Origin of the sequence: Acidaminococcus sp. AM05-11, assembly GCF_003472805.1 — a bacterium.
GTDB lineage: Bacteria > Bacillota > Negativicutes > Acidaminococcales > Acidaminococcaceae > Acidaminococcus > Acidaminococcus hominis.
On sequence record NZ_QRMX01000007.1, the window covers coordinates 56344 to 101307 of the forward strand.

The following is a 44964-nucleotide window of genomic DNA, read 5'->3' on the forward strand; positions in this document are numbered from 1 at the left end:
CCGGAAAATGCCCCCGGCATCAGCTTTGCCTGGGAAGATACCTGTTTCTTTGATGCAGAAAGCGAGGTTCTACTATGAAACTGTCCGTCAGCGACCTGGCCTACGCCGGCTTCCGCTTCCACGACTTCTGTAAATTGGACAAGGCCTACGGGCTGGAATTCTTCTACGAGTTTGGCACCCCGGCCTACTGGGATGCGGTGCTGCCCCAAATGACCGACCAGCGCCATAACGGCATCAGCGTCCACGGCCCCTGCGTCCAGGTGAATCTGGCGGCCCCGGACGAAACCCATTACCTGAACGTGTTTCTGGACACCTTCCGCTACGCTGCCAAAATCCAGGCGGAGTTTGTGGTGATCCACACCAACGAGGCCCTGCCCCAGGAAGAAACCCTGGAAACCCTGCGGCTCCGGGTTTGGCGGAAGCTGTCCACCCTGCTGAAAATCAGCGAGGAAGCGGGGATTCCCCTGGTCATCGAGAACGTAGGCCTGCGGCCCTATAACAACGTACTGTTTGACTGGGAACACTTCTCCGCCCTAAAGGAAATTTTCCCGGAAGCCTTCTTCCTGCTGGACACGGGCCACGCCCATGTCAACGGCTGGAACCTGACGGAGGTGCTGCGGGAGTTTGGCCCCCGGCTCTTGGGCTGCCACGTCCACGACAACGATGGCCAGGGCGACCAGCACCTGCCTGTGGGCTCCGGCACCATCAGCTGGCCCGGCTTCTTTAGCGGCGTGAAGAAGTTCGCTCCCCAGGCCCGGCTGGTCCTGGAATACGCCAGCCTGCCCACCGAAGGCATGAACCTGCACCTGGCCGGTCTGTGCAAACGCTACACCCTGTAACTAGAACGTAAAAATCCCCTGCCTTGGAACTTTCCAAAGCAGGGGATTTTTCTATCCCGAAGGATTATTTCTTCAAATTGTAGAATACCTTCAGGCCGTTGTATTGGGCAGCAGCACCCAGATCTTCTTCGATCCGCAGCAGCTGGTTGTACTTGGCCACCCGGTCGGTCCGGCAGGGTGCACCGGATTTGATTTGGCCGGCGTTGACGCCTACTACCACGTCAGCAATGGTGGTGTCTTCCGTTTCACCGCTTCTGTGGGAAACGATGGCGGTGTAGCCAGCCCGTTTGGCCATTTCAATGGCAGACAGGGTTTCGGTCAGGGTACCAATCTGGTTCAATTTGATCAGAATGGCATTGGCTACGCCCAGTTCGATGCCTTTGGCCAACCGTTCTACGTTGGTCACGAACAGGTCGTCGCCCACAATCTGGACCTTCTTGCCCAGCTTGTCGGTGAGCAGCTTCCAACCGTCCCAATCGTCTTCTGCCAGACCATCTTCGATGGAGATAATGGGATACCGGTCAGCCAGGTCGGCGTACCAGTCCACCATTTCGGCAGAGGTCTTTACCACGCCTTCGCCCTTCAGGTCGTATTTGCCATCGGTGTACAGTTCGCTGGCAGCGGTATCGATGGCCAGCATCACTTCTTCACCGGGTTTGTAGCCAGCCTTTTCAATGGCTTCTACAATGACCTGCAAGGCTTCTTCGTTGGATTCCAGGTTAGGAGCAAAGCCGCCTTCGTCGCCTACAGCGGTAGCCAGGCCCCGGCCCTTCAGCACTTTCTTCAGGGCTTGGTAAATTTCCGCGTTGATGCGCAGGGCTTCTGCGAAGCTGTCAGCGCCAACGGGCATAACCATAAATTCCTGGATGTCCACGTTGTTGTCTGCATGGGCACCGCCGTTCAGGATGTTCATCATGGGCACCGGCAGTTCCTTGGCGTTAACGCCGCCCAGGTATTGGTACAGAGGTAGACCCAGGGACTCGGCAGCAGCCTTGGCCACAGCCAGGGAAGCGCCCAGGATGGCGTTGGCACCCAGACGGCCCTTGTTGGGGGTGCCGTCCAGCCGGATCAGCATTTCGTCGATTTCTACCTGACGGGTAGGATCCAGGCCAATCAAGGCATCGGCAATGGTCTCATTGACGTTTTCCACAGCCTTGTTGACGCCTTTGCCGCCGAAGCGTTTGGCATCTCCATCCCGCAGTTCTACAGCTTCGTGCACGCCGGTAGAAGCGCCGGAAGGAACCGCAGCGCGGCCCACCGTACCGTCGTCCAGCAGTACGTCTACTTCAACCGTAGGATTGCCCCGGGAGTCCAGGATTTCTCTTGCGCATACATTTTCAATAATTGGCATATTTTCCACCTCTATTTATGTACTAACAAACTGTGGCCGGTCATTGCTGCCGGTTTGTCCAAACCTAAAATATCCAGCAGGGTGGGCGCAATATCCGCCAGCCCGCCGTTTTCCACCTTCACCTCGGGGCCTTGTCCCACTACCAGGAAGGGCACCGGGTTGGTGGTATGGGCCGTCATGGGGGCGTGGGTAATGGGGTCTTCCATTTCTTCCACGTTGCCATGGTCAGCCGTAATGCACACTGTGCCGTGCTGGCGCAGGATTTCTTCTACCAGACCGCCTACACATTCGTCCACGGCTTCCACTGCGGCTACCGCAGCCTTAAAGGAGCCGGTATGGCCCACCATATCCGGGTTGGCAAAGTTCAAAATCACCAGCTGGTACTTTTCGCTTTCCAGGGCTTCCTTGAGCTTTTCCGTAACCAGATAGGCACTCATTTCCGGCTGCAAATCGTAGGTTGCCACCTTGGGAGAGGGCACGAGAATCCGGTCTTCGCCAGCGAAGGGCTGTTCCCGGCCGCCGTTAAAGAAGAAGGTCACGTGGGCGTACTTCTCGGTTTCGGCTATGTGCAGCTGCTTCAGGCCCGCCTTGGAAACGGTTTCTGCCAGGGTATCGTTGATTTCTTCCGGCGGGAAAGCCACCGGCGCAGCAATGCCCTTTTCGTATTCCGTCATACAGACAAAATGCACCGGATAGGCTTCCTGAGGCCGGGCAAAGGCCGTAAAGTCCGCATCTGTAAAGGCATGGGTCAGTTCCCGGGCCCGGTCCGGGCGGAAGTTGAAGAAAATCACGCTGTCCCCGGCTTTCACCGGAGCAAAGGCTCCCTTCACCTGGAAGGGCACCACAAATTCATCGGTCTTGCCGGCTTCGTAGGAAGCCTTGAGACCTGCGGCGGCACTGTCATAGCTGGGAGCTTCCGTTCCCGTCATAGCAGCGTACACCTTTTCCACCCGTTCCCAGCGTTTATCCCGGTCCATGGCGTAGTACCGACCGGAAACGGTGGCAATACGGCCCAGACCCAGTTCCTGGCAGGCTTTTTCCAGTTGTTCCAGGTACACCCCAGCACTTTGGGGCGGCGTATCCCGGCCGTCCAGGAAAGCGTGGATGCATACCTGCTCCACTCCCTGCTTTTTGGCCATGGTCAAAAGTCCCAGCAGGTGGTCAATATGGCTGTGGACACCGCCGTCACTGAGGAGCCCCATGAGATGCAGGGTCTTCCCAGGTGCCTTGGCCTGCTCCATAGCCTGGAGCAGCACCGGGTTCTTTTCCAGGGAGCCGTCTTTCACCGCCCGGGTAATCCGGGTCAGGCTCTGGTACACAATCCGGCCGGAGCCGATACTCAGATGGCCCACTTCGGAGTTGCCCATCTGGCCGTCAGGGAGCCCCACCGCTTCCCCGGAGCACAGAAGCTCACTATGGGGATACCGGTTGAAATAAAAATCCAAATGGGGCGTCCGGGCACAGAAAGCCGCATTGGTTGGACCGGGCGGAGCAATGCCCCACCCGTCCAGAATCATCAGTACAGCAAGTTTACTACTCATAAGCCGCCTCAAAACGTGTTGGCAATGGCGGAGAAGTCTTTGGCAGACAGGCTGGCGCCGCCTACCAGAACCCCATCGATGCCGTCTTCATGGAAGGCATGGGCATTTTCGCTGGTCACGCTGCCGCCGTACAGAATACGGGTGTAGCGGGCTACGTCCTTGCCAAACTTCTTGGCCACTTCGCTGCGGATCAGTTCGGCAGCCGCTACGGCATCACGCACTTCGGCGCTCTTGCCGGTGCCAATGGCCCAAACCGGTTCGTAGGCAACCAGCAGGCGCTTGGCCTGTTCGTCGGTGAGTACCTGGAGCACGGGCAGCAGCTGGGACAAAATCTTGTCCTTGGTGGAGCCTTTTTCGTGTTCGTCAGCGTCTTCCCCTACGCACAGGATGGGATCCAGGTCGTTGCGATAGGCAGCCAGCACTTTTTTCACAATCAGGTCGTTGGTTTCCCCGAAGAATTTTCTCCGTTCGGAATGGCCTACGATAACGTACTGGGAACCGATTTCGGCAATCATCTTGCCGGAAACGGCACCGGTGTAGGCACCTTCGTCTTCGTAGAACAGGTCTTGGGCGCCGTAGCCCAGGCCTGCGTCGTCCACTACTGCGGCTACGGATTCCAGCGCCGTAAAGGGCGGGAACAGCACCACTTCACATCTGGCTTCTTCCGTGCTGTGGAGCACTTCGTGTGCCAGTTGCAGGGCTTCGTCCACGGTCTTGTTGCATTTCCAGTTGCCAGCCACAATGGGGGTTCTCAGGTCATCCAGGGAAGCCAGGCCCGGCAGGACCTTGCCTTCCAGGTATTCCAGGGAAGCACCGCCGCCCGTGGAAACGTGGCTCATCTTGTCGTCCAGGCCCATTTGTTTTACGGCTGCAGCACTATCGCCGCCGCCTACAATGGTAATCCCTTCGGAAGCAGCCATAGCTTCGGCCACCCGGCGGGTGCCTTCCGCGTAGTTGGGCATTTCGAATACGCCCATAGGACCGTTCCACACAATGGTCTTCATGCCGGCCAGGGTCTTGGCGTACAGCTCAGCCGTTTTGGGGCCGATATCCAGGGCCATGTATTCCGGATTCAGTTTATCCAGGTCTTCTGCTTCGTGTTCTGCGTTATTGTCAAATTTCTCGGCCATAATCAGGTCCACCGGCAGGAGCATTTTGGTGTTTTGGGCTGCTGCTTCGGCCAAAAGGTCCTTGGCAATACCCAGGCTTTCTTTTTCCACCAGGGATTTGCCCAGGTTATAGCCTTGGGCAGCCAGGAAGGTGTTGGCCATGCCGCCGCCAATGAGGATTACGTCAGCCTTTTTGATCAGGCTGCGGATAACCCCGATTTTGTCGGCTACCTTGGCGCCGCCGATGATGGCAGCAAAGGGACGCTGGGGTTTATCCACAGCGTTGCCCAGGTAGGCAATTTCCTTTTCCAGCAGGAAGCCAGCTACAGCCGGCAGATAATGGGTGATGCCTTCTACGGAAGCGTGGGCCCGGTGGGATACGCCAAAGCCGTCGTTGACGTACACATCCCCCAGGGAAGCCAGTTCCTGGGCAAAGTCCAGATCATCTTTTTCTTCTTCCGGATGGAAGCGCAGGTTTTCCAAAAGCAGGATATCCCCGGGCTGCAGCACTTCAGCAGCCTTTTGGGCAACAGGTCCAATGCAGTCCTCGGCAAATTTCACCGGCCGATGGATCATGTTGGACAGGCATTCTGCCACAGGCTTCAGGCTGTATTTGGGGTTTACCTTGCCTTTGGGCCGTCCCAGATGCGCCAGCAGAATGACTGCAGCGCCCTGGTCCAGCAGGTAGTACAGGGTAGGCAGGGAAGCTTCGATACGAATCACATCCGTAATCTCCCCCTGGTCGTTCATGGGGACGTTATAGTCCACCCGCACCAGTGCCTTTTTCCCTTTCAGATCAATATCTTTGACCGTCTTTTTTTCCATGGATGGTTGTACCCGCCTTTCTCTTACAGACCTTTTTTGGCTACGAAGATGGCCAGTTCAACCAAACGGTTGGAATAACCCCATTCGTTGTCGTACCAGGAAACTACTTTGGCGGTCTTGGGACCAACCATCATGGTGGACAGGCCGTCAACAATGGAGCTCAGCGGGCAGCCGCTGTAGTCTTTGGAAACCAGGGGCAGTTCGTTGTAGCCCAGAATGCCCTTCATGGTGGTTTCGGAAGCAACTCTCATGGCTTCGTTGATTTCTTCTTTGGTGGTTTCTTTCTTCAGGTTCACTACCAGGTCGGTCAGGGAAACGTCCGGAGTCGGGACGCGGATGGCCATACCGTTCAGTTTGCCTTTCAGTTCAGGCAGTACCAGGGCGATGGCTTTGGCAGCGCCGGTGGTGGTAGGAATGATGGAGCAGGCGCCGGCACGGGCACGTCTCAGGTCCTTATGGGCAGCGTCCAGAATCTTCTGGTCGTTGGTGTAGGAGTGAACGGTGGTCATCATGCCGTTTTCAATGCCGAAGTTGTCCAGCAGTACTTTGGTGAAAGGAGCCAGGCAGTTGGTGGTGCAGGAAGCATTGGAAATGATGTTATGTTTTGCCGGATCGTATTGGTCTTCGTTAACGCCCAGTACGATGGTGATGTCTTCGTTTTTGGCCGGAGCGGCAATCAGGACTTTCTTGGCGCCGTTGTCCAGATGGGGTTGTACCTGTTCACGGCTCTTGAATTTGCCGGTGGTTTCCAGTACAACATCTACGCCCAGTTCGCCCCAGGGAATTTCTTTGGGGTCGGTGTAATGGGTGAATTTGATGGCTTTGTCGCCAACGTGCATGATGTCGCCGTCAACCCGTACGTCCAGATCAAAGGTACCATGGACGGAATCGTATTTCAGCAGATGGGCATAGGTGTCAATCCCAGAACGGGCGTTGACTGCAACCACTTCTACTTCCGGGTTCTTTACAGCAATGCGCAGAGCGCAGCGACCAATACGACCAAAACCGTTAATACCAACTTTTACCATTTTTCATTCCTCCTAAATGTTATCCAGCTTATGATTGTTTTCCATCTGTAAACAATTGATGATTTCCCGGGCTGCTGCCTCGTCGGTTACCAGGATATCCTGTTTGCCGCTGCGCAGCACGGAAAGGATGGCCGGTCCCTTGGAATGGCCCCCGGCAATGCCCATGACCGTATGAATCTTTTCCAGATCGTTGACCATCAGGCCCAGGGTATCCGTACTATAGACCACCCTGCCATCCAAACTAAAATATTGGCCCAGGGCTTCCCCTACGGCCCCCTCCTCTTTCAGGCGGGCAATGATGCAGGGATCTACGCCCCGCTTTTCGGCCATGACCTGGGCTTGTCCCATGCCATGGACCAGGATGTCAGCACTTTTGATGGTTTCCACCACCTGCTTCACCCCTGCGTCTTCTTCCAGAATCTTGTCCAGCACGTCCTCACTGACGCTGTCGGGAACGTACAGCTGCAGGTACTTGGTTTTCAACCGGCCTGCCAGCACCGTGGCAATGGTATTGGCCTGGAGTTCCATTTTGTCCCCCAGTCCGCCCCGGGCAGGCACTACCGTGCAATGGGGTTCATTGCCGTAGATGTTTTCGGCAAGAGCCGCCATGGTGGTACCCCCGGTAACCGCCACAATATGGGCTTTGTGGTCCCCCAGCAGCCGCAGCAGGATGCCCGCTGCCACCCGGCCAATTTCCCGGGTGCCCACCGGATCCAGGTCTGCATCTCCTGGAATCACCACTGCTTTCTGCAAATGGAGCTTTTCTTCCAGGAGCTGGGCCAGGGACGACAATTTTTGCAGACGGTTCACATAGTCCTGCAATTCCTGCAGCAGGGCAGCGCCTTCTTCTGTAATGCTCATCCCCGTCAGGGAGAAGTCCAAAAGACCTGCCTCCTTGAGAAAATCCACATGGGAGCGCAGGATCCGTTCGCTGATTCCCAGGGTCTTGGCCAAAGTACGCCGCCCTACGGGCTGGTCGTGGCTGATCTGGCGCAGTACCTTGTAGCGCTCAATCAGCAGCTGGACCATTTCCGGAACCAGTTTGTTTTGTAGATTGATTACTTGATCCAAGCTCATTGGTTTCATATCTGTCCCCCGTGGTACTTTTTACGTCCCACCTTCACTGAAAAAAATAAAGTCACATTGCTCCGCCTCTATTATATCATATCCCTTCAGCCTTGCCACTGTTTTTATGGGCGGCACAGGAGTACGCAAGCACGGACAGCCTGCCACAGATTATCATTTTCAGCTTTCGAAAATAAGAATAGTGTCAATTCTTCTTAATTGGCCCCTGTGATAGCCTTCCAAGGAGCAAGCACGGCAGTGCGCGGCTGCTCGCAGAGCACGGCGAACCGTTAAGCAGACAAGTGAAGAAACTTCCTTTGGGGCTGTAAAAAGATTAAACTTCCTCAGTCATCCCTTCGGGATGCCAGCCCCTGAGTGGTTCGCATTATGCCAATCAGCTTCGCTCTCCGAGCTCGCTTCTTGGAATGCTATCACATGGCTCATATTAACCAATAGTCCCTTAAAAAGCTGATGGACTATTGGATATGAGCGCAACGCTTGTAGGGGCCGCTCCTATCCAACAGGTTTCTGTTTCTTACCGATGCTAATGCTACATTCCAGCTGGTGATTGACCGATAGCGGTTTGAATGCCTTCTTCAAGCGTCACGAGCTTAACCAAGGAAGTTTCCCCTTCTCCCCACAACCAAGTCAGCCCGGGAAGCACTGCTCCCCGGGCTGGTCTTTAGCTGATAAGCAAAGCATTTCTACCACACCAGAATCCGGTCCTCCGGATCCAGGTACATGGTATCGCCTTTCTTCACGTGATACGTCCGATAGAATTCATCGAACTGCTGCAAGGTCACATTAATCCGCAGGTACGACAGCGGGTGCACATCGTGATACAGGATGTACTTGATGGCCTGGGGCGTGGCCAGATAGGCCCAGATTTTGGCGTAGGCCCGGAAGAACCGGTCGTAGTCCGCATTGGGTTTCTGGGCCAGAATGGACAGCATAGCCTTCAGTCCCGTCATATCCGCAATGGCTTCCGTCTGAATAAAAGCCCCGTTCAGATGAATCCCGTCAAAGGGCACAATGTTGTCATAATACTCCCGTACCCTCTTAGCCCGATCCTGGAACTTTTCGTAGTCCACCTTGGTCCACCAATTTCTCAGGTTCCCCTTCTCATCAAACTGGGCCCCGTTGGTATCAAAGGCGTGGGTGATTTCGTGCCCAATTACGGCGCCAATACCCCCGTACAGCTCCTCGTCCGCCATACCCGGCACATAGAACGGCGGATTCAGGATACCCACCATGATGTTGATGGAATTGTCCAAAGGATAATAGGAAGCGTTGCACTGGAGGATGTTCTGGTTCCAGTCATCCGGATCCACCTTGGTATCCACCCGGTCAAAGGCCCGTTCCAGGGCAAACAGCTTGCACTTGCGCTGAGCCTCCCAGAAGGAATCCTGGGAAATGTCCAGGGACCCGTAGTCGTAGAACTTATTAGGGTAAGCCGCGTGGATTACCATGTGGTCCAGCTTTCGCAGGGCCATCTGCCGGGTTGCGTCAGACAACCAGGTTTCCTCCTGGAGCATGGTCCGGTAGTAGGAAATAATCTTTTTGCACAGATTCGTAATATCCGCTTTCATTTGGGGCGACGCATAGCTGGCCAGGTACACCTGTTCCAGGGGCTCCAGCAGATCCCGCTTCACTTCCCGCAGGGCCAGCCGTTCGTCCGAAGGCCGGCCAAAGCCAAAGTTCATCTTGTTGAATTCCCAGCCTACATCATCTGCTGCCCGGTCCAGGGATTGCAGCCGGCTCAGTACCAGCCGCACCAGCATATCATTTTTGAACCGATTCAGGTTTCTTTGCGTATACAGCTGGTTAAAACCTCTCAAATACGCCGGATGCTCCACATTGATGACCTTGGCCTTATCCATTCTCCGGGTGACAAAATACGCATGGAGCGGATAATTGGGCACCAGGGCTTCCACCTGAGCTGGGGTCATGGGGTTCCGGTTCATGGCGATAAAGTTCTGGGAAAGCTTGTCCTCGCTGGTATAGACATATTCCGCCAGCTCAGCTTCCAGCTCCAGGGCATCCTTGTACATGGCAACGGCGTCCTTTTGGGTATACCCCAGCCGCTCCATCATCTTGCCAAAAGCCAGCTGGTTGGCCTCATTCCGGCGCCGGCCCACGTCCGTCCGCACGGTAAACTCGGTGGTAAAGCCCAGCAGCGTGTCAAACCCATCCTGAATCCCTACCCCATAGACAGAGGTATCCTCCCATTGGGGCATGACGTAGCTGATAATGTAGTTGGGATAAAGCAGCCCTTCCCGGCTGCTGAGCAGTTTGGACAGTTCGCCCAGGGTCTTGACGTTCTGAATGGCTGCCATTTCCTGTTTCAGGGGCTGCACCCCCAGTTTGTTCCGGGCGTCCCAGTCCAAATATTTATGATACAAAGCCTGGACCAGCTCCGCATTGTGCCCGGTCAGGGACGAATCCTGCAAAAGGCCGTGGAGCTTCTGGTTCATCACTTCTTCCGCATCATCAAAAGCGCCCTTTTCTACTTTGTCGGGCTTGATTTCGCTGGTGAGAATCCATTGCTTGTTGGCGTAAATGCTGTAGTCTTCCCCAGGGGAAGCAGGCGTGTTCGCCGTCACATTACTTTTGGCATTGGAATCCACCCACGGATGCCCGCCCTTGAGATTGATGCCGCTGTCGTTACTGCTGCTGGCCGTGGTGCTAATAGGCTGCACCTGGGGCTTGGGCTCGTCCGGGGACTTCTCTCCGCCGCAAATGCTCAGCTTGTTCGTATGGGTAATAATGGGAACGGGCAGCAGCTCATCCTCCAGGGGCACCTTGGTAATGCCAATATCCAAAACGGGCATAGCCTCAGATTTAAGGGCTGCTTGGGGGAACACGGGGCCCATTCTTACGCAGGGTCCGACGGCCTGAACTTGACCGCCTGGCAGCAAACCTGCCAAAAGAAGCGCCAGCAGAACCTGTACGATTCTTTCTTTTCCTTTCATAAGAATCCCCCCTCTATCCAAACTGTAGAGGAAAGCTCCCCTACAGGTATAAAGAAATTGCTGAAAATTCTACTATCCTCTATTGTTATTATAAGCGTTTTCCGGAAATAGTGCAATTTTATAAATAACATTATGTACAACAGGGGTTGACCATGCCCTAGAGTGTCATTATTAGAGCAAATTTCTAGGAAATAGAAGCCCACCCTCTGTACGCATCCAGTGGACATTTATCGTCCATTTCAACCAAAAAGAAACCCCTGCAAAAGCCCTTTCAGGCCCTTGCAGAGGTTTTACGTTTTGTTTTATTCCCACTCGATGGTTGCAGGCGGTTTGCTGGTGATATCATAGACCACCCGGTTTACGCCCGGTACTTCGTTGACAATGCGGCGGGATACCAGATCCAGTACATGGTACGGAATATGGGACCAGTCGCTGGTCATGCCATCGGTGCTGTTTACGGCACGGAGGGCAATGGTGTTGCTGTAGGTCCGGAAGTCACCCATAACCCCTACGCTGCGGATATTGGGCAGGCAGGCAAAATACTGCCAGATGGAACGGTCCAGACCGGCGTTGGCAATTTCCTCACGGAAAATGGCATCGGCTTCCCGTACAATCTTCAGCTTTTCTTCGGTCACTTCACCCAGTACCCGGATGGCCAGGCCAGGACCCGGGAAGGGCTGGCGCCATACCAGTTCAGAAGGAATGCCCAGTTCTTCGCCTACGGCGCGCACTTCGTCCTTGAACAGTGCCCGCAGAGGTTCAATCAGGCCCAGGTTCATGTCCTTGGGCAGGCCGCCTACGTTATGATGGCTCTTAATGGTGGCAGAGGTGCCGGTACCGCCGGATTCTACTACGTCCGGATAAATGGTGCCCTGTACCAGATAGTCCACGTGGCCGATTTTCTTGGATTCTTCTTCAAATACGCGAATGAATTCTTCGCCGATGATTTTCCGTTTGGTTTCCGGATCGCTGACGCCTTTCAGCTTGCTCAGGAACCGTTCCTGGGCGTTGACCCGGATCAGGTTCATGTCGAAATCTCTCTTGAAGATTTGTTCTACCTGGTCGCCTTCGTCCTTGCGCAGCAGACCGTGGTCTACGAATACGCAGGTCAGCTGCTTGCCCACAGCCTTGTGGACCAGTACAGCAGCTACGGAGGAATCCACGCCGCCGCTCATGGCGCACAGTACGTTCTTGTCCCCTACCTTTTCCCGGATTTCCGCAATCTGGGTCTGGGCAAAGGAAGACATGGTCCAGTCGCCTTTCAGGTCGCAGATGTTGAACAGGAAGTTGCTGAACATTTGCTTGCCAAAGGGAGTATGCATAACTTCCGGGTGGAGCTGCACGCCGTACAGTTTCTTGTCCTCGTTCATCATGGCAGCTACCGGGCATTCGGTGGTATGGGCGATGACGGTAAAGCCTTCCGGCACCTTTTCCACATAGTCCTGGTGGCTCATCCAGCAGATATTGTTCTTTTCCAGTCCGGAGAACAAACGGGTTTCGTTATCCAGCACGATGGCCGTTTTCCCGTATTCGCCGCTGCCTGCGTGAGTCACTACGCCGCCCAGGGTCTTGGCCATGAACTGATGGCCGTAGCAGATACCCAGAACAGGAATCCCCATTTTGAACACGCCTGCGTCAACGGCAGGGGTATTTTCGGCATATACACTGTTGGGGCCGCCGGATAAAATAATGGCTTTCGGTTTCTTTGCTTCGATTTGTTCCAGGGTGTACGTATAAGGAATGATTTCGCAATACACATTGCATTCCCGTACCCGTCTGGCAATCAGCTGGCTGTATTGGGCGCCAAAGTCAACGACCAGGACAACCTCATGCTGTAAATTTTCCATACCCATTCTCCTTCTCATTGTTCTAGTTTTAACAATATATCATACTTCCAACAATCTTTCAATTCTCTTGCTTACGCTTCACGGCTCCAGCCCAGTTTCTCAAAAACCAGGAAGCACAGGCTGGCAATAATAGCCACCACCGTAGCAAGCCCCATGCCCTTGAGCTGCACAGGACCAACGTGAACGGCAGCGCCGCTCAGGCCGGAAACCATGGTTACAGCAGTCAGAATCAGGTTCTTGGATTTGGTGAAGTCCACCTTCCGTTCCACCATCATACGCAGGCCGGAGGCTGCAATAAAGCCAAACAACAGGATGCAGACGCCGCCCATAACCGGAGTAGGAATGCCGTGGATGACAGCGGCAATCTTACCAATGAAGGAAAACAGGATGGCGAAGATGGCTGCGCCGCCGATAACCCAGGTGCTGTACACGCCGGTAATGGCCATAACCCCCATGTTTTCCCCGTAGGTAGTGTTGGGGGGTGGAACCCAGGAGCCCGGACAGCACGTTGGAAATACCATCGGCAATCAGGGAGCGGTGCAGGCCCGGATCCTTAATCAGGTCACGGCCTACAATGTCGCTGGTGACGAACAGGTGTCCCAGATGTTCTGCCAGTACCACAAACAGGGCGGGCAGAATCATCAAAATGGCGTTCAGGTTAAAGTGGGGCTGGTAGAAGGTGGGGAAAGAGAACCAGGCAGCGGAAGCCACTGCGGAGAAGTTCACCACACCCATCACGTAGCTGAGCACATAGCCGGCCACTACGCCAATCAAAATAGGGATAATACCGATAAAGCCCCGGCCCAAAATGGTAGCCAGCACCGTTACCACCAGGGTGAACATGGAAATAGTAATGGCCTGGGCGTTGGTCATTCCCTGCACCGGGTCGCCAAAACCGCTCATGCTCATGGCCAGCGGCGCCAGTTCCAGACCGATGATGGCTACAATGGAGCCCATGGCAGCCGGCGGGAACAGCACGTCAATCCAGTCCGTACCGATTTTCCGAACCAAAAGGCCGATCAGGATAAAGCACAAACCAAAGGCAATGAACCCGCCCTGGGCATCTCCGTAGCTCATGCCCGCAGTGGAACACACCGCCAGCACCGGGGAAATAAACGCAAAGCTGGACCCCAGGTACGCCGGCAGGCGCCATTTGCAGATAGTCAGGTACAGCAGGGTTCCTACCCCGTTCATAAACAGGGCCGTGGACGGATCCACGTGCAGCAGGAAGGGCACCAAAACCGTAGAGCCAAACATGGCAAACAAATGCTGCAGGCTCAGGGGGATGGTTTCAAGGATAGGTAGTTTTTCCTCTACATGGATGATACGTCGTTCTTCCATTAATTTCTCTCCTTTGTTTTGTTCAGTTCATAACATACTAGACATATATTACCATAAAAAAGCATACTATGGGAGACATTTTTTCGTAAACGTTCGTGTTTTTCTTTCTGCCCGCTGTTTTCTTTCCCACATTCCCCCTTTTACATACAGAGCCGGTGTACAGGAGAGATTCGCCCTAAAGGACTTCTCCTGCTCACCGGCTGTATAGTTCCAGTTCCTGCTCAGCCTGACCGCCGCCTACTCCCCTGCGGGGGCCCTGCCTTGCAGAAACGAGCAACTGCATTTGCTTGCAGTTCCCGCTCCGTATGCAATTGTCCGGAGCTGGCGAAAAGTTCGTCAGATGTGGAAGTTCAGCCGGGTATTAAAGGTAAAGCCCTTCTGTCTTCCGGCCCAGCCCGTAACCCGTACTGTCAGGTCATAAGGCTCCTTCCGGGTGGCTTCCTTGCTCCACCCCAGTTCCAACAGGCCGCTAGAACCTTTCCGGCTGGGGCTCTCGGTCCGCAGAGGCCGGGCCGCCTCGTAGGTGGCGCCGCCTGCCGCATTCCATTCGTATTCCCAGCCTGCGCCCACGTACAGTTTTTGGTGGGGCGCAATACCATAGCCGTAGCGTACGCCCAGTCGGGAGGCCACGGAATTCAGGGCATCAAAGTTGTAGGACGCGTCGCCATTGACGGTGTGCAGGGTTACCGAATCCCCGGCCGTATGGGTCCAGAATAGCTTGCCGTATACATCCAGGTTGGAGTCATGGGGCAGGGTATAAATCTTGCCCAGGCCCCCGTGCATGGCCAGGTAGGCCGAACCGGAGCTGTAGGCACCCCGGCTGCCGTTCACCATACCGGAATAGCTGCCCTTCACGTAGCCTCCGTGCAGGCTGCCTTCGTAGTAGAACCCATTGGTATTATCCCGGCGCAGGAGAACCCCGCCGCCGTAATAGCTGTGGTCCCCGTCGCCCCGGCTGCCGCTGTCCATAAAGGTGGTATAGTTGTCCCGGCCATATTCCCCAAAGAGCATCACCGTGTCAATATACGTTTCTTCCTGGAGCCGGCGCACCAGGCCCAGGTTCCCGTTCATCCCATGGGTTTTCACCTGGGAGCCGGTGTCGTAGCGGAGGGCTTCCCCGCCCACCACAATGTACGGAGTGAACTTGGCCTGGGCTTCTGCATTGATCATAAAGTCCTTCTGGTCTTCGGGAGCTTCCTTGACTCCCACACCGCCCGGGGTGTAGGGACCGCTCTGGTAGGCAGAGGCCATGGAGGCTGCCAACGCCCCATCCAGCCCTGCGGTAGCAGCAAACTGGGCGCTGGTTTTCACCAGGTCCAGGCCGCCCATATGGGCATCCACCAACGTCTTGGTTCCGTCCGCCAGCTGTGCCGCCGGATCCGGTTTGGGTTCAGGCTTCGGCTCTGGTTCCGGTTCGGGTTCGGGCTCAGGTTCTGGCTCGGGTTCCGGTTCAGGCTCCGGTTCCGGCTTAGGCGGCAGTTTGGTAATGGTGGCAATAATCTTTTTATCCCCATCCTTCTTCACTTCCACCCCAGCCTGGGCAAAACCCGCATCAGTAAGAACGCCATAGGAGGTATCACCATCCGTAGTAACACCCTTCTCGTTAACCAGCAGGTTAATCTTATCCCCTACGTTCAGAATGGTGGCGTCGCTGGCGCCGGCCTTGATGGTGTCCCCTGTAAGGTCCGTAGCCTCTCCGCCGCTAATGGTCAGCATGGTATCGCCGTTCACCGCTTCCTTGGGAATGTAGAAGTTCAGGTTTTGGAAAGCGGTGATTTCTTTTACGTTGTTATTTAAGGTGTAGACGTTGAGGGTGTTGTTCGTACCGTTCACGCCATTGACGATATACGTACCGCTGTCGTATTCCTGGCTTACGAGGCCGCCGCTGAGGTGAAGGCCTGAGGCGGAAACCGTCCCTAGCAGATTGATGGTATTATCCTTGGCTTCCGTACGGCCGACGCCGGCCACGATATCGATGTCATCGCCATCAGAAGTGCCTGCGGCAAAGGTAACGCCGTCTTCGATGTTCACTGTATTACCATCGGCTACGGTGCCTTGGCCGCCGTAAAAGACGGTGCCGACGCCCAGGTTGGCGCCTTTTTGCAGGTTAATAGTATTTTCATTAGCTTCTTTATTCAAGGGGCCATAATAATAGGCGTAGACAGAGTCAGAAGAGCCACAGACGAGAACGCCTGCGTCCAAGGTGCCGGATATGTTCACCGTATTTTTATCACCTATATTATCTCCTCCATAATTCCAGGCTCCCACAACCAGAGCGCCCTCACCTACATAGCCTTCGATAGTCACGGTATTTTCGTTGACCGTTGCTCTGGCTCCATCCGTGCTGCCAGCTGCCAGGATAGTGCCATAGCCTACACTCCCTGTTTTGCCTACAGTAAGGCTATTGCCGCTAACGACGCTGCCAGGGTCTTCTGCCGAGCCGGCAGTGGTATTGGTCTGTGCTCCCAGCGTGCCATCGATTTTCACGGTATTTCCTTTGGCTTCCGTAGCCCCGCGGCCGCTAATCACTGTGGAGGCCACGTTAGATACTGTGGCTCCCTGGTCGATAAGTAGATGGTTATTGTTAGCTGTTCCGGAAGAAAAGCCGCCATTTAATTGTTTAAAATTGGTCAGTGTGCCGCTGGTCAAATGGACGGTGTTGCCATTGGCTTCGCCATACATGTCGTTTTTGCCGCTGACAATGCCCAAATTGGGTTCATTCAGTGTCACATCCGTCAGCGTAATGGTATTCCCGTCAGCCTTACTGCCTTCGGCGTTGCCATGATTGGAGCTATAGACCCAACCGCCAATGATTTCACCGCTTAGGGTACTGTTTTTGATGGTTGTCTGATTCTGGCTGGCGCTGGTGCCGCCTTGAATATAAGCTGTGTGGACATTGTCAATAGTGCTGTCTTCTATTTGGACCGTATTTCCATCCGCCGTGTAGCCTTCATAGCCACCATAGATATACCTGAAATTGCTATTATGCACAATCACGGTATTCGCATCCGAGCGGGAGCCGTAGTCTATCTTGCCGTCGTTTGCCGATCTGCCCCCAAAGATATCTCCGCCTGTGGAGTCCCAGACTTCTACGGTATTATGGGAAACGACGCTGGTATTGCTGTTGGACTTGCCGCCGTAAAGGCTAAATTCTAAGGCAGAGCCGGCTTTTTTGACACCGTTCATATGGAGCACATTATATGTGGCATTGCCAGTTTGACTGTAGCCACCATAGGCTTTATCAAATTGCGCGGCATCGCTTATATTGAGTTGATTATTCGTAACCGTGCCGTTATTGCTCATGGCCGCAGCAAGTTCAGAAGCACTGCCGCCCGTCACGGTAACGGTATTGCTGGGCGTCGTGCCGCCTTCTGTGTAGGTACCGATGGTGCCAGCATCCGAGTACATCCCGGCAACATATGCCAGCTGCTGCGAGGTCCCGGTGCTGGTAATGGATACGTCCTTACCGATTACCGGTTCTGCTTCTGTATCCATATAAAAGCCGAACAAAGCCGTCTTCCCAGGGTTCGCGGGCGTAAAGGAACCAATATTGATAGTCAGTTTGTTATCCGTCTGTGCAGGGGCATATACACTATACCCCTCACTCCCCATCACCTGAACCTTTGAAGTTGTCGCTAAATCCCCCACACTGGTAATGGTCGTTTCCGCCTGCACTTTCCCCGGTCCCCACAGGAAGGAGCCAAGGATGGTGAGCAGTACGGCCATATGTAGTTGTTTTCTGCTTCTCATTCTTCCCACCCCCTTGGAAAGCCTAAGACCGCATTGACCTTTTTGATTGCCCCATATCATCACATTTACAAAAATATCAATTACAGAATATATTTTTCTGCCATTTTATTACTTTTATTATACCACAATCCCTCTTTCTTGTATTCTGAATTATTACAATGTTTACGTTTACTTTTTACGATACATACTTTCTGTTTTATATTGTATTTAAAATTGTCTTCTGCCTTTTCCGCAGCAACAAAAAAAAAACACGGTTAGTCCCGCATCCTTTCTGCTTCCGCTAGTCCTTCCGGACCAGCAGGTGAATATTCTCTTTTTTGAACACCGTATAGATTTTCTTGATGAATTCGTGCTTGATGACGGCTTCGTCCACGATGTTGCGGATTCGCAGCACCACGTTAAAGGTAATGCCGTAGTCCCCCATATTGGTGTAGCGCACCAAGGGCTGAAAGCCTTTGACACCGCTTTCGCTGCCGGCCAGAATTTCCCGGGCCACGGCCAAGGACACGTCCTCCACCTTTTGCAGGTCGTTGTCGTAGGTGATGGTCAGGGGAATGAAAATGGTGCATTCCGCCAGGGGCTGCTCGTAGTTGGTCAGGGTGGCCGAGGCGATGCTCTTATTGGGGACAATCACCGTATTGCCGGTGCTGGTACGGATGGTGGTGTTGCGCCAGTTCATGTCCGTGACCCGGCCGGATTCCCCGCTGGCCAGGCGGATATAGTCCCCCATGTGGACCTGCTTGGACAGCAGGGTAGTAATCCCGGAAAACAGGTTAGCCAGGGTATCCTGGAGGGCCAGGGCGGAAGCCAAGCTCCCGGCGCCCAGTGCAGTCAGCAGCGGCGAAATGGAAATGCCGTAGGAGCCCAGGATAAAGATGATTCCCACCATGTACACGCCCAAGTCCACAATGGTGGTAAGAATGGACGTAGAGGCCGATTCGTTGCCGCTTTTGGACAGCTTGCTCTTGAGATACGAGGACAGCAGATGGGCAAAGAAAAAGGTGACTGTGATAATCACCAGGCTGTGGTAATGCCGCTCCAGCATGCTCTTTACAAAGGGCGGCAGGTTCAGGATGCCCTTGGTCAGCTGAATGCCCGTAAGAATCCCCAAAAGGGTGGGCATGAACCGGAAGGTGGTCCGCCAGCTTTCCCGCTTGACCCGGGTAAACCGGGTCAGCACCTCAATGAGCCCCCGGAACACCCAGTGGAGGATAAAAATCCCGATGGCAATAAAAATAAAAAAGGCAATCAGATGCACATGGGGGCCGCCATGCTTCAGCTCCCGGGAAAACATATTGATGTAATAGTCCACGCTTTGTCCGCTCCCCTGCAGCCGTATTGGGCTGCTCACAGGGCCCCTGGGGCCCCGTGTTTCGATATGATAACGTTCTTTATCATAGAGCGGCCGGTAACAAAAAGCAAGAGGAGAATAGAAAAGTTCAAAATTACCGCATCACTTCATATTTTCCCACCAGCGGGTGAATTTCTGTCCCGTGTCCCCTACCCGGACCAGCTCCCCAATTTCCGGGGTGGCCAGGTAATAGGGCTTTCCTTTGGCAGCTGCGGTAATCCGCTTGTAGGGTTCGTCCCAGCTATGCATGGACAGGGGGTATTTGCCGTTGTGGCAGGGCAGCACTTCCCGGGCGCCCAGGTCCACCCCGGCCTGAGCCGTTTCTTCCGGCATCATGTGCACGGAGGCCCAGTTCTCGTTGTACTGGCCGTCTTCCAAAATGGCCAGGTCAAAGCCCCCGAACTGCTGCCCAATCCGCTTGAAGCGGCCGTCGTAGCCCCCATCCCCGCTGTAGAAGACCTTCTTCCCAGGGGTGATAAAGGCAAAGCCCGCAAACAGGGTCTGGTTTTTGTGGAGCAGCCGGCCGGAGAAATGCCGGGCAGGCAGCACCCAAACGGTGAGCCCCTCATCAATTTTCACCGGGGTGTTCCAGTCTTCCTCGGAAATCTTGGCAAGGGGATACCCCCACTTTTCGTAGTAGCCCCCGTTGCCCAGGCCGGTAACCACATGCTTTACCTTGGGCTCAATAGCCCGGACAAAATCGTAGTCCAGGTGGTCCCAATGGTCGTGGGACAGCACCATCACGTCAATGCCGTCCGGAATATCCTCCGGCCCGTACACATTGCTGCCGTCAAAGGCTTTGTCCACAAAGGGCACCGGAGAAGCATAGGTGGCGGCAATGGGGTCAATGAGGATTTTTTTACCCCCCAGCTGCATATAGAAGGAGGAGTGCCCCAGCCAGACCACCACATCTTCCTTAGGGTCCAGTGCCTTCAAATCCGTCTTCTGGGTGACCATGGGCCCTGGGGGTATGGTCTTACCCGGGGTGGGGAACAAAAACTCCTTCCAGAAGGACCAGGAGGGCGTCACCGGGGTATGGGGCGTCTCCGGCACAAATTGGCCGTTCACATAATGGGGCGAAGCTTCTATCCGGGCCTTCCGCTCCGGGGTCATCAGGGGATCCATTTGGGGCTGGTTCACAAACCAGTAGCCAAAGACGCCCACTGCAGCCACCAGGGCTGCCGTACATTTCAGCAAAGTCTTTACCATACAGTCTGCTCCTCACATTTTGACATAGTAGTGTTTTTGGCCCCTCTCCAAGGGCCTGGAACTTTCCACATAACAAAAATTCCACGGGACCGCAAAGGTTTCCCGTGGAAAATACAGATGCATTTGGAGTTTTGCTTTAGAGTTTCAGCAGCAGGGGCAGCTTGTCTTCCAGCTGGACACCTTCCCGGGGATCCTTGCCAGAATCCAGGGTGCTTTGGATGACCACTTCCAGGAAGTCAGCGGCAATCTTGGCGCTTTCTTCCAGGGACTTGCCCTTCAGGATGCAGCCGGTAACCACGCTGGTGAATACGTCCCCGGTGCCGCAGGTGCCAAAGGGAATCCGTTTCACCACATAGGAGTGGTACCCCACTTCCCCGGCGCTTTGGCTGACCACCTGGATTTCGTCCGGCTTGCCCGGCACGGAGGTGATAATCACCTGTTTGGGTCCCAGATCCAGCAGTTTCTGGCACAGGTCCTGGATTTCCCGTTCCGTTGGCGTCCGGTCCAGCCAGGTGGTGCCGGTCAGCAGACAGGCTTCCGTATAGTTGGGGGTAATCAAGGTAGCTTCTGCCACCAGCTTGCGCATTTCTTCCACCATGGTCTGGTCAAAGACCACGTACAGCTTGCCGTCATCAGCCATGGCAGGGTCCACCACTACCAGCTGGCCGTCCTTGGCAAAGCGGCGGATGGCGTCCCGGACCAGAGCGGTCTGGGCGGCATTGGCCAAGAACCCGCTGTAGATGGCGTCAAAATGCAGGTTCAGCTTTTCCCATTGGTCCATCATAGGGTTCATGTGACTGGTCAGATCCGTATTATAGAACTCCCCATAGGTCAGGTTGTTGCTATAGAGGGCCGTGGGGAACGGGTTCACCTGGCTGCCCAGGGCAGAAATCACAGGCATGGCAGCAGTCAAAGAACAGCGGCCAAAGGAACACAGATCATGGATGGCAAGTACACGTTTTATGGTCATGGATATCAATCTCCTCTAAGCTTGGAATGATTCCATTGTACAATGACCGGGCCGGAAATAAAATGCACAGTTTCCAGGGAAAATTACCAGAAATTGTCACGTAAAACAAAGTTGCTGCCTACTCTAAGAAAACATTGTCCAAAAACACGCATTTTCCAAAATTGTACCTATAACAAAAAACAGGCTCCCACCTTGGAAGTCTGTTTCAGTGTTTATATAATAATGGTGCCGGGGACCGGAATCGAACCGGTACGGAGATCACTCTCCGAGGGATTTTAAGTCCCTTGCGTCTGCCAGTTCCGCCACCTCGGCGAAAATACAAAATTGGAGGCGACACCCAGAATCGAACTGGGGATAAAGGTTTTGCAGACCTCTGCCTTACCGCTTGGCTATGTCGCCTTAAAAAATGGAGCGGAAAACGAGATTCGAACTCGCGACCCCCACCTTGGCAAGGTGGTGCTCTACCACTGAGCTACTTCCGCTTAAAAATGGTGCCTCAGCGCAGAATCGAACTGCGGACACAGGGATTTTCAGTCCCTTGCTCTACCAACTGAGCTACCGAGGCATGTTGGCGACCCAGGACGGACTCGAACCGACGATCTCCGCCGTGACAGGGCGGCATTCTAACCAACTGAACTACTGGGCCGTTGCAGCTTTGCATTTGTTATCGTGCGTTGCCGACTTTGTTAGTATACGGTATTTTGCCAAATCTGTCAAGCATTCTTCCAAACTTTTTTTATTTTTTTTTGGAATTTTTTTCAGAGGGTATGATCGGCCTCTGTCACCCACTGCAAGGTTGGCTCCAGATGGGCCTCCAGAGCCTCCTGGAGCTCTTTCAGGCTATAGCTGTCAAACTCCGAGGTGGCGTGGAATACCCCGCCAATCTTCACTTCTCCAAAAAATTGGTTGCGCAGCCGATTGTACATGATGATCAGCTGGTCCTTGCGGTCAAAGTCCGTATAGTCAATCAGGATAATGGAACCGTTGATATGGTCAATGGCCTTGTCCGGACGGATATACAGTTCAAAGGAGCCGATTTGCTTCGGCAGCTGTTTGCCGTATTCCCACTCCGGCAGGTGTTTGGCCTCCACCATCTCCCCCAGGTTGACGCTGGTAGGGTCCTCCATGCTTTGCAGCACCGAGGGCAGGTACTTTTTCACTTTTTGGGCAAAGATATCCCGTTCCTTGTAGATGAACCGGATATCCCGATAGGTATTCATGCCCATGGTGCGTACCAGGATGTAATCAAAGGTTTCCGTGGTATAGGTAATATCCAGGGTAGCCCGGAGCTCAGGGGCCTCATAACGGCAAATATACAACACCTGGCCGTCAATATAGTCCGTGAGCTTCTTGGTAAAGGCACCAATCTGGTCCGGTAGGTCCAGAATCAGGTCCCACTGCCGCACTTCTTCCTGGATTTCGGTAATGGCTTTATACCCCATGCTGCTGTTCCTTGGCGTCTTCGGCCAGAAGTTTTTCCAGGCGGCCGCAGCTCATTTTGCCTTCATGGCAAACCCGCTGGGTCACGCAGGTAGGACCGGCCACAGCAAAGAGCAGGGGTGCCGCCTGACGTGCTTCAGCCAGCATAAGATTGGCCAGTGCCCGGATTTCCCACTGGGCCCGGTTGCAGCAGCGAAGCTCAAAGAAATGCAGCAGGCTGCGGGCATTCATGGTGACCACAATCTTGGTTTCCGTGGCGTTGGGCAGAATGTACCGGGCGTCTTCTGCAGGAATGCCGGCTTCCGTCCATTCGTTGTACAAATCCTGAATCCGTTGGCACAGGTCATCAAATTGTTTTTTATATTCCGGTTTTGCCGCCAGGGAAGGAGGCAAAATGGTTTCAAAATCATGTTCCTTCACATAGCGCTGGGACTGCTGGGAATAGGAAGCCAGGCGGTGGCGCACCAATTGGTGGGTCAGTACCCGGGATACCCCTTCGATGGCAAAGGTAAAGCTTACGTGCTCAAAGGTAGAAGTATGCCCCATTTCCCGCAGCCGCTTAATCAGTCCCGCCACCTGCTTGTCGGTCATGGTTTCTTCCAGTTCCTGGGCCCCAATGGGCGAATAGCACAAATGGGCGCTCATGGCAACGGTCCGATCCGGTTCCGGCGTATAGCGGATTAATTTACAGCTGATCATTTTATTTTCCTTTCTTTGCTTTTCTTTCGTCCAGCATGGCTTCCTGAATCAAAAGAAAAGAACGGTGCATGATGTCATCCAGCCGTTCCTTCTGCTGGGTCAGATACAGATATCCCAAAAGGGCCTCAAAAGCGGTACCCTGCCGGTATTCCCGGACACTGGCGCTTTTGGGCACGGTGGATTTGGTATTTCTCCCCCGCCGGGCAATCTGTTCTTCCTCGTCCGAAAGATCCCCCTCCAGAGCATCCATGGCTTTGGCCTGCATCACAGCCGATACCATGCGGGAAGCCAGTTCGTGGAGCACCTGCACATGGGACGAAGCCGGCGTCAGCCGCAGCCGCACGTACAGGGAGAACACAGCGTCCCCGATGTAGGCCAGGACCACCGGGTGCAATAATTTAGGGTCCTGAACCGCCAACTCCTCCGAGCAGACGGTCAGGACATGATCTTTCATTTTCTGGTATTGTTCAAATTTCACTTTCTCTTCCACCGCACGCCTTGGGGCGTATCTTCCAAAATGATTCCCTGGGCTGCCAGTTCGTCACGGATGGCATCGGCTTTGGCGAAATCCCGGGCTTTCCGGGCAGCTTGTCTTTCCTCAATCTTGGCAGCAATGGCAGCTTCTTCGTTAGTGACGGCGCCGCCTTCCTGCCCTGCTGCCGGTACATCTTCCAGAATCCCAATGATATCGGCCATTTCTCTCCAGACCTTGTGAATCTGGTCCACCAATTTGCCGTCCGGCTTCTTGGTGCCGGCCAGGATGGCGTTGTGGTAGACGTTGATTTCCTTGGCCAGGGCAAACTGGTAGCTGATGGCCAGGGAAGTATTGAAGTCGTCGTTCATGGCGTCCATAAAGCCCTGGCGGATTTCTGCCACCTTTTGGCCCAGGGCCAGGCTCTCGGCGTCAGGACCAGCGTTAATCTGGGCTTCGATTTCCTTCAGGTTGTTTTGGGCCGTGCGCAGCCGTTCCAGGCTCCGTTTGGCTTCTTCCAGCCGTTCATCGCTGAAGTCCAGTGGACTGCGGTAATGGGTATTCAGGATGAAGTAACGGACCACTTCCGGTTCGTATTCCTTCAGAATATCCAGCACGGTCATAAAGTTGCCCAGGGACTTGGACATTTTTTCGGAGTTGATGGTAATAAAGCCGTTATGGACCCAGTAGCGGACAAAAGGATGGACGCCGGTGGCCCCTTCGGATTGGGCGATTTCGTTTTCATGGTGCGGGAAAATCAGGTCGCTGCCGCCCCCATGGAAGTCCAGGGTGTTGCCCAGGTACTTGGTGCTCATGGTAGAGCATTCAATGTGCCAGCCCGGCCGGCCTTTGCCCCAGGGGCTGTCCCAGGAGGGTTCGCCGGGTTTGGCGGCTTTCCACAGGGCAAAGTCCATGGGATTTTCTTTCCGTTCGTCCACGTCCACCCGGGCGCCGGCCAGCATATCTTCCAGATTCCGGCCGCTGAGTTCGCCGTAGTGTTCGAACTTTTCTACCCGGTAGTACACGTCCCCGTCCACCACATAGCCGTAGCCGTTGGCAATCAGGGCTTCCACCGTCTTGATGATGTCAGGAATGTGTTCGGAAACCCGGGGGTAAATGTGGGCCCGTTTCACATGGAGCTTGTCCATGACTTCAAAATAGGCTTTGATGTACCGGTTGCAGATGGTATCCCAGGTAACCCCTTCCTTGTTGGCTTCCCGGATAATCTTATCGTCAATATCCGTGAAGTTCTGCACATGGGTCACATCGTAGCCCTCATGCTCCAGGAAGCGGCGAATCACGTCCCACACCACAAAGGGGCGGGCGTTGCCAATATGGGGATGGTTGTAGGGAGTTACGCCGCAGACGTAAATCTTTACCTTGCCCGGTTCCAGAGGAACGAATTCCTCCTTTTTCCGGGTCATATCATTATAAACACGCAGAGTGCTCATAGTTTCTCCTTTCGTTACAGGCTGATGCCGGCTTTTTTCAGGCTGGCCTGGATGCGCTTGGTCACCCGTTCAGCGCCCAAAAGCGGAATCATTTCGGCTAGTTCCGGACCATGCTGGTTGCCGGTCAGGGCTACCCGCACAGGCATGAACACGAATTTGCCGCCCAGCTTGGTTTCTTTCTGTACCGCTTTGAACATGGCCTTTACGCTGGCGTGGTCCAGGGTTTCTGCAGCCTGGAGTTTGGCCAGGAAGGAAGCGATAACCGTAGGAACGGTTTCGGCCTTCAGGGCATCTACTGCATGAACGCCCTTTTCTTCGTCCACTTCAAAGTCAAATTCATCGTTGAAGTACATTTCTACGCAGCCAGGAATCTGGGCACCGTATTCAGCCTGGTCCTTGGCAGTGAGGATGACCTTATTCAACCATTCAGCCTTGTCACCGGTTTCTTCCCCGGTCATATAGCCAGCCTGGATCATGAAAGGTTTGGCAAAGGCAATGTATTCTTCATCGGTCATCTGGCGCATATAGTGGGCGTTCAGCCAGTTCAGCTTTTCAATATCGAACACAGCCGGATTCTTGGCAACATGGGCCATATCGAATTGGGCAATCAGTTCTTCCCGGCTGAAGATTTCCTGTTCGGAATTGGGAGCCCAGCCCAACAGGGCCAGGAAGTTCACAATGGCATCGGGCAGGTAGCCCAGCTGTCTGTATTGGTCCACGGAAGTAGCCCCATGGCGCTTGGACATTTTCTTCTTGTCCTTGCCCAAAATCAGGGAAATGTGGCCAAACTTGGGTTTTTCAAAGCCCAGGGCATCGTACAGCAGCAGCTGCCGCGGGGTATTAGACAGATGTTCCTCAGCCCGGATAACCATATTGACTTTCATCAGGGCATCATCGATGACCACCGCATAGTTGTAGGTGGGAATCCCATCTTCCTTGACGATGATAAAGTCGCCAATGCCGTCGGATTCGAAATGCACGTCGCCGCGCACCATATCATGGACCACAATGTCCTGGCCTTCCGGTACCCGGAACCGCACGGTGGGTTTCCGGCCTTCGGCTTCGTACTGGGCCCGCTGTTCCGGAGTCAGGTTCCGGCATTTGCCCATATAGCGGGGCATTTTGCCTTGGGCTTTCAGTTCTTCCCGTTCTGCTTCCAGTTCTTCCGGGGTACAGTAACAATAGTAGGCTTTGCCTTCCGCCAGCAGTTTATCGGTGTATTTCTTGTAGATGTCCAGCCGTTCCATTTGGCGGTACGGACCGTTGGGGCCGCCTACATCTACGCCCTCATCCCAGTCAATGCCCAGCCATTTCAGGGCGTTTTTGATATTTTCTTCCCATTCCGGTTTGGAACGGTCCTGGTCGGTGTCTTCAATTCTCAGCAGCATGGTGCCGTGGTTTTTCCGGGCTACCAACCAGTTGAACAGGGCAGAACGAGCGCCCCCAATATGGAACGGCCCGGTAGGGCTTGGTGCAAAGCGAACTTTCAAATTGTTATCCATGAATTCTTCCTCCCAAGTATGTAATAGATTATTGAATCAAACTGACCACGGCTTCGGCAGCGATACCTTCCCCTCTGCCGGTAAAACCGAGTTTTTCAGTTGTGGTTGCCTTGACGTTCACGTCTTCTGGAGCTAACCCCAGGTCAGCTGCCACGTTGGCCAGCATGGCCGGCTCGTAGGAAGCCAGCTTGGGCTTTTGGGCAATGATGGTGATGTCGGCGTTGCTGATCTGCCAGCCCCTCTCCTTCACCCGGGCCACCACGTCCGCCAGCAATTTGCGGCTGTCGGCGCCCAAAAACGCAGGATCCTGGTCCGGGTACAGCCGGCCAATGTCTCCCAGGCCCGCTGCCCCCAAAAGAGCATCCATCAGGGCATGGAGTGCCACATCCGCATCGGAATGGCCGTCCAGCCCCAGTTCATAGGGAATGGTTACCCCGCACAAAATCAATTTCCGTCCGGGCACCAGCCGGTGCACGTCGTACCCGGAACCCACGTGAAACTTCATGTTCTCAGCACCCTTTCCCTGCACCAGCCCCTCCGCCCAGGCAAGGTCGGAAGGCGTGGTGATTTTTTGGTTGTTGTAGGAGCCCAGCACCAGCGTCACCGGGTGTCCCAGGGCTTCTGCCAGGGACGCATCGTCCGTCACCGCCACCGGATGGGTTTTGGCGTAGGCGTAGCATTCCTTCAGCAGGGGCAGGGAAAAAATCTGGGGTGTCTGCACGGCCCACAGCTTGCTGCGGTCCAGGGTTTTCTCCACCTGTCCCCCAGCCTCCTGCTTGATGGTGTCCTTGCAGGGCACCGCCGCAATGGCCGCCCCGCTTTCCCTGGCAGCTTCCCACACCCGGCTAAACAGCTGGGCGTCCGCAAAGGGCCGTGCCCCATCGTGGACGGCCACCCAGGCTGGAGCATCAGGCAGCTGGTCCACGGCGTGGGAAACGGAATCCTGCCGCTCCTTGCCGCCAGTTACCACAGTGTAGGACAGGCCGGGGTACTGAGCCGCCGCATAGTGATCCAGCAGCTCCTTTGCCTGGGCTTCCTCCCCTGCGGCCACCGTGACCAGGACCTGGGCCACCCCAGGCACCTGGCTCAGCTGGTGCAGGTTGCGGACCAAGATGGGAATCCCGGCCAAATGGGCATAATTTTTATTATACCCCAATCCCAGCCGTTTGCCCATCCCCGCCGCAGCCACGATGATATAGAGTTGGTTCATATGCACCCGTCCTTATTTCAGTTTGGCAAAGACCATCCGGCCTGCAGAGGTTTGCAGCACGGAGGTAACAATCACCGGCAGGGTGGAGTTCACGGCTTTCCGGCCGCCTTCCACCACCACCATGGTGCCGTCTTCCAGGTACCCGATGGCCTGGCCGGGTTCCTTCCCGTCCTTGGCCAGATACAGCTGGATTTCTTCCCCCGGCAGCAGGGTCTGCTTCAGGGCATTGGCCAGGTCGTTGATGTTCAGGACTTTGACCCCCTGAATCTCTGCTACCTTGGCCAGGTTGAAATCATTGGTGGCCACAATGCCGTTTTTCTCCCGGGCCAGCCGGACCAGCTTGGTGTCCACCTCGGTGATATCATCATAATCCCGATCGCTGATTTCCACTTCCACCGCTTTGTTGGCTTGAATTTCCCGGACGATATCCAATCCTCTCCGGCCCCGGTTCCGCTTGAGCGTATCCCCGGAATCCGCAATTTTCTGCAGCTCCTCCAGGACGAACTTGGGAATGACCACCACGCCCTCCAGGAAGCCCAGACGGATTACCTCCAAAATTCTGCCGTCAATCAAAACGCTGGTATCAAGAAATTTATAAGTGCGGGAAACGTTCCGGTTATTGGCTTTCTTGGCGTTGTCCTTGTTCCGGGAAAACCACAGCCGGTTAAAAAATGAAATGATATCTGCGCGTTTGTTAAGCGCCACTTTGGCCCCTACCAGTGCACCCAGTATGCTGAAAATCAGGGAAATGTACGGCCCCACAATGGGCAGCCGGGAAAACGACGTTCCCAAAAGTGCGGCAACCACCAGGCCCAAAATCACGCCGATGGACAGCACAAAAATATCGCTGGTGGGCAAATCTCCCAAATACGTAGCCATGGCTTCCGAAAAATGCAGGATATTCCGGTTGATGGTAGGAGCGGCCAGCTTGCCAATATAGGCAAAAATCAGGACACCTGCCACACCCATGACCAGATCCAGGACGGTGACGCCCAAAAATCCCACTTTCAGGACTTCAACGCCAATATAATCCACCAAGATGCTGGAAACAAATTCCGACAGCAATACACCGATGACGGCAAAAACCAAAATGATGAGACATTTTGTAATTTTTTCAATCATTATTCTCACCTCCTTTATTTGACTTTATCCTTTTATTGTACTATAAGCCCCACTGAAAGAAAACAGAAAAAGGGAGATTGTCAAAGAAAAACCTTTTCTCAAACAATCTCCCTTTTTAAATTTGTAACGTTTTGCACATTATATAAATTGTTCCAGCCAGGCTTCGCTCTTTTGCTCATCTACGGATTCTACCAGCATCACTTCGCTGAGCAGAATCTGTTTGGCGGTGGTGAGCAGGCGCCGCTCCCCGGTGGACAATTTCTTGTCATTTTCCTGGACGGACAGGGTCCGGACCACATCGGCCACCTGGAAAATATCCCCGGTTTTCATTTTGTCTACATATAAATTGTAGCGGCGATTCCAGGTAATCTTCTTCATGACATTTTCCGGACGGGCTTTCAGCACATCTTCCACTTCCGGCATAACCTGTTTGTTCACTATAGGCCGCAAGCCAATTTTGTTAACATTCACTTCTGGGATCATGACTTTCATATCACTAAGCAACATATCTAAAATAAAATAATTCACGGGCCGACCATTGACTTGGCGCTTTTCTACATCTTTAATCACGGCTGCACCATGCATGGGGTACAGTACTTTGTCTCCTACAGTAAACATCGAGCCTGCCTCCTTACCTACAGGATTAAAAAAAAATAAAACTTCAGCTCTTATAGTTTACCACAAAACCCCAGTTTAAGTCAAATTTTAGATTATAGCACTATAGCAATACATATGTCAACACGTTATTCCAAAGAAAGCGGCCAAATTTCTCAGTCGCTATAGAAAGCTTGAATGGCTTCCTCTACGGAACCTGCTTCCACGATGCCGGCTGCCGGCAGCTTCTTCCCTTTGGGGAAGCTTCCCCGGGGCACAATGAACTTGCGGAAGCCCAGCTGGGCCGCTTCCCGGATTCTCCGGTCCACCATGCCCACCCGGCGCAGCTCCCCGGTCAGGCCCACTTCTCCAATGGCCAGTACCCCTGTGGGAATGGCCCGGTTCCGGTAGCTGGACACCAAAGCACCCAAAATGGCCAGGTCCGCCGCCGGCTCCTTGATTTTCATGCCTCCCAGGCAGCTGGCGTAGGCGTCCTGGTCGCCGAAATTCATGCCACAGCGCTTTTCCAGCACCGCCAGCAGCATATTCACCCGATTAAAGTCCACCCCTACCACCGTCCGGCGGGGCAGGCCAAAGGGCGTATGGCTGACCAGAGCCTGGATTTCTGCCAGGATGGGCCGATTGCCCTCCATAACGGCGGTAATCACCGAGCCCGGCACCGGCTGCTCCTTGGTTTCCAGAAACAGCCCGGAAGGATTGGACACTTCCTGGAGCCCATCCTCCTCCATGGAGAAGATACCGCACTCGCTGGTGGAGCCAAAACGGTTCTTCAGGGCCCGGAGCACCCGGTAGGTATAGGAACGGTCCCCTTCAAACTGGAGCACCACGTCCACCATGTGTTCCAGCAGCCGGGGACCGGCGATGTTGCCTTCCTTGGTTACGTGACCGATGATCACCACTGCAATGCCCGTTTCCTTGGCAAAGGTCAGCAGCTTGGCGGTGCACTCCCGCACCTGCCCCACACTGCCCGCAGCCGTTTCCAGCTCCTGGTTGTACATGGTCTGGATGGAGTCGATGACCAATAGTTCCGGCTGGCTCTGCCGGGCCTGGACCAGAATGGTGCCCAGCTCGGTGGCCGTCATGATTTGCAGACTGTCCGTGGCCTTGCCCAGCCGTTCGGCCCGCATGGCCGTTTGGGCTTCGGACTCCTCCCCGGACACATACAGGACCTTCTTGTGCCGGGCCGCCGCCTTCATGGACACGTCCAGCACAATGGTGGATTTGCCGATGCCCGGAGCGCCCCCCAGAAGAATCAGGGAGCCGGGAACAATGCCGCCCCCCAACACCCGGTCAAATTCCTGGATGCCGGTGGTCAGCCGTTCCACGTGGACCTTGGCCACCTGGCTGATGGTTTTGGGCACGGGCCGTTCCGCGGTCTGGAGGTAGGAGGGCCGCTGCTTGGTAGGCGCGCTGTCCACCTCCTCCACCAGGGAATCCCAGGTGCCGCATTCCGGACACTTGCCCAGCCATTTTACCGAAGAATAGCCGCAGTTTTGGCACACATAGCGGGTTTGGGTTTTAGCCACAGTTATTCGTCCTCCCGACTCAGTAGTTTGTAGGCCGTCTTCACCATATGCTGCTTATCCTTTTCGGACATATGGTCACCCAATACGGCCAAAAAGTATTCCAGCAGGCTGGCTTCCCGGTTGGTAATGAATTTGTGGGCCGCCAGGGCGTTGACCATCTGCCGGGCCGTCTGGGTTTCTGCCGGCGGCAGCAGCGCCTGGGTTGGCTCCTGCTGGGGCAGCCGGATAATCCGGATAAAACCGCCATTTCCCCGTTTGGATTCAACTTCGAACCCCCGCTCTGGGGTAAAGCGGGTGGTCAGTGTATAGGTAATCTGCGACGGGGCACAGGAAAGTTTCTCGGCCAGCTGGCTTCTTTTGACGTTTACGGCGTCTTGTTCATTGGCGAAAAGTTCGCTGATAATGAATTGTTCGATAACATCTGCTATATTCCGCATAGCAGGACCTCCTTTGTACTCTATTATATTTGACTTTTTGACATTTTGCAAATGTTTCGGCCAAAAAGTTACCCTTTTGCACAAATTTGCGTGAATTGTTTCCACAGCTTTGGTGAGAGTAAAGAAGCTGTGCCCCGGAATCGGCCCACGAAAAAACACCACCCAAAGGACAGCAGCCCCTCAGGTGGTGTTTCTTATAAAGTATTCTAGGCTCTTGCCTCGTTTTCCAGGCAGCGGGCGGCACAGGTGCGCAGAGTTCCTGTTTCCTCCGGCCGGATATGGTCTGCCATCAGGGGCACCACTTGTTCCACCAGAGCCTCAGGCGACGCCTGGAGCAGGTTTTCCGGCAGCAGCAGCTCTTTTGCCGCCTCCACCTCCGGCACCGGTTCCCCCTGCTGCCAATCCTGCCGGCAGTTGTAGGGACAGGCGTCCTGACAGGCATCACAGCCGCAAATCCAGGAGCCAAACTGCTCCGCCGTCAAATGGGGCGGCACCTGGCCCCCGCCAAAGGTGGTCCAAAAGGACACACAGGACAGGGGATTCATGGTGTAGGGCCCGCACAGGGCGTGGGTTTTGCAGGCGTTCTGGCAGGCCTTGCAGGTATCGGCGCAGGGCCTGAGATTGTGGCTTTCCCGGTACTCGCAGGAAACGTCAAGCAGGTACCCTTCCAGTTCATAATAGGAGCCCTTTTCCCCGTAGAAAAAATTGTTCTTGCGAAAAATCCCCAGCCCCGCTGCCACCGCCGCATACCGCAAGGGCAGGATCCGAGCCGGCAGGTGGGTTTCCCCACCCAAAAACCGCACTCCCTGCTCCGTCAGCCAGGCTTCAAAAGCCAGCTTCTGCTGGCGCTGGGGGCTGTCCGGCAGGGAATCCGCCGAAAGCAGAAAGGACTTGGCGTATTTGCCCTGGAGCTCCTTGGGAAAACGGTACTTGCCCAGCCAGTTGGTGCAGACCAGCACGCTTTTGGCCCAGGGATAATCCTCCTGCAACCGGGTAAACCCGCTAAGTCCCTGATACACCGCCTTGCTCTCCGGAATCTTGGCTTCCCGTTCCCGCAGCCTCTCGCCGTAGCCCTCTAGTGCAGAAAGGGGAATCACCCCGCAGTTGTCATAGCCATATTCCAGAGCCGCTGCATGAATGGCAGCTCCCGTTATGTTCTTTTCCATTGTTCCACCCTTCTAGCAATACTGCTTTCTATATTCCCGGTACACAGCCAGCAGCTGCTGTTCCATTTCCACCAGACGCTCCGGGTCCCTGCTCAGCCGAAACAGCAGCAGTTCCCCTTCGTAAAGGGCAAAGAGCCGGGCGGCCAAAGGCCCTGCCTGCTCCTGGGTCAGCCCCGATTGCAGGAGAACCTGTTGAAAAAGCCTTTGCAGCTCCTCCATCGCGGCCATATAGGTCTTTCCCAGTTCCGGATGGGAAAAGGCCACCTCCATGCCCACCACCGCAATAGGACAGCCATAATGCCTGCCGGCAGCCGCCCCCTCCTGCATGGGCTTCATAAACCGGGGAACAAAAGTCTCCCAAGCCGCAGCCTTTGCAAAGCCCTGGAGCCACTCAAAAACCACCCGGTGGTAATAGCCCACCACCGCTGCCGCCAGTTCCTCTTTGGATTTGAAATAAAAATAAAAGGACCCCTTGGTCAGCCCCGAGGCCTTCAAAATATCGCTTAAACCCGTTGCCTCATAACCATTGCGCCAAAACAAATCCCCAGCGCAGACAATGAGATGCTCCTTGCTTGCTTCCCCTTTTTTCATAGTATCCCTCCTCGCTTGTTATAAAATAAACCAATCGGTCTATTTTGTCAAGAAAGAAATTCCCATAAAAAAGCAGGAGCCAAAACGCAGCCTGACTGCTGCCCTGACTCCTGCCCTAAACCCGTTATTTCGTTTTCCGTACCAGCTCCAGCAGCCGGCCGAGAATATAAAACCCGCACAGGAACCATACCCCGTACCGCAGATATTGCTCCACCTCAGCGTAGTACACCCCCACCGCCAGAACCACCATACACAGATCCGTGAACTTCAGCTTCACTTGCAATTCACCTCCCGAGCAGCATAAACCCCAGCCCCGTCGTCAATTACAGTCTAGACCGTTAAGGAGAATTTCTCAAGAGGGAGTTGCAGGAAGCAAAAAGATGGAAAATACATACGCTTATTTTGTTTTAGAGGCATCTTTGCTAAAAGGGTTCGACTCGTGTAATGCACATCGAAATTCATCGCAATACCCCAGGCCTTCACCAAAATTGTCCTCCTTGCCCTTTTTGCAAAAAACAGGAACTCCGTTTTCATCGTGCTCACAAAACCAGCAAAAATCGCATACTGGGTCACATATAGGATCATCACAAATATATGCCAAATCAATTTCTCCTCATAAGCACTTAGCCTAGTGAGGTTCTATCATTTTTACCCATTATACTCTGCTGACCATATCTTGCCAAACTTATCTACCGCATAATGAACTTTGACATGTTGTTACCTATAAAGGGGGCGATTGCAAATACATGGCAAGCAGTGGTCCATTGGGATTTCTGCCTCACGGCTAAATTATTACAAATAAATAGTATTACAATGAAAATACAGTGGAAAATTATCAATTGCTCACCAAAGAAAACAATGTTATAAAACAAACAATGAATGCTTAACGGCATTCCCTTCTTTCGACTTGTTTTTTTGCCATAGCGGTCAACTTTTCTAGCAGTAAATCAGCGGCCCATTTTGGTTGTACTATTTCAGTCTGCGCATCAATACATACAATAGTTCGCTCCTGTCCCCTATTAACATTACTGTTAGCGCCTCTTTCATACGTCCAATCAGGCATAAGAAAAGCCTGTTGCCGAAGCAGGGGACCTAATTAATTTTCTCTATTGATTTGATATCCTCTATATAGAACCTATAGCACCTATCCTTTACTCCGGGAAATTCCAAAATAATAGATTCATCTTCCTCGTCTTCAATTTCACCAGCTGGATAATAATCAGCTACATACCCCTTCCAAATTTTTCCATTTACATCAGTTAGTTCTACATTTTGATTTAAATAATCATATAGTTTTTTCATTCTCGTTCACCCACCTTGGCAAGATAGGAGTTCCTTTCTTTGGATAATGGATTGTAAAGCCCGTAGTATCTGATTCTTTCTCTGTTCTTCTGTCACGCAACCGGCCAACTACCTTATTTCCTATAATTCTTTCAGAATAATTCCATTTTCCACTTTTATTATACATTATTTCCCCGGTTCATTGGTACTTATTAACCAATTCTGTATATGTCAACATTTTCTCAGTAGATCTGCATCAACTGTGCTAGTTCAGCCTGCGCAGGAAATTCCTCGCTAAGGACCAGCCAGCACTACCTAAAAAAACAGGTAGCTTTTTTCGTTCCTAATGCTATAATGAAAATGAAGAAGGGGAAGGGCAGTGCCCTGTCCCTTGCTCTGTGTTAGCCTTTCAGATAAGCGATTATCGTAATTAATCCGGTCAAGATTGTAATTACATTCGCCGCTATCTGAAGGGCTTTTTCTATTTTTCCATTTGCTGGCAGTGCGGACTCAGTCTGCCAACAGTCCCGGGTGAGCCCCATCCTAGACCCGCTCTGCGGCCAGAGCGGGTCTTTTCCTTCCCCTTAACAGTGCGCGCCAAGCAGCACACTGTTAAGGAGAAGGCAATTGCGGCGCCAGCGCCGCAAAAAGCATGGCACCTTGTGCAGCTCCTTAATCCCCCCATTCCCCACACGCAAAAAACAACCCCATCTGCAAGCAGATGGGGTTTCGCTTTTTTCTAAAGCACTATATCTTTGATTTGGCCAGCTGCCAAATCGTTCAATTCTAATGGCAGGAGTACTAGGATTCGAACCCAGATCGACGGTTTTGGAGACCGTAGCTCTACCATTGAACTATACTCCTGTGGAGCGGAAAACGAGATTCGAACTCGCGACCCCCACCTTGGCAAGGTGGTGCTCTACCACTGAGCTACTTCCGCATTGGCGACCCAGGACGGACTCGAACCGACGATCTCCGCCGTGACAGGGCGGCATTCTAACCAACTGAACTACTGGGCCATTTGTTTTTTGTCAGTTCCCTGACAGGTGTATATATTATCATAGTTGGGCAGGTTTGGCAAGAGAAAAATTAAATTTTTTTTAGTTTTTTTCTTGCCTTTTTTCTGCCACTTTTTCAATTGAGTTTTGCTGTACCCTAGTCTCTCAAAATGCCCTGGAAGGTGGTTTGGACATGGTCCACTACCTTCTTGATGATAGGATCGATTTCCTGGTCCTGGAGGGTCTTATTCAGGTCCTGGAAGGTCAGGCTAAAGGCTACGGACTTGCACCCTTCCTTCACCTGTTTACCGGTGTACACGTCAAACAGTTTGACGCTGGTGAGCAGCGGCCCTGCCTGGCTGCGGATTTCTTCCTGAAGGTCGGCAGCGGATACTTCCTGGGGCACCACTACGGCAATATCCCGGGAGGTGTTGGGGAACTGGGGAATATGGGTGAACTGGGGCACCCGTTTGGCGGCTTCGGTCAGGCAGTTGACGTCGCATTCCAGTACGTAGGTTTCGCTGCTGAGGCCAAAGCGTTCCTGGACCTGGGGATGGACAGCACCCAAAAAGCCGATGACGTTGTCGTTATAGACAATGTAGGCACTCTTGCCAGGATGCAGGAAGGGTTCATCGGCAGCCCGGTAGGTCAGGCCGGTGACCTGGAGTTTTTCCATCAGGCCTTCAAAAACGCCCTTCAGATCAAAGAAGTCGAAGCTGTCCTTGCTTTCCGTCCAGTTCAGTTCGTTCCGGCGGCCGCTCAGGGCAATGCACAGGCGGGTCTTTTCTTCCGGTTGCTCCGTAATGGGCAGGCCCTTGGGGATAAATACCCGGCCCACTTCAAACAGGGCAATCCGGTCGTTCTGCCGGGCCTGGTTGTAGGCAGCGGTGTTCAGCAGGCTGGGCACCATGGTAGTGCGCATGGTCTTAAAGTCATCGCTGATGGGGTTCATAATCTGCACTGCCTGGCGCCGGGCGTCGTCTGCCTGAAGGCCCAGCTTGTCAAAGCAGTTTGCGTTGATAAAGGTGTAGCTCATGATTTCGTTCAAGCCGCAGTCGGTGAGGTAATCCCGCATGGTGTCCTTCACGTCTTCTACAGGAGCCTGGCCGCCGCCTGCCATATCCAGCTGGGGCAGCGTGGAGGGCAGCCGGTCGTAGCCGTACATCCGGGCCACTTCTTCGCTCAGGTCCGCATCACAGGTGCAGTCCTTACGCCAGGTGGGCACGATTACCCGCCAGGAGCCGTCAGCTTCCTTGTTGACGGTAAAGTTCAGGTTGGTGAGGATTTCTTCCATTTCGGCATCGGAAATGTCCATGCCAATGCGTCCCCGGAGGGCAGCGGGCACAGCCTTGATTTCCACCGGTTTTACTTCCACCGGGTAGGCTTCCACAATGCCGGCCACGGACTGGCAGGCACCCATTTCTTCCAACAGGTGCACCGCCCGGTTCAGGGCATCGTGGTCGGTAATGGTATCCACGCCCCGTTCAAACCGCTGGGAGGCTTCACTGCGCAGGCCCAGGGCTTTGGAGGTGCGGCGGATGGTGGGACCATGGAAGGTGGCGGATTCCAGCATGACGTTCACGGTCTTGTCCGTCACTTCCGTAGCCAGACCGCCCATTACGCCGCCCAGGCCAATGGCCTTTTCCGGGTCAGCGATAACAATCATATCCGGGGTCAGGTCCCGTTTCTGGCTGTCCAAGGTCACCAGGGTTTCCCCTTCCTTGGCCCGGCGGACAATCCAGGTATGGTCCTTCACCTGGTCGTAGTCATAGGCATGCATGGGCTGGCCCAGTTCCATCATCACGTAGTTGGTCACGTCCACCACATTGCTGATGGGACGGATGCCCACAGCCCGCAGCACCTTCTGCATCCATTCCGGAGATTCGGTAACCTTGATGTTCTTTACCATACGCAGGGCAAACCGGGAGCACAGGTCCGGGCATTCGATGGAAACCTTGCCCAGGTCTGCCACGTTGCCGCCGGCAGCGTCCAAGGTGGACAGTTCGGGCAGCCGCACGGGTACCTTGGTGAGTGCCCCAATTTCCCGGGCCAGGCCCAGCATATTGAAGCAGTCGCCCCGGTTGGCGGTCAGGTCAATATCCAGCACCACGTCGTTAAGGCCCAGCAGGTCCTTGACGTCCACGCCGATGGGAGTGGTATCCGGCAGAATGAAAATGCCTTCCCGCTGTTCAGGCAGCAGGAGTTTGGCATCAATGCCCAGTTCCTCGGCGCTGCACAGCATGCCGTTAGAATCCAAGCCGCGCATTTTGGCTTTCTTGAGTGTCATGCCTTTGGGCAGCGTGGAGCCTACCACCGCCACCGGCACCAGGTTCCCCTGCTTCACGTTCTGGGCACCAGTGAGAATCTGTACCAGTTCTCCCTGGCCCAGATCCATCTGGCACACCCACAAATGGTCGGAGTTGGGGTGGCGCTCGATTTGGGCCACCTTACCGGTAATAACGCCTTCCAGGCCCTTGCCCAGGTGAATGACCTGCTCCACTTCCAGGCCGGCCCGGGTCAGTTTCTCCGCCAGGTCTTCAGGAGAGAGGGTAATATCTACATATTGTTTTAACCAATTGATCGATGCTAACATATTCGCTTTGCCTCCTATTTAAAACTGGCGGATGAACCGCAGGTCATTTTCAAAGAACAGACGCAGGTCATCGATGCCGTAGCGCAGCATGGCAATCCGTTCTACGCCCATACCAAAGGCAAAGCCGCTGACCTTGTCCGGGTCATAGCCGCTCATGCGCAGCACGTTGGGATGCACCATGCCGGCGCCCAGAATTTCCAGCCAGCCGGAGTTCTTGCAGACCCGGCAGCCGGAGCCGCCGCAGATCACGCAGCTGATATCCACTTCGCAGGAAGGTTCCGTAAAGGGGAAGAAGCTGGGGCGCAGGCGGATTTTTACCGAAGAGCCGAACATTTCCTTGCAGAACAGTTCCAGGGTGCCCTTCAGGTCAGCCAGGCTGATGTTCTTGTCCACCACCAGGCCTTCCACCTGATGGAACATGGGAGAATGGGTGGCGTCGTAGTCGTTCCGGTATACCGTGCCGGGGCAGATCATGCGGATGGGGGTGTTCCCCGGTCTTTGCTGCATGGTCCGGGCCTGGACGCCGGAGGTCTGGGTACGCATCAGAATATCTTCGGTGATGTAGAAGGTGTCCTGCATATCCCGGGCCGGATGGTCCTTGGGCAGGTTCAGGGCTTCAAAGTTGAAATAGTCGGTTTCCACTTCCGGGCCTTCTTCCACCTCAAACCCCATATGCATAAAGACTTTCTTGATTTCCCGCAGGGTTTGGGTTACCGGATGCAGGTGCCCCAAAGCCGGCTGACGGCCGGGCAGGGTAATATCCAAGGTTTCGGCAGCCAGTTTTTCTTCCATTTGACGGGCTTCCAGCACCTTCATTTGTTCGTTGATCCGTTCCTCCATCTTGGCCCGGACTTCGTTGACCATTTTGCCGATTTTCGGCCGTTCTTCCGCAGCCACGTCCCCCAGGGTACGAAGAATGGAGGTCAAGGCCCCCTTCTTGCCCAGGTATTGCACACGGATATTTTTCAGGTCTTCTACGCTCTTTACTTCACTCAGATCCTTTTGGATCTTTTCCCGCAATTCCTGCAGCTTGTCACTCATAGCAACGCCTCCTAAAAAAATAAACCTCCACCCCTGGTTAGGGGCGAAGGTTCGCGGTACCACCCTATTTTGTACTCTTTAGCCGGTAACGGGGCCAGCGCCGGGCCTACTCCGTTCAGCCCGAATGCTCCCAAGTGAACTTCACCTGCCGGTCCGGGTGCGGCTTTCACCTGTTCCGCACTCTCTGTGCCTTTCCACTGCAAGCTACTCTCTTGTTCATCGCACAAGTATGAAATTCGTTCATGCCCTATATTATAACATGACGGGGCAGGAACCGCAATATTTCTTTGGTTTCTGTACAGCTCCCTATTTCACGTACACAATGGTGGCACCGAAGCCGCCTTCGCTTTGGGGAGCGATTTCCGTTTTCTTCACGTTGGGATGCTGGTTCAGGTACTCAGTAAGCCCCTTGCGCAGCATGCCCGTGCCCTTGCCATGGACCAGCCGGAACCGTTCCATGCCGGCCAGAAGCGCATCGTCGATGGCCTTATCCACATAGGGAATGGCCTCGTCCACGGTTTTGCCCCGGACATCAATCTGGACCGTGGCGTCCTGGGCCTTCTTCACAAACAGGTTATGGCTCTGGCTGGTGGTCCGGCGCAGGGTCTTATGGGTGGAGGTTTTGGCCGGCTGGTTTTCTTCCTTCAGCAGCAGGCAGTCCTTCATCCGGGCGTTCATTTTCATAATGCCAATGCGGACGGTGACCTCATTGCCGTTAATGGCAGCGATGACCCCGCTTTGGCCCAGCTTCTTCACGTACACGTGCTTGCCCACGGCGGCGTTTCCGCTGGTGAGCCCCTGACCTTCCGGCACCGGTTTGCCGTCAATGGAGAAGTTCTTGTTCAGGATTTTCCGGGACAGTTCCGCCAGTTCTTCCACCTTGGTGGTTTCCACGATATTCTGGTTGGCCCGGAGTTCCTTCAGAATGGCCGTGCTTTCCTTCCGGGCGTTCCGGTACAGTTCGTCGGCCTGTTCCCGGGCCTTGCGCAGGATGGCGTTCTTGCTCTTATCCAGCTCGTTTTTCTGGTGGACCAGCTCGTTGCGCAGGTATTCCGTTTCCCGGCGGAGGGTTTCGATTTCTTCCTTCCGGCTTTCGTATTCCCGGCGTTCCCCTTCCAGGTTCTGGAGCACCCGTTCCATATTGCTGTGCCCTTCCCCGATGAAGGTTTTGGCCCGGTCCAGGATTTCCTGGGGCAGGCCAAGCCGCTGGCTGATGTAGAAGGCGTTGCTGCTGCCCGGCACGCCCATCAGCAGCTTGTAGGTAGGCCGCAGGGTTTCCGGGTCAAATTCCACGCTGGCATTTTCCATGCCCTCGTGTTCGTAGGCAAAGGTCTTCAGTTCGCTGTAGTGGGTGGTCATAATGGTGAGCACGTGCTTGTCGTACAGGTACTGGATCATGCTCATGGCAAGGGCCGCACCTTCGGTGGGGTCGGTCCCCACGCACACTTCGTCCACCAGCACCAGGTCCCCTTCCCGGACCTCGTCCAGGATACTGATCATGTTCTTCATATGGCCGGAGAAGGTGGACAGGCTCTGCTCGATGCTCTGCTCGTCGCCAATGTCCGCATAGACCCCGCCAAAGACCGGCAGCACCGCTTCCTGAGCAGGTACAAAGAGCCCCGCTTGGGCCATCAGAGCAAAAAGCCCCACGGTTTTAAGGGCTACCGTCTTACCGCCGGTATTGGGGCCGGTAATGAGAAGCGTGGTAAAGCCGTCCCCCAGAGTAATGTCCAGGGGCACCACCTTTTGGGGATCCAAAAGGGGATGGCAGCCCTTGGTAATGCGCACCCGCTGGGCCGTACCCATCATAGGCCGGCAGCAGTGGAGGTGCTGGGCCATATTGGCCTTGGCGGAAATCAGGTCCACCTTGGCAGCTACGTCCAGGGAGCTCAGAATATTGTCCGCCTCAGCCCCCACGTGGCTGGTCAGGTTCCGCAGAATCCGTTCCACTTCCGCCTGCTCCTCCAGGTGGTACTTCTTGATGTCGTTGTTCAGGTTCACCACCGCCATAGGCTCGATGAACAGGGTGGCCCCGGTGGAAGACTGGTCGTGGACCACCCCGGGGAAGTTCAGCCGGTATTCCTGCTTGATGGGAATAACGTACCGTTCCTCTCTCATGGTAACCAGGGCGTCCTGGAAGTACTTCTGGTTGTTGGGGTCGTGGAGGATGGCATTTAACTTATCCTTCACCCGGTTTTTGGCCACCAGAATGCCGGTGCGCAGGCCGGCCAGCTTCACGGAGGCGTTGTCCTTGATATCCCCTTTTTCGTCCAAAGCGGAGTTTAACTGCTTCATCAGCCGGGAGAAATCCCCCAGCTCCGGGCCGTAGGTCCGAAGGGCTGCGTAGTCGTCCTCCAGTTCCACCAGAAACTTTTTCAGGTGCTGGAGCCCTTCAATGGTATCGTTAATGGCCTTGAATTCTTCCGGCTCCAGGATGCTCCCCACCCGGGTGCGCTTTACCATGGCGGTAATATCGCTCATGCCGCCTAGGGGCAGGCGCTGGCCTTCCTCCAAAAGCCGCAGGGCTTCGGCGGTTTCTTCCTGGGCCAGTTTCACTTTTTCAAAGCTGGAGGAGCTTTGGAGCTCCAGGGCCAGTTTCCGTCCCAGGGACGTACCGGCCTCCTTTGCCAGCATTTCTTTGACTTTATCAAATTCCAGTGTATTTACGGCAAATCTGGCCATTATAAGACTCCTCTAAAATAATGTCCCCGGGTGGTATGGGGCGGATTCTCCTCCACCCGGCTTTCCCCGTCCAGAAGCCCCCGGTAGGTAGCTACCGTCACTCCTACTTCTTCCGGGGTGTAGCTCCGGAGGTCCAGGCGCAGTTGGGCAATGCCCAGTTTTTCCATATCCTTTACATGGGCCTGCATGGACAGGAAATGGCCGTTCAGCACGTGCATCCGGCCGTATTGGTCCTGCTTCAGGGGGAAGTGTTCCTTCTTCCGGTCTTCCAGGTAGGTGGGCTGCTTGCACTGATAGCTGCAGCTGCCCTTGTCCAGGTGCCCCAGGAAACTGCCGGTGACGCAGTATTCGGACACCATCATTTCCAGGGCCCCTTCCGCCAGGCAGGCCACCGGCAGCGGGGATTTCCGCACCAGGCCCCCCACCTGGGCAAGGGTCAGTTCCGGTGACAGGGTGACGCCGGCAAAGCCCTGTTCCAGCCAGAACAAGATGCTCTGGCTGTTAAAGATATTCAGGCCGTAATCGGCCCACAGGGGAACGCCGGTTTCCCGGGCCATTTCCACCAGACCATTATTGGCCAGGAGGAACCCGTCCGCGCCCCACTCTTTCCATTCCTTAAACGCATGGGCAAAGTAGCCCAGCTGGCCTTCGCTGACAATCCGGGAGGTGGCGGCCACCCACTGCTTGCCCCTGGTTTTGGCCCAGCCGGCCACGGTCTGGTAGTCCTGGGCCCGGAGCAGGGGCAGGCTGTAGCTGTCCCCGCCCAGAATCAGCACATCGGCGCCGGCATCCAGGGCAATCTTGGCCTTTTCCAGGGTATCCACATGGACCGCCAGTTCGCTGTGCTTGCGCAGGGTATGGTTTTCCCGCTCCTTCAGCCAGGCGTTCTGCCAGGTGACCTTCTTCCGGCTGGGCAGGAAGGCCTCCAGCCGGTTGTGGGTCAGCTGCTCTGCCGCCAGGCGCCGGGCTTCGTTGATTTCACTCATGGGCACCATGACCCCGTCATCCACTTCCAGAATCAGCTCGCCCAGGGAGAACTCGGTGGTTCCCAACCGGTCAATCTGTTTCCGGACTGCGGCTTCGTCCAGGGCGTGTTTCCGGGCCTTTTCCACAATAAATTCCGTTTGGCCATAGCCCTGGTTGCCGTCCTCATCGGTCATGGTCACGATCATGGGCTGGCCCAAATGGGCGGTGACCAGTACGCTTACCGGCAGCCGGTGCTTGTGGTCAGGGCCAAAGAACTGGGCAGCGTACTGCATCAGTTCGTTATCATAGGTCCGAAACACCCGGTCGTTTAACCGGATGCCCCGGGGTACGGCGATGGTCACCTGGCTGCCGGCCCGGGCCGCCGCCGTTTCCTTGCCTCCGCATTTCATTTTTTCCACCGTGGTCCCTACCCGGCCCCCTACGCTGACCCAGAACTCCAGGCCGTCGCCCAGGTGCAGGTCCTTGTCCAGCTTGATGGTTCCCGTAGCAAAGTCCTTGGACAGGGAAGCCACCCGGCCAATAAGCACGCCCCGGTTGTTGGGCCGGCGGTCGCTGATCATGGTGCGGCCCGGCTTCTTTTCCAGGTAGGCCGTGGTAAAGTCCCGGTTGAAAATCTGTTCGATGTTCTTCCGATCTTCCTCGGGCACGTGGTAGTTGCCGGCAAAGTAGCTGTCAATGGCCCGGCGGTAAATATCCGTAACCACTGCCACGTATTCCGGCCGCTTCATCCGGCCTTCAATCTTAAAGGAGCGCACCCCTGCCTCAATGAGCTGGGGCAGCACGTCCAGGGTATTCAGGTCCTTGGGACTCAAAAGGTAATGGCCTGCATCTACGTGGCTCAGCAGGTCCTCCCCCTGTTTGTCCACCAGGGTATAGGGCAGCCGGCAGGGCTGGGCACACCGGCCCCGGTTGCCGCTGCGGCCCCCGATCAGGCTGCTCATCAGGCACTGGCCGGAGTAGCAGATGCACAGGGCGCCGTGCATAAAGGTCTCAATCTCTCCCGGGGTCTTTTCGCAGATGGTCTTCAGGTCCTTCAGGGTGGTTTCCCGGGCAGGCACCGCCCGGACCATGCCAGTGTGGCAGGTGAAAATAGCACCGGCCGAATTGGTAACGGTCATCTGGGTGCTGGCGTGAAGGAGCAGCTCCGGCACCACTTTCCGGGCCAGCCGGATAACGCCCATATCCTGGACGATGATGCCGTCGGTACCGATATTGCTCAAAAAGGTCAGGTAATCCCCCAGGGCGGGCATTTCCTCGTCGTCCACCAGGGTATTTACCGTAACAAAAATCCGCACCCCGTGCAGATGGGCAAACTCCATGGCCCGCTTCAGTTCGTCGGGACCGAAGTTGTCGGCGTAGGCCCGGGCACCAAAGCTGCTGCCTCCCAGGTAGACGGCGTTGGCGCCAGCGTTAACGGCAGCTTCCAAGGCTTCCCAGGTGCCAGCCGGGGCCAGTAATTCTATATCATTTCTTTCCATGAATATTCTCCTATATGACAGGTTTCCTCAAATTAGACTCTGACTTATTATTTTACCATAATTGGTCAGGGAGTTCCACGGCAACCTGTGAGGGGTAAAAAATGGATATTGCAATCATCTACGTACTATGATGCTTTCTCAATACCCGTTCTACACATGGCCAGTATGGCCTAAGACTGGCCCCTGAGCGGTTTGCTGCTAGCTGCGCAGCTGCGTCCTAAGGACTTGCTTTGCAGGCAGCTATCGCATGGGCCTTATTGACCAAACAGCCACTTGCAGAATTTGTCGGGCTGTTTGGATGCGGCCGCAAAACGTTGTAGGGGCTGGCAGTCCGTAGGACTGACTGAGGAAGTTTGTTAAAATGTAGCCATAAATATGGGGTTTAAACCTCATCCGTCGCCTCCCGGCGACACCTTCTCCACGCTGGTATGCTATGAATAAAGTAGACTGGCATATAGTTAAACATCCTGGATTC

General features: G+C 54.6%; 32 protein-coding genes, 8 tRNA genes, 1 pseudogene and 1 other annotated feature (1 of these 42 only partly in view). Of the genes and pseudogenes, 2 read left to right on the forward strand and 39 right to left on the reverse strand.

Translation table 11 applies throughout. From position 1 onward, the window contains the following. Both DW089_RS05705 and DW089_RS05710 read left to right on the forward strand, forming a co-directional pair. Positions 1 to 78: the 3' end of an ABC transporter ATP-binding protein gene (locus DW089_RS05705; RefSeq protein ID WP_105327349.1), read on the forward strand. It extends 987 nt beyond the left edge of the window; 78 of the gene's 1065 nt are visible here — the last part of the coding sequence; its start codon lies beyond the left edge, outside the window; its stop codon occupies positions 76 to 78. Then, positions 75 to 839 (forward strand): sugar phosphate isomerase/epimerase, encoded by a 765-nt coding sequence (locus tag DW089_RS05710; protein WP_105327348.1) that lies wholly within the window; start codon positions 75 to 77, stop codon positions 837 to 839. The genes DW089_RS05705 and DW089_RS05710 overlap by 4 nt, the downstream gene beginning before the upstream one ends. 64 nt (positions 840 to 903) lie before the next feature. Here the strand turns inward: DW089_RS05710 and eno are convergent, their stop codons facing one another. From eno to DW089_RS05905, 39 genes and pseudogenes are all read right to left on the reverse strand, one after another. Then, complete coding sequence (gene eno / locus DW089_RS05715) at positions 904 to 2190, reverse strand: phosphopyruvate hydratase (protein ID WP_105327347.1); 1287 nt, start codon at positions 2188 to 2190, stop codon at positions 904 to 906. Between the two features lie 11 nt (positions 2191 to 2201). Continuing rightward, positions 2202 to 3731: a 2,3-bisphosphoglycerate-independent phosphoglycerate mutase gene (gene gpmI / locus DW089_RS05720; protein ID WP_105327346.1), complete on the reverse strand. Its 1530-nt coding sequence runs from the start codon at positions 3729 to 3731 to the stop codon at positions 2202 to 2204. Positions 3732 to 3739: 8 nt separating this feature from the next. Further along, a complete protein-coding gene (gene tpiA / locus DW089_RS05725) occupies positions 3740 to 5665 on the reverse strand; it encodes a triose-phosphate isomerase (RefSeq protein WP_105327345.1) in 1926 nt (641 codons plus the stop codon). Between the two features lie 23 nt (positions 5666 to 5688). After that, positions 5689 to 6693: a type I glyceraldehyde-3-phosphate dehydrogenase gene (gene gap, locus DW089_RS05730; RefSeq protein ID WP_105327344.1), complete on the reverse strand. Its 1005-nt coding sequence runs from the start codon at positions 6691 to 6693 to the stop codon at positions 5689 to 5691. Between the two features lie 12 nt (positions 6694 to 6705). After that, positions 6706 to 7779 (reverse strand): sugar-binding transcriptional regulator, encoded by a 1074-nt coding sequence (locus tag DW089_RS05735; RefSeq protein WP_105327343.1) that lies wholly within the window; start codon positions 7777 to 7779, stop codon positions 6706 to 6708. A 683-nt stretch (positions 7780 to 8462) separates the two neighbouring features. Further along, a complete protein-coding gene (locus DW089_RS05740; protein WP_118286921.1) occupies positions 8463 to 10730 on the reverse strand; it encodes a M13 family metallopeptidase in 2268 nt (755 codons plus the stop codon). A gap of 302 nt (positions 10731 to 11032) precedes the next feature. Continuing rightward, positions 11033 to 12577, reverse strand: a complete 1545-nt coding sequence (guaA, locus tag DW089_RS05745; RefSeq protein ID WP_105327340.1) for a glutamine-hydrolyzing GMP synthase — start codon at positions 12575 to 12577, stop codon at positions 11033 to 11035. 71 nt (positions 12578 to 12648) lie between these two features. Continuing rightward, positions 12649 to 13918, reverse strand: a pseudogene (uraA, locus tag DW089_RS05750) (uracil permease). Between the two features lie 336 nt (positions 13919 to 14254). Continuing rightward, the gene (locus tag DW089_RS11455; RefSeq protein WP_199614619.1) at positions 14255 to 17668 is read right to left on the reverse strand and encodes a hypothetical protein; all 3414 of its coding nucleotides are present in this window, start codon (positions 17666 to 17668) and stop codon (positions 14255 to 14257) included. Between the two features lie 280 nt (positions 17669 to 17948). Further along, positions 17949 to 18980, reverse strand: coding sequence for a mechanosensitive ion channel family protein (locus DW089_RS05760; RefSeq protein ID WP_231086586.1), 1032 nt, complete (start codon positions 18978 to 18980; stop codon positions 17949 to 17951). Positions 18981 to 19121: 141 nt separating this feature from the next. Further along, positions 19122 to 20228 carry an MBL fold metallo-hydrolase gene (locus DW089_RS05765; protein WP_105327338.1) on the reverse strand — a complete coding sequence of 369 codons (1107 nt, stop codon included), beginning with the start codon at positions 20226 to 20228 and terminating at the stop codon, positions 19122 to 19124. Between the two features lie 136 nt (positions 20229 to 20364). Then, a complete protein-coding gene (locus DW089_RS05770) occupies positions 20365 to 21198 on the reverse strand; it encodes a pyridoxamine kinase (RefSeq protein WP_105327337.1) in 834 nt (277 codons plus the stop codon). Between the two features lie 223 nt (positions 21199 to 21421). Further along, positions 21422 to 21510: transfer RNA gene (locus DW089_RS05775), tRNA-Leu, on the reverse strand. A gap of 13 nt (positions 21511 to 21523) precedes the next feature. Then, positions 21524 to 21597: transfer RNA gene (locus DW089_RS05780), tRNA-Cys, on the reverse strand. An 8-nt stretch (positions 21598 to 21605) separates the two neighbouring features. Further along, positions 21606 to 21680: transfer RNA gene (locus tag DW089_RS05785), tRNA-Gly, on the reverse strand. Between the two features lie 7 nt (positions 21681 to 21687). Then, positions 21688 to 21763, reverse strand: a tRNA-Phe gene (locus DW089_RS05790). 4 nt (positions 21764 to 21767) lie between these two features. Further along, positions 21768 to 21844 (reverse strand) — tRNA-Asp (locus DW089_RS05795). A gap of 112 nt (positions 21845 to 21956) precedes the next feature. Beyond that, a complete protein-coding gene (locus DW089_RS05800) occupies positions 21957 to 22640 on the reverse strand; it encodes a hypothetical protein (RefSeq protein WP_105327336.1) in 684 nt (227 codons plus the stop codon). Then, positions 22630 to 23337: an FAD-dependent thymidylate synthase gene (gene thyX, locus DW089_RS05805; protein WP_105327335.1), complete on the reverse strand. Its 708-nt coding sequence runs from the start codon at positions 23335 to 23337 to the stop codon at positions 22630 to 22632. The genes DW089_RS05800 and thyX overlap by 11 nt, the downstream gene beginning before the upstream one ends. Position 23338: 1 nt before the next feature. Further along, complete coding sequence (locus DW089_RS05810; RefSeq protein ID WP_233547568.1) at positions 23339 to 23791, reverse strand: Mini-ribonuclease 3; 453 nt, start codon at positions 23789 to 23791, stop codon at positions 23339 to 23341. A 20-nt stretch (positions 23792 to 23811) separates the two neighbouring features. Then, the gene (gene cysS / locus DW089_RS05815) at positions 23812 to 25260 is read right to left on the reverse strand and encodes a cysteine--tRNA ligase (RefSeq protein ID WP_118286922.1); all 1449 of its coding nucleotides are present in this window, start codon (positions 25258 to 25260) and stop codon (positions 23812 to 23814) included. A gap of 14 nt (positions 25261 to 25274) precedes the next feature. Then, a complete protein-coding gene (gene gltX, locus DW089_RS05820; protein WP_118286923.1) occupies positions 25275 to 26762 on the reverse strand; it encodes a glutamate--tRNA ligase in 1488 nt (495 codons plus the stop codon). Between the two features lie 28 nt (positions 26763 to 26790). Further along, entirely contained in the window at positions 26791 to 27972 is a 1182-nt protein-coding gene (gene ispD, locus DW089_RS11725; RefSeq protein ID WP_118286924.1) for a 2-C-methyl-D-erythritol 4-phosphate cytidylyltransferase, read from the reverse strand. Between the two features lie 12 nt (positions 27973 to 27984). Then, a complete protein-coding gene (locus DW089_RS05830) occupies positions 27985 to 29094 on the reverse strand; it encodes a PIN/TRAM domain-containing protein (RefSeq protein ID WP_118286925.1) in 1110 nt (369 codons plus the stop codon). A gap of 138 nt (positions 29095 to 29232) precedes the next feature. After that, positions 29233 to 29712 carry a CarD family transcriptional regulator gene (locus DW089_RS05835; protein WP_105327329.1) on the reverse strand — a complete coding sequence of 160 codons (480 nt, stop codon included), beginning with the start codon at positions 29710 to 29712 and terminating at the stop codon, positions 29233 to 29235. 152 nt (positions 29713 to 29864) lie between these two features. Next, positions 29865 to 31235 carry a DNA repair protein RadA gene (radA, locus tag DW089_RS05840; RefSeq protein WP_105327328.1) on the reverse strand — a complete coding sequence of 457 codons (1371 nt, stop codon included), beginning with the start codon at positions 31233 to 31235 and terminating at the stop codon, positions 29865 to 29867. A gap of 2 nt (positions 31236 to 31237) precedes the next feature. Then, positions 31238 to 31672 carry a CtsR family transcriptional regulator gene (locus tag DW089_RS05845; RefSeq protein WP_105327327.1) on the reverse strand — a complete coding sequence of 145 codons (435 nt, stop codon included), beginning with the start codon at positions 31670 to 31672 and terminating at the stop codon, positions 31238 to 31240. 206 nt (positions 31673 to 31878) lie between these two features. After that, the gene (locus DW089_RS05850; RefSeq protein ID WP_105327326.1) at positions 31879 to 32838 is read right to left on the reverse strand and encodes an epoxyqueuosine reductase; all 960 of its coding nucleotides are present in this window, start codon (positions 32836 to 32838) and stop codon (positions 31879 to 31881) included. Between the two features lie 12 nt (positions 32839 to 32850). After that, entirely contained in the window at positions 32851 to 33429 is a 579-nt protein-coding gene (locus tag DW089_RS05855) for a TetR/AcrR family transcriptional regulator (protein ID WP_105327325.1), read from the reverse strand. Between the two features lie 124 nt (positions 33430 to 33553). Next, the gene (locus tag DW089_RS11335) at positions 33554 to 33706 is read right to left on the reverse strand and encodes a hypothetical protein (protein WP_158572327.1); all 153 of its coding nucleotides are present in this window, start codon (positions 33704 to 33706) and stop codon (positions 33554 to 33556) included. A gap of 815 nt (positions 33707 to 34521) precedes the next feature. Next, positions 34522 to 34731 (reverse strand): hypothetical protein, encoded by a 210-nt coding sequence (locus DW089_RS05865; protein ID WP_105327534.1) that lies wholly within the window; start codon positions 34729 to 34731, stop codon positions 34522 to 34524. Continuing rightward, entirely contained in the window at positions 34715 to 34897 is a 183-nt protein-coding gene (locus DW089_RS11795) for a polymorphic toxin type 50 domain-containing protein (RefSeq protein ID WP_118286927.1), read from the reverse strand. The genes DW089_RS05865 and DW089_RS11795 overlap by 17 nt, the downstream gene beginning before the upstream one ends. A 603-nt stretch (positions 34898 to 35500) precedes the next feature. Further along, positions 35501 to 35574, reverse strand: a tRNA-Trp gene (locus DW089_RS05875). 1 nt (position 35575) lies between these two features. Continuing rightward, positions 35576 to 35650, reverse strand: a tRNA-Gly gene (locus DW089_RS05880). A 2-nt stretch (positions 35651 to 35652) separates the two neighbouring features. Beyond that, a tRNA-Asp gene (locus DW089_RS05885) sits at positions 35653 to 35729 on the reverse strand. Between the two features lie 136 nt (positions 35730 to 35865). Next, positions 35866 to 38301 carry a phenylalanine--tRNA ligase subunit beta gene (gene pheT, locus DW089_RS05890; RefSeq protein ID WP_118286928.1) on the reverse strand — a complete coding sequence of 812 codons (2436 nt, stop codon included), beginning with the start codon at positions 38299 to 38301 and terminating at the stop codon, positions 35866 to 35868. Between the two features lie 18 nt (positions 38302 to 38319). Further along, positions 38320 to 39342, reverse strand: a complete 1023-nt coding sequence (gene pheS, locus DW089_RS05895; RefSeq protein WP_105327279.1) for a phenylalanine--tRNA ligase subunit alpha — start codon at positions 39340 to 39342, stop codon at positions 38320 to 38322. Between the two features lie 36 nt (positions 39343 to 39378). After that, positions 39379 to 39571 (reverse strand) — a binding site (T-box leader). Positions 39572 to 39648: 77 nt separating this feature from the next. Then, the gene (locus DW089_RS05900; protein WP_105327278.1) at positions 39649 to 42024 is read right to left on the reverse strand and encodes an endonuclease MutS2; all 2376 of its coding nucleotides are present in this window, start codon (positions 42022 to 42024) and stop codon (positions 39649 to 39651) included. Next, complete coding sequence (locus tag DW089_RS05905) at positions 42024 to 44489, reverse strand: DUF3656 domain-containing protein (protein WP_118286929.1); 2466 nt, start codon at positions 44487 to 44489, stop codon at positions 42024 to 42026. The genes DW089_RS05900 and DW089_RS05905 overlap by 1 nt, the downstream gene beginning before the upstream one ends. Positions 44490 to 44964: the final 475 nt, after the last annotated feature.

Coding starts and splice junctions, on each gene's coding strand:
- guaA (WP_105327340.1), bottom strand. CDS start 12,577: ATGGAAAATTTACAGCATGAGGTTGTCCTGGTCGTTGACTTTGGCGCC.
- DW089_RS05800 (WP_105327336.1), bottom strand. CDS start 22,640: ATGGGGTATAAAGCCATTACCGAAATCCAGGAAGAAGTGCGGCAGTGG.
- DW089_RS05845 (WP_105327327.1), bottom strand. CDS start 31,672: ATGCGGAATATAGCAGATGTTATCGAACAATTCATTATCAGCGAACTT.
- DW089_RS11795 (WP_118286927.1), bottom strand. CDS start 34,897: ATGTATAATAAAAGTGGAAAATGGAATTATTCTGAAAGAATTATAGGA.
- DW089_RS05855 (WP_105327325.1), bottom strand. CDS start 33,429: ATGAAAAAAGGGGAAGCAAGCAAGGAGCATCTCATTGTCTGCGCTGGG.
- DW089_RS05765 (WP_105327338.1), bottom strand. CDS start 20,228: ATGGTAAAGACTTTGCTGAAATGTACGGCAGCCCTGGTGGCTGCAGTG.
- gltX (WP_118286923.1), bottom strand. CDS start 26,762: ATGGATAACAATTTGAAAGTTCGCTTTGCACCAAGCCCTACCGGGCCG.
- gap (WP_105327344.1), bottom strand. CDS start 6,693: ATGGTAAAAGTTGGTATTAACGGTTTTGGTCGTATTGGTCGCTGCGCT.
- pheS (WP_105327279.1), bottom strand. CDS start 39,342: ATGAGTGACAAGCTGCAGGAATTGCGGGAAAAGATCCAAAAGGATCTG.
- cysS (WP_118286922.1), bottom strand. CDS start 25,260: ATGAGCACTCTGCGTGTTTATAATGATATGACCCGGAAAAAGGAGGAA.
- DW089_RS05850 (WP_105327326.1), bottom strand. CDS start 32,838: ATGGAAAAGAACATAACGGGAGCTGCCATTCATGCAGCGGCTCTGGAA.
- eno (WP_105327347.1), bottom strand. CDS start 2,190: ATGCCAATTATTGAAAATGTATGCGCAAGAGAAATCCTGGACTCCCGG.
- pheT (WP_118286928.1), bottom strand. CDS start 38,301: ATGTTAGCATCGATCAATTGGTTAAAACAATATGTAGATATTACCCTC.
- thyX (WP_105327335.1), bottom strand. CDS start 23,337: ATGATCAGCTGTAAATTAATCCGCTATACGCCGGAACCGGATCGGACC.
- tpiA (WP_105327345.1), bottom strand. CDS start 5,665: ATGGAAAAAAAGACGGTCAAAGATATTGATCTGAAAGGGAAAAAGGCA.
- DW089_RS05735 (WP_105327343.1), bottom strand. CDS start 7,779: ATGAAACCAATGAGCTTGGATCAAGTAATCAATCTACAAAACAAACTG.
- ispD (WP_118286924.1), bottom strand. CDS start 27,972: ATGAACCAACTCTATATCATCGTGGCTGCGGCGGGGATGGGCAAACGG.
- DW089_RS05900 (WP_105327278.1), bottom strand. CDS start 42,024: ATGGCCAGATTTGCCGTAAATACACTGGAATTTGATAAAGTCAAAGAA.
- gpmI (WP_105327346.1), bottom strand. CDS start 3,731: ATGAGTAGTAAACTTGCTGTACTGATGATTCTGGACGGGTGGGGCATT.
- DW089_RS05810 (WP_233547568.1), bottom strand. CDS start 23,791: ATGAAAGATCATGTCCTGACCGTCTGCTCGGAGGAGTTGGCGGTTCAG.
- DW089_RS05770 (WP_105327337.1), bottom strand. CDS start 21,198: ATGACCATAAAACGTGTACTTGCCATCCATGATCTGTGTTCCTTTGGC.
- DW089_RS05835 (WP_105327329.1), bottom strand. CDS start 29,712: ATGTTTACTGTAGGAGACAAAGTACTGTACCCCATGCATGGTGCAGCC.
- DW089_RS05830 (WP_118286925.1), bottom strand. CDS start 29,094: ATGATTGAAAAAATTACAAAATGTCTCATCATTTTGGTTTTTGCCGTC.
- DW089_RS05740 (WP_118286921.1), bottom strand. CDS start 10,730: ATGAAAGGAAAAGAAAGAATCGTACAGGTTCTGCTGGCGCTTCTTTTG.
- DW089_RS11455 (WP_199614619.1), bottom strand. CDS start 17,668: ATGAGAAGCAGAAAACAACTACATATGGCCGTACTGCTCACCATCCTT.
- DW089_RS05710 (WP_105327348.1), top strand. CDS start 75: ATGAAACTGTCCGTCAGCGACCTGGCCTACGCCGGCTTCCGCTTCCAC.
- DW089_RS05905 (WP_118286929.1), bottom strand. CDS start 44,489: ATGGAAAGAAATGATATAGAATTACTGGCCCCGGCTGGCACCTGGGAA.
- DW089_RS05865 (WP_105327534.1), bottom strand. CDS start 34,731: ATGAAAAAACTATATGATTATTTAAATCAAAATGTAGAACTAACTGAT.